Here is a 57,237-nt window from a genome sequence, read left to right as displayed (position 1 = left end):
CGTAGTCGGCGATCTGGATCTGGAACGACGAGACGCCGGGCAGGGTGCCCTGCGGGGCTCTGATCTCGGCCGGGAAGCTGGGCTGAGTGGCCAGGTCGTTGCCGAAGGCGGCGGCCTCGTGGGTGAAGCGATCGCCGGTCAGCTGCATTCCGTCGCCGGAGTCTCCGGCGAACCGAATGACGACCTTTTCCAATTTCGCTGTGCCGACATCATTTTGGTGTGAAACCATATGCCTGCTTCACTTCCTCGTCGCTGAGAGGTGCCATCGCCAAACTACTCCGTCCAATGCGGTGCGCGCCCGGCAAAGCGCGTGGACCCGCGAGATTTGCCGATGGCGGCGTCAGGCGAACAATGCCAGTTGTGGGTCGCTCGTGTCCGCGGTTTCGGGGAGTGTCTCCGGTTCGGGTTGGCTGCGCGGCGTCAAACCGTGCTCGGCCAGCAGTGGATCGACTCGTTCGCGCAGCCAGGCCGAGTATTCCGGCGTCACGTACGCGCCGCGGCCGTAGAGCTGACGGTAGCGGCGCAGCAGCGCCGGATGGTGCTCGGCCAGCCAGGACAGGAACCAGCCCCTGGTGCTGCCGCGCAGGTGCATCGGGAACGCGACGGCCGAGTTCGCACCGGCCTCGGCGATCGCGCCGAAAATGGCGTCCAGGTGCGCCCGGCTGTCGGTGAGACACGGGATGACCGGTGCGACGAGGACGTTGACCGCGAATCCCGCGTCGGTGAGGGCGCGCACCAAGTCCAGTCGCGCCCGCGGTGACGGCGTGCCCGATTCCAGGCTGCGATGCAGATCCTCGTCGAGGATCGCGATGGACACCGCGAGACTCACTCGCACCTCGCGGGCGGCCGAGGTGAGCAACGGCAGATCCCGCCGCAGCAATGTGCCCTTGGTGAGGATGGAGAACGGGGTGCCGGACTCGGTCAGCGCGCGAATGATGCCCGGCATCAACCGATACCGGCCCTCCGCGCGCTGATACGGATCGGTATTGGTGCCGAGCGCGACCGGTGCGCGCCGCCAGGACCGCCTGCCGAGTTCCTTGCGCAGCACCGCGGCGACGTTCGTCTTCACGACGATCTGCGTGTCGAAATCCCGGCCCGCGTCCAAGTCCAGGTACTCGTGCGTGCCGCGGGCGAAACAGTAGCGGCAGGCGTGCGAACAGCCGCGCATCGGATTGACCGTCCACTGGAACGGCAGATTCGAGGCCTCGGGCACCTTGTTCAGCGCGCTCTTGCACAGCACCTCATGGAACGTGATGCCCTCGAATTCGGGTGTCCGCACGGTGCGCACCAAACCTGCCCGGGACAGTCCGGGCAGGGCGCCGTCCTCGGCGTCCAGGGTTTGGCTTTGCCACCGCACCCCTTCAGTCGAACATGTGTTCTAAGGCCTGTCAAGCGATCCGCCGGGCGCCCGGCGGCGCGAGCCGAGCGGGGTCGGCGAAGAAGGCGACCAGGTCGCGAACGGTCTCATCGAGGGGGCGCGGCTGGTATCCGAGTTCGCGCGCGGCCTTGCCGTGGTCGACGATCGGCGCGGAGATCAGCGCGCCGAGCGCGGCCTTGGAGACGATGTCGGAGTCGAACAGCTTGCCGATCGGTGCCAGCACCGGGATGACGCCGGAGACGAGTTTGGCGGGGATGGCGAACTTGGGGCCCTTCTTGCCACCGTGTGCCGCGGCGACGCGGCACAGCTCGAGCATCGAGATCATCGATCCGCCCAGCAGATAGTTCTCGCCGGTGCGGCCGCGTTCACCGGCCAGGAGCAGGCCCTCGGCCACATCGCGCACGTCCACCAGGTCGAATCCGCCGCCGATCATGGCGGGCACCCGGCCCAGCGCCGCGTCCTTGAGCGTCCGGTTGATCCGGGACAGCGGCTTGCCGTGGTCCAGCGGGCCGAAGACGCCGGTGGGATTGCACAGCACCGCGTCCAGGCCCTGGTCGATCACCTTGCGCAGTTCCACCTCGCCCGCCCACTTCGAGCGGTCGTAGACCGGCAGGGCCGGGTCGGTCGACCGGGGAGCGCGCTCGTCGATCCGGCCGCCGCAGCTGTACTGGTCGAACGCGTGGATGGAGCTGGCGTGCACCATGCGGCGCGCACCGACGGCCAGTGCCGCCTCGGCGACAACGCGCACACCCTGGGTGTTCACCCGCCAGGCCAGGTCGTTCTTCTCGGCCAGGGTGATCACCGCGACCAGGTGGTAGACGACTTCGGCGCCGGCCAGCGCGGCGCGCATCGACGCCGGATCCAGCACATCGCCGCGCATCCAGGTGACGCCGGGCGCCGCGGCCTCGCCGGGAATCGCGCGATCGATGGCGGTGACCTGGTGACCGCGCTCGGTGAGGAGGCGGAGCAGGTTCGTGCCAAGGTAGCCGGCTGCGCCGGTCACTGCGACCTTCATGGCAGAGAGAATATAGAACTTGTTCTAATTTGCAACACGTTCCAATTCGGCGCCGGATGCCTTGTCCAGCGGCGCGTTCGGGCTCGAAACTTGCCGGTACCGTCCGCTATATTGAGCGCAACCGTAGCGGCCCTTGCCGATTCGGGCAGGGAGCGGGATCGGTCACAACAAACTTCATGACGTATGTTCACGACGATTTGGGGGGACAACTCGATGAGAGATCTCTCGGTAGAGACCGAGGCGGTCCGGGTGTTCGCCGCCACGAACGCCGGTATCGCCGGTGATCTGGCTCGGGCGGGCAATATCGACGCGGCGAACAACGTTGCCGCGCTGGTTCCGGTGTTCGGCCTGATCGGCGCGGACTACCTGGCGATGTTCGCCGCCGCACAGCTGTTGCAGGCCAAGGACATCAACGATCTGTCGGCCAAGTACGGCAAGCTCTCGGAGTCGGCGTTCAGCGCCGCGGCGGCCTTCGACGCCATGGACTGGGCCAATGCGAGCGCGCTCGGATCGAAGACGGGCGAGATCGGAGACGCGGTATGAGACCGCTCGACAGCGGCGTCATCGCGCCGGAGGAGCAGGCCGTCGCGCACGCGGCCGAACAGAATGTCGCCATCGGCCAGCAGACGGTGCTCGACGCCCTGCAGAATTCACCGGCTCCAGCGGTGCTCGACCTGCCGCTGCCGCAGCTGCCCGAGGACATGCCGCCGATCGAGCCACCCGCATTCGTGTTGTCGCGCAAGGTCTCCGAGGATCAGCAGACCCTCGGCGCGACTCCCGCCGGACTGCCGGGACTGAACGGAGTCCCAGGCGGCGAGGATCTGCCCGGCGTTCCGCACGAGGTGTCCGCCCTGCTCGGCGACGTGAACTCCGCGGCGGCGCCGGTGGTCCAAGCCGCGCTGCAGCACACCGACGGCGTGCTGAGCGGTGCCCTCGCCGACGCGCCGAGCGCGATCGCCACCGGGGTGACTCAGGTGAATCAGGCAGCGGCCGCGCTGCCGCCGCTGCCCGCCGATCCGGTCGCCGCCCTGATGCAGGGCGTCGCGCTGCCCGCGCTGCCCGGCGTGGACCTGCTGATGAAGCCGATCCTCGACCTGCTCGGCAGCTTCGGCACCGGCGTCATCGGCGCGCTCGATCCGACCGCGATCCTCAGCCAGTCCTCCAAGGTCATCGAGCTGGCCATGCAGGTGGGCCGGGGGAGCATCGCCACGGTCGAGCAGGTATGGCAGGGACAGGCCTCCCGTAACGCCCAGGCCGCGAGCCAGCAGGCCAACGTCGAGGGCCAAGAGACCGGTCAGCGCGGCATCGATATCTCCGAACTCACCCAGCGCGCCGCGGCGGTGGTGCAGCAGGGCAACGCGCAGCTGCTCGGCATCGCCTCGTCGTTCGCCACGCAGGCGACCGCGCTGGCCCCGGTCATCCTCACCCCGCCCGCGCAGGCGGCGCTGGTCGCGTCGGCCACCGAGCACTTGGGCCAGGCCGTCGGCGTGGTCAACGTCACCCGTGGTGATCTGGCGGGCAAGACCGCCGAGCTCAGCGGCATGGTGAACCAGCTGGTCGGGCCGGAGGCGCAGGAAGCCGCGCAGTCGCTGGCGCAGAACGTCGGCCAGCCGATCCTGGAGCAGGCGCAGTCGACCGCGTCCGACACCATGACGAAGGCGGCGGGCCTGGACTCTTCCGCGCCCGGCACGACGAGCCCCCTGACCACGCCCTCGTCGGTGCACAACACGCCGAGCCCGAGTACCAACCACGGTTCGCCCTCCGGATTGTTCGGCAGTCCCGGTCGGCCGGGAACCCCGGGCACGCCCTCGGTACCCAAGCCCACCGGCCTACCCGGCACGCCGGTTGCACCGATCCGCCCGGTCACCGGCATCCCCGGCACGCCGTTCGGTACCGGCACGCCCGGTACTACCCCGGCCGGAGCCAACAGTTTCATGGGCGGCCCCGCGGCCGCGGCGGGGCAACGGAACGACGACGAGGAACACTCGCGCACGGTGCAGCCGTACTCCAGCCCCACCGGCAACGACGATCTCACCGGTCCGCTCGGGGAGTCCACGCCGGACGTCATCGGTGCGACGCACTCCGACGAGATCATCAGCTCGGACTACGAACAGGATCAGTTCTAGCCGGGATTCGAGCTCGGCCCGGGCGGCAGTGGTCCGTTCGGGCCGGGCGCCGTCCGGTCCTCAGTTGTCCGGGACGAACGCGTCGAGCAGTGTTTTGTAGAGGTCGGCGAAGCGTCTGCGCGCGGCCTGCTGCTCGGCGCCCAGCCCGTCGGTCGCCTCGGGCGCGTACACGACCAGGTGCACGTCCTGCCCCGCCGGCTGCGGCATGTAGTCGATGATCCGGCTGCTCTGGTCGACGGCTCTCGGTACACCGAGATCCACCGTGGCCAGAGCGGTGGTCTCGGCCACCGCGGCTTTCAGCGCATCGGGTGGGATGTGGCCCTCGATCCGCTTGGGCGGCGTCTCCGGGCGACGACCGGCGGCAACGGCGTCGGGACTGCTGACCGCCCGGCCGTCGGCGAAGATCTCCAGCTGCGGGCGTAGATCGGTCCGCGTCTGCCAGCCGTCCGGGATGGTGGTCAGGGTGAACAGGGCCAGTGGCGCCGCGATCGGCGGTAGGGCGCTGGGCCGGTCGGCGGCCGGGTCGGCCGCGGCCGTGCCCGAGGCCATCCCGAGGGTCAGCATCACAACCAGCAGAACGGCTTTCGTTCCTCGCATCGATCCCATCTTCCGGTGCTCTCCGTGGTTCGCCTGCGGCGCAGGTGAACTGCCGTCGATCATGACAGGCCCGCCCGCGGTGGGGACCGGCGCGCTGTGTCGTCGATCGAATCCGGTTTTACCGCAAGGCGGGCGGATTGTTCAGGTCCGGCGCCGAATAGGTGTCGCAGGCGCGGACCTGACCGGTCCGGTAGCCGGTGAGGAACCACTTCTGCCGCTGTTCGGAGGAGCCGTGCGTCCATGCTTCTGGATTCACCCTCCCCTGGGCCGCGCGCTGGATGCGGTCGTCGCCGACCGCCGCGGCCGCCGACAGGGCGTCCTGGACGTCCTTGTCCGACAGCGGACGTAAGAACGGCTGGTCGCTGCCGGGCGCGGGCAGTTCGTCCGCGAAATGCGCCCAGATGCCCGCGTAGCAGTCGGCCTGCAGTTCGGTGCGCACGGCACCGGACTGCGCGCCGCGCGGATCGCGTTGCGCGCGGCCGATGTCGCCCAGCTGATTCTGGATGTGATGGCCGAACTCGTGCGCCACTACGTACTCCTGCGCGAGCGGGCCGCCACTGGCACCGAAACGGTCCACCAGGTCTTGGAAGAAGCTGGTGTCGAAGTAAGCGGTCCGGTCGGCCGGGCAGTAGAACGGGCCCACCTCGCTGGTGGCATTGCCGCAGCCGGTGGAAACAGCGCCGGAGAACAGCACGACGTTCGGCTCCACATAGCGCTTGCCGGTCTGCTTCGGCAGCTCGGCCGACCACACGGCGTCCAGGCTCTGGGCCGTGAGCGCCACCCGGCAGTCGAGGTACTTGTTGGCGTCGGCGCCGGTCTTGCAGTGGCTCGGCGTGCCTGCGGTGCCCGGCTGCGTCTGGCTCTGATCCGGCGCGCCGGTGAAGTTGCCCAGGACGGAGCCGGGATCGCCGCCCAGCAGCAGGGTCAGCACCAGCACGATGAGTCCGCCCGCACCGCCGCCCAGCGCGAGCTTGCCGCCCATGCCCGGGCCCCCGCCGGACGAAACGCGATCCGGGTCGATCTGCATGCCCTCGTTGAAGGTCATCGTCGTCGCTCCTGTGTCGGATTTGCCGCGACTGCGTCGCGGCGTATTCGCGGCCCCGGGAAGGCCCGCGTACCAGCGGCCGAGACTCGCATGCGCTTCGGCCACTCGGACGCGAGCCGGGCCGCGAACGGCGCTCGTTAGACTCGCGCCCGTGGTGGGCGGGTCGGTGTGGCGCGTGGCCGGTATCGAGCGCCGGGTGGACCCAGTCGGATACAGCTTGGCACGCGTGTGGCGATATCGGTTTCCACTCGGCGAATATGTCTCACTACGATGGACCCGCACCTGGTCACACCGCGCCGGTGCCGGAGTCGTCGAAAGGAATCCCGTGCTGCGCACCCACTTGGCCGGTTCGCTGCGAAGCGAGCATGCCGGTCTGACCGTCACTCTCACCGGCTGGGTGGCGCGGCGGCGTGACCACGGTGGGGTGATCTTCATCGATCTGCGCGACGCGTCCGGCGTGGCCCAAGCGGTGTTCCGCGAGGGCGCACCGGCCGAGCAGGCGCACCGGCTGCGCGCCGAGTACTGCGTGCGCGTCACCGGTACCGTGGAACCGCGGCCGAGCGGCAACGAGAACCCGGAGCTGCCGACCGGCACCATCGAGGTGAACGTCACCGAGCTCGAGGTGCTGAACGAGAGCGCCCCGCTGCCGTTCCAGCTGGACGAGCAGCCCGGCGAGGAGGCGCGCCTCAAGCATCGCTACCTGGACCTGCGCCGCGAGGCGCCGGCGCACGCCATCCGGTTGCGGTCGAAGGTCAACGCGGCCGCCCGCGAGGTGCTGGCCCGCCACGAGTTCGTCGAGGTCGAGACGCCCACGTTGACCCGCTCCACCCCGGAAGGCGCGCGCGATTTCCTGGTGCCCGCCCGTCTGCAGCCGGGGAACTTCTACGCGCTGCCGCAGAGCCCGCAGCTGTTCAAGCAGTTGCTCATGGTCGGCGGCATCGAACGGTACTACCAGATCGCGCGCTGCTACCGTGACGAGGACTTCCGTGCCGACCGTCAGCCGGAGTTCACCCAGCTCGACATCGAGATGAGTTTCGTGCGCCAGGAGGACGTGATCCTGCTGGCCGAGGAGATCCTCGTCGCGCTGTGGAAGCTGGTCGGCTACGAGATCCCCACGCCGATCCCGCACATGACCTACGCCGAGGCCATGCGCCGCTTCGGTACCGACAAGCCCGACCTGCGTTTCGGTGTCGAGATCACCGAGTGCACCGAGTTCTTCAAGGACACGCCGTTCCGGGTGTTCCAGGCGCCGTACGTCGGCGCGGTCGTCATGCCCGGCGGCGCGAGCCAGCCGCGGCGCCAGCTCGACGCCTGGCAGGAGTGGGCCAAGCAGCGCGGCGCCAAGGGTCTGGCCTACGTCCTGGTGAACGAAGACGGCACGCTGGGCGGTCCGGTCGCCAAGAACCTCAGCGACGCCGAACGTGATGGCCTGGCCAAGCACGTCGGCGCGGTGCCGGGCGACTGTGTGTTCTTCGCGGCCGGCGCCGTCAAGGCGCAGCGTGCGCTGCTCGGCGCGGCGCGTGTCGAGATCGCCCGCAAGGTCGGGCTGATCGACGAGGACGCCTGGTCGTTCGTGTGGATCGTGGACGCGCCGCTGTTCGAGCCGACCGCCGAGGCGACCGCGAGCGGCGATGTGGCCGTGGGTCATTCCGCGTGGACCGCGGTGCACCACGCGTTCACCTCGCCGAAGCCGGAGTCGTTGGACACCTTCGACGTCGAGCCGGACTCCGCGCTCGCCTATGCCTACGACATCGTCTGCAACGGCAACGAAATCGGTGGCGGCTCGATCCGTATCCACCGACGTGACGTGCAGGAACGTGTTTTCAAGGTGATGGGCATCAGCCACGAGGAGGCGCAGGAGAAGTTCGGCTTCCTGCTGGACGCCTTCGCCTTCGGAGCGCCGCCGCACGGCGGCATCGCGTTCGGCTGGGACCGGGTCACCGCGCTGCTGGCAGGGGAGGACTCGATCCGCGACGTCATCGCGTTCCCGAAGACCGGCGGCGGCGTCGACCCGTTGACCGACGCGCCCGCGCCGATCACCGAGCTGCAGCGCAAGGAAGCGGGCCTCGACGTCAAGCCGGGCCAGCAGAAGGACTAAGGGAAGCGGATTCGCCTTTTGTCACAGTGACATTGGGGGCTGGAAGGGATGCGCTCACCGGTCGAACAGTGAGCGCGTCCGGTTCACAGCGCGGCGACCGTGCCGCCGGTGAGCGTGCGGTAGGCGTAGGTCACGGCGATGGTGGCGACCGGTCCGGCGATCAGCAGGCCGAGACCACACAGCAGCAGGCCGAGGAAGGTCACCACGAGCACCGCCAGCGCGAGTAGCAGGACCTGCCAGGCATTGGCGACGACCAGGCTGAAGCTGGACTTCAGCGCCTCGAACGGACCCTGATCCTGATCGACGACGAAGTGCAGCGAGAACATGCACAGCCAGCCGGCGATCAGGCCGGGGATCAGGCAGATCGCGGAGCCGACAAAGGTCAGCAGGAACGCCAGCAGCGCGGTGAGCAATACATTGCCCGCGTTCACGAAACGGAAGTACGCGCCGAATGGAGGCGGGGTGCCGTCGGCTTCGTACAGCGCGCCGCGCACCATGGCCGATTGCAGCAACCACACCGCGGCCATGACCGCCAAGAAGATGAGCAGCAGCGGAAGCATCGTCGTCGGGTCGGTGAGTTGCACGACGAGCAGGAACCCCAGATAGACGACCACGCCCACCGCGGTCACCCCGACCCACGGTCCCGGGTTGGCCCGGAACTTCGCCCAGCCATAGCTGAGCGCCCGGCCGACGTCGAGGGTGCCGGGAGTAGAGGGAACCTGCTGGTAGCCGTAGACCGGTTGCTGCGCTGCCGCGGCTCCGGGCGTCCAGCCCGGCCCGGTGCCCTGTGGGCCGTAGCTGGGGTGCGGCGCGCCCACCGGCGGCGGCGGTTCCAGCGGTTCGGTGCCGTATTGTGCGGCGCCGGGGCCCTCGAACTGCGGATATCCGGCCGAGCCCGCCATCTCGTGGCGGGCGTGGCCGGTGCCTGGTCCTTGTGCCTGGGGGTCGGCGCTCTCATGCTGCCCTGGCCGCGCCGCCAAGCGCTGGTCGTCGTCCGGGGGGTAGGGTGCGCCGCCAGCTGATTTCGGTGCGGGAGGCGGGGTTTCGGCCATGGGCAGACCTTTCCACTCAACTGGTTTGCGATGTGGCGCAGGGCAGTTGACGATGAGAAAACCCGACGGGTGTACGGGTGTCAAGCGACCGGCCTTCGCCCTCCGACCTTGCCGAAGACACGCCGAGCGACGCGGAAAGGTTGTGTAACCGCTCGCTAGAAGTGACCCGATGCGAGTACTTTGAGAGGCGATGACCGCACTATTGGCCGAACGCGCCGCCGAAGTCGTGTCCGCAGCGCAACAGTTGCTCACAAAGCGAATGGGTGCTCCGGTAAAGCTGAGCGATCCGATCGAACTCAGCGGTAGTGGTAGAACGACAGTCCTACGTGTGCGGGTAGCGGAGAACGCCTTCTCGTTGCCGCGAACCCTGATCGTCAAGCAGGTCCGCGGGTCCGCTCAGGAGCGCCGTACCGGCGGCTTGGCGCCCGGCGTCGCCAGCATCGACTCCGCGTTTCTCCGCGAGGCCGTGTCGTATCAGTTCACCACCGCGCTGAGCCGGGAACAGCGCCCAGGGGCGTACCTGGTCGCCCACAGTCTTCCCGACCGGTTGCTGATCCTCAGCGACCTGGGTGAGAACTCCCTGCTCACCGCCGTGCTGCAGTCCGGAGCCGAGCCGGCCGCCCGCAACGCCTTGATGGCGTTCGCGCAGGCTCTGGGCCGGATGCACGCCGCCACGGTCGGCCGCGAGGCGGACTTCGTCGCCCTGCTGCGCCGGGTCGAGGTGGTGCACCGGGTGGACGGCATCGCGCAGCAGGCCGAGACGGCGATCGCCGAGGTGCCCGGCATGCTGCAGCGCGAACTGGGCATCGAGGTGCCCGGGGAGATCGCCGAGCGGATCGTGCGCGGCAATCGCCTGTACTCCGCGGGGCGCTTCCGCGCGTTCAGCCCGTCGGACCTGTGCCCGGACAACGTGATCTTGAACGAGGAGGGCGCTCGCTTCCTCGACTACGAGTGGGGCGGGTTCCGCGACGCCACCCTGGTCGTCGCCTACGCGCTGGTGTCCTTCCCCGGCTGCCTGTGTGATGTCGAACTCTCCCGCGAGCGCGCCAGGCAGATGGTGGAGGCATGGCGCGCCGAGGTGGTGGGCGTGTGGCCCGCGCTGGCCGACGACGACCTGCTCGCCGAGCGCATCCTCGAAGCCCGGCTGATCTGGGTATGGCTGTCCACCTACTGGTTCCTGCCCGCCGATCACGCGCGCATCGCGGCGGCCAGGGAGCACGGGCTGTCGGTGCCGCGCTCGGCGGCCCTGATCAACCGCTGGGCCGCGCTCGCCGAGGACGCCAGGTGCACGGGCGACGACATCGTCGGCGACTTTGCCGAGGACGTCTCCGCGAGGCTGGAAGAGCGCTGGTCGGAGTAGGTCTCCGGAGCCGTGCGGCACTCGCCGCAATGGCGAGGCCCGCGGTCGTCGAGGCGCGGGCTGCCCGTCAGATGAGCGGGATCTGCCGCGGCTCGATCCGGCCGCCGGAGCGGACGGCGAACGATGCGCCATGGCGCACAGCGGAATTCGGGTCGGCCACGTTCAGCAGGTAGTACCAGTCCATCTGCGCGTGGTCCGCGGTGACCTCCAGCACGCCGTAGCCGTGCGAATCCAGTTCGGCATAGCGCAGATGGTGGTTGACCGACTTGATCGATTCGGCGACCGGCGCGGTGTTCGCCCGCACCATGTCGCCGATGCTGGTCGAGGTCACCGACGGCACGACGAACTCGGCGCCCGCCGTGGCGCCACCCGGATAGTTCGCCGCGTCGACGGGCAGGTCCGCCGCCCACGAGGAATGGATGTCGCCGGTGAGGAATACCACGTCGGAGATCTGCTGCTCCACGATCGCCCCGAACAGGCGGGCGCGATCAGCGGTGTAGCCGTCCCACTGGTCGCCGTTCGGTGACAGTCCGGACTGCGGGATCCCCATAGTGCTGGTGATCGCCGCCGTGGTGGCCGGTTCCAGCGGCGGGAAGACCAGTGGGGCGATCATCACCGAGTTCCCGACCAGCTTCCACCGCACCGGCGCCGAGGCCAGGCCCGCGGTCAGCCACTCCATCTGCGCTTTGCCGGTGAGTGTGCGCGCCGGGTTGTCGGCTTCCCGCCAGCTCGCTCCCGGCTTCGCCTCCTGGTCGCGATAGCTGCGCAAATCCAGCATCGCGAGTTCGGCCAGGGTGCCGAAGCGCAGCCTGCGGTACATCCGCACCTGCGCACCGGAACCGGCGGCGCGGACCGGCATCCATTCCAGGTAGGCCTGCACCGACGCGGCTCGCCGGTCCGCCCAGCTGCCCTCGGTCCCGGGGTTGTGGTTGTTCGCGCCGCCGGACCAGGAGTTGTCCGCCGACTCGTGGTCGTCCCAGGTGCAGACGAACGGCAGTGCCGCGTGCAGGTCGAGCAGATCGGGATCGGTCTTGTACTGCGCATGACGGATGCGGTAATCGGCCAATCTGACGATTTCGTCGGCCGGTTCGTGCGGTCGCACCGCGCCGTTGCGGCCGCCGTACTTGCCGTGGCCGTACTCGTAGATGTAGTCGCCCAGGTGCACGATCGCGTCCAAGTCGGAACGCGCGGCCAGATGACGGTAGGCGCCGAAGTATCCGGCTTCCCAGTTCGAGCACGAGACCACACCGAACCGGAGGCGCTCGGGGGAATCCGCGGCGGCGGGCGCGGTCTTCGTGCGGCCGACCGGCGAGGTATCGCCGAGCGCGCTGAAGCGGTAGAAGTACTCGGCCCCCGGCGCGAGACCCGAGACGTCGATCTTGACGGTGTGATCGGAGTCCGCGGTCGCCGTCACGGTGCCGGAGGCGGTGACCGAAGCGAACCCCTCGTCCGCGGCGATCTCCCAGCGCACGTTCGCCGGGGCGCCGAGGCCGGAGCCGGGCGTCGCGGCGTCGGAGACGGTGACGCGGGTCCAGATGATCATGCCGTCGGGGAGCGGATCGCCCGAGGCCACGCCGTGCCGGAACACCGGTGTCTCCGCGCCCGCGCGTCCGGCGCCGAACACCGCCGTGGCGGTGGCTGCCGCGGCACCACCTCGCAGGAGGGTTCGGCGAGCGAAACCCCGGAGGGACGCGGGATTTGAAACGTGCACGTTTTCGGTCACGGGTGTTGATCACATCCGAAGGACCGGCGAGACGCAACTCGGCCCGGCGGGAGGGGCCGGACCCGCACGGCTGCTCGAGCCGCCATGCTGCCCAGGAAGGGCATGCGGTGCTGTCGGTGTGGCTCGGTAACGTAAGTCTCGTGAGCGAGCGGCAGCGAGTGAACCGAGGAAACGGTGCGCATTCGCGCACGACGGAGCCGAGCGCCAGCGAGGCGCGGTCGTGAGCGATGGCTTGTTCGATGTGCCCGGGGGCGCGGCGCCTCCGGAGCGCTCGATCGACACGGTGGTGCGCAGGGACGCGGGTGCGCCGCTGGCGGTCCGCATGCGTCCCGCCACGCTGGAGGAAGTGGTCGGGCAGCAGCATCTGCTCGGTCCCGGCTCTCCGCTGCGCAGGCTGATCGAGGGCTCCGGCGCGGCGTCGGTGCTGCTGTACGGCCCGCCCGGCACCGGGAAAACCACCCTCGCCGCGCTCATTTCTCAGGCGACCGGCCGTCGTTTCGAGGCGCTGTCGGCACTCTCGGCCGGCGTCAAGGAGGTGCGCGCGGTCATCGATATGGCGCGTCGCAGGTTGTCTGCGGGCGAGCAGACCGTGCTGTTCATCGATGAGGTGCACCGTTTCTCCAAGACCCAGCAGGACGCACTGCTCGCCGCGGTGGAGAACCGGATCGTCCTGCTGGTCGGCGCGACCACGGAGAATCCGGCGTTCTCGGTGGTGTCGCCGCTGCTGTCCCGCTCGTTGGTGCTGCAGCTGCGCTCGCTCACCGAAGCCGATATCCGCGTGGTGCTCACCCGCGCGATCGCCGACCCGCGCGGGCTCGACGGCGGGTACAGCGTCACCGACGCCGCCCTCGACCACATCGTCCGGGTCGCGGGCGGCGATGCCCGGCGGGCGCTGACCGCGCTGGAAGCCTCCGCCGAATCCTCGCTCGACGGCACCGTCGACGTGGACCTGGTCGAGGCCAGCGTGGACAAGGCCGCGGTGCGCTACGACCGGGCCGGCGACCAGCATTACGACGTGATCAGCGCGTTCATCAAGTCCATCCGCGGCTCGGATGTCGATGCCGCGCTGCACTACCTCGCCAGGATGCTGAGCGCGGGCGAGGACCCGCGCTTCATCGCGCGCAGGCTGATGATCCACGCCAGCGAGGACATCGGCATGGCCGATCCGATGGCGCTGCAGACGGCCACCGCCGCCGCGCAGGTGGTGCAGATGGTCGGGCTGCCCGAGGGCCGGCTCGCGCTGGCTCAGGCGACGATCCACCTGGCGACCGCGCCGAAGTCCGGTGCCGTCGTCGCCGCGATCGGCGCCGCCATGGCCGATGTCGCGGCGGGGAAGGCGGGCACGGTCCCGCCACACCTGCGCGATGGCCACTACCCGGGCGCGGCCGCACTGGGCAACGCGCAGGGCTACCGATACCCGCACGACGACGAGGACGGCGTGCTGCCCCAGCAGTACCCGCCCGACGAACTGGTCGGCGTCGACTACTACCAGCCGACCGACCACGGCCATGAACGCGAGATCGGGCCACGCGTAGCGAAACTCCGCCGAATCGTCCGGAATACCCGAGACCTCTGAGGTCGCGTGTTAACCAGTACCTTCGGTATCGGTTCGGCAAGACGCCCGGCTTGCCCGATCCGGTCGGGGTCTCCTTCGACACCGAGCTGTCGGAGCGCCGACCGGTCCTAGCGGCGCGGCGACGCCGGTCGATGAATATTCGGGTGCACGGCACCGGTAGGCTGGATATCTGTGCAGACCCACGAGATCCGACGGCGTTTTCTGGACCATTTCCTCCGTGCCGGCCATACCGAGGTGCCGAGTGCCTCGCTGATCCTGGCCGACCCGAACCTGCTGTTCGTCAACGCAGGCATGGTCCAGTTCAAGCCGTACTTCCTGGGTCAGGAGGCGCCGCCCTACCCGCGGGCGACCAGCGTGCAGAAATGCGTGCGCACCGGCGACATCGAAGAGGTCGGCGTCACGACGCGGCACAACACGTTCTTCCAGATGGCGGGAAACTTCTCCTTCGGTGACTACTTCAAGGAGGGGGCGATCACCCTCGCCTGGGAGCTGATCTCCAAACCGCAGGACGAAGGCGGTTACGGATTCGATCCCGAGCGCATCTGGGTGACCGTGTACCAGGACGACCCGGAGGCGGCCGAGATCTGGAAGCGGGTCGCCGGCATTCCCGAGGAACGCATCCAGTTCCGCGACGGCAAAGACAACTACTGGGACATGGGCGTGCCAGGCCCGGGCGGTCCCTGCTCGGAGATCTACTACGACCGCGGACCCGAGCACGGCCGTGACGGCGGCCCGGTCGCCGACGAGGACCGCTACCTCGAGATCTGGAATCTCGTCTTCATGCAGGACGTCCGCGGCGAGCTGAGCCCGAAGCTGGGTCACCCGCCAGTCGGGTCGCTGCCGAAGAAGAACATCGACACCGGCATGGGCGTGGAGCGGATCGCCTTGCTGCTGCAGGGCGTGGACAACGTCTACGAGACCGACCTGCTGCGCCCGATCATCGACAAGGCCGAGGAGCTGACCGGGCGCTCCTACGGCGTGCGGCACGAGGACGACGTTCGCTTCCGCGTGATCGCCGACCACGCCCGCAGCGCCGCCATGCTGATCTCCGACGGGGTCAATCCGGGCAACGACGGCCGCGGCTACGTGCTGCGCCGCCTGCTGCGCCGCATCGTGCGCTCGGCCCGGCTGCTCGGCGCCGAGAAGCCGGTGATGGGCGAGTTCATGAAGGTCGTGAGCGATCTCATGGCCCCCTCCTACCCGGAGCTGGCTACCGACTTCCGTCGCATCGAGACCGTCGCCGTGGGCGAGGAGACGGCGTTCCTCAAGACGCTGAACACCGGCTCCACCCTGTTCGACAACACCGCCGCCGCGGTGAAGGCCGAGGGCGGCACGAGGATCGCCGGGGCGGACGCGTTCACCCTGCACGACACCTACGGCTTCCCCCTCGATCTGACCCTGGAGATGGCCGCCGAGGCCGGACTGTCGGTCGACGAGGAGGGCTTCCGCTCGCTCATGGCCGAGCAGCGCCAGCGCGCCAAGGAGGACGCTCAGGCGCGCAAGCACGCGCACGCGGACCTCACCATCTACAAGGAGCTGGTCGACCGCGGCGCCACCGAGTTCACCGGTTTCGACGAGCTGACCTCCGAAGCCACCGTGCTGGCCTTGATCGCCGACGGCGTGCGGGTGCCGACCGCGACCGCGGGCCAGGACGTCGAGGTGATCCTGGACCGCAGCCCGCTCTACGCCGAGTCCGGCGGCCAGATCGCCGACCGCGGCAGCATCACCGCGTCCTCGGGCCTGAAGCTGCGGGTGAACGACGTGCAAAAGATCGCCAAGAAGCTGTGGGTGCACAAGACCAGGGTGGAACACGGTCAGATCACCGAGGGCGATGTCGTCCTCGCGCAGGCCGACCCGGCCTGGCGGAGCGGTGCCACGCAGGGCCATTCGGGCACGCACATGGTGCACGCCGCGCTGCGGCAAGTGCTCGGCCCGAACGCGGTGCAGGCGGGCTCGCTGAACAAGCCGGGCTACTTGCGCTTCGACTTCAACTGGCAGGGCCAGCTGTCCGAACAGCAGAAGGCCGACATCGAGGCCGTGTCCAACGACGCGGTCGGCGCCGACTTCCCGGTGAACACCTTCGTGACCGACCTGCCGAAGGCCAAGCAGATGGGCGCGCTCGCCCTCTTCGGCGAGAACTACGGCAACGAGGTCCGCGTGGTGGAGATCGGTGGCCCGTTCTCCATGGAGCTGTGCGGTGGCACGCACGTGCAGCATTCCTCGCAGATCGGCCCGATCACCGTCCTCGGTGAGTCGTCGGTCGGCTCCGGCGTGCGCCGTGTCGAGGCGTTCGTCGGCCTGGACTCCTACAAGTACCTGGCCAAGGAGCGTGCCCTGCTCGCCGGTGTCGCCTCCGCGCTGAAGGTGCCCTCGGAGGAGGTGCCCGGGCGCGTCGAGCAGCTGGTGGAGCGGCTCAAGGCGGCCGAGAAGGAGCTCGAGCGCACCAAGATGGCCGCGGTGCTCTCCTCGGCGGGCAAGTTCGCCGACGAGGCCGAGCGGATCGGTCGTCTGCTGCTGGTCGCCGTGGCCGCGCCGGAAGGCGTGCCCGCAGGGGATCTGCGGACGCTGGCCACCGATATCCGCGGCCGGTTCGGTAGTGAGCCCGCCGTGGTGGTGCTGCTCGGCAACACCGACGGCAAGGTGCCGTTCGTGGTCGCCGTGAACAAGCCCGCCCAGGAGTTCGGCATCAAGGCCGGGGACCTGGTCGGCAGCTTCGGCCCGAGCATCGCTGGACGGGGCGGCGGCAAGCCGGAGATGGCCCAGGGCGCCGGATCGGATCCCTCCGGCATTCCGGCGGGCCTGGCCGCGGTCCGCGCGCGGGTGGCCGAACTAGCCGGGTGATGGGCGACTCCGGAGAACCGCGGGGGTCGGCGTGCCGCGGCGCCGACCGTCCGCATCCCGCCACCGATCCCGGTCGAGGCAGACGGATCGGTGTCGACGTCGGCAGTGTCCGGATCGGGGTCGCGGCGTGCGATCCCGACGGCATTCTCGCCACGCCGGTGGAGACCGTGCCGCGGGCGAAGCAGCGGCACCGCGAGGCCCCCGCACCCGATATCGGAAGAATTGCCGAAATTGTGCGGGAGTATGAAGCCGTCGAGGTCATCGTGGGATTACCGCGAACATTGCGCGGGGAGAATGGCACTGCGGCTACGCTGGCCACCGCATTCGCTGAGCGATTGCGGGCTGCTGTCGCGCCGGTACCGGTCCGGCTTTCCGACGAACGTTTGACTACGGTGTCTGCTGCACGTGCATTGCGGGACAGTGGAGTTCGCGCGCGTGGCCAGCGGCAGGTGATCGATCAGGCGGCGGCCGTGTCGATCCTGCAAGGATGGTTGGACGAACGGAGTGCGGTGTTGAGGTCGGTGGAAACGGGACGTTCCGCGTCGTCCGGAGACGATGCATGACGGATCGGTGGGCGCGGGCCGAGGAACTGTTCCGACAGCGCGAAGCTGATCGGCGTTACCGCAGGGACGACCAGGCTTGGGCCGCGCACGAGGACGACACGTACGACGACTACGACGATTACGACGACGACACCGCTGTCATCCCGCGCTACGTGGATGACGACGACGAGCCACCCGCGCCGCCACCGCCCGCTCCGCGGCGCGGGGGCGGGCGCCCGAAGGCCGCTCGGCAGGAGACGTCGCGCCGCCCGAAGCGTGTCCAGCCGGAAGGTCCTACCCGCTCGCGGCGCGGCAGGCGTTCCCGCGCTGCCTCCCGCAAGGCCGTCCAGCGCAAGCGACGGCGCAGGAGCCTATGGATGGTCACCGGCGTCTTCGTGCTCCTGTTCGCCGGCGCCGCGATCTTCGCGGGGATGAAGCTCGTCGACAGCCTCGGCGCCCCGGACGACTACGCGGGCCCGGCCGGACCGCTGGTGGTGGTGCAGGTGCATCCCGGCGACACCTCCCAGCAGATCGCGGCGACCATGGTCGAGCGTGGTGTGGTCGCGAGCACGGGCGCGTTCTATGAAGCGGCCGTGCGCAATTCGAGCATGAACACGGTGCAGCCCGGCTTCTACGCCATACCCAGCCGCAGCCCCGCGGCGGAGGCAGTGTCCGCCTTGGTCGGCAAGCAGTCGAGGGTCGGGAACTTGGTCGTCTCCGAGGGGCGGCTGCTGCACGACCAACACGACATGAGCACCGGTGGGCGGTACGACGGCATCTACCGCAAGATCGCGGAGGCCAGCTGCATCGGCACCGGCGCCGACCAGAAGTGCGTGACCTACGAACAGCTCGATGCCGCGGGCGCGAGTCTGGACCTGGCTGCGCTCGGGGTGCCCGCGTGGGCGACGCAGGGTGTCAAGGACTGCCCGGACCGGACGAGGCAGCTGGAAGGCCTCATCGCCGCGGGCACTTGGGATTTCGATCCGAGCGGGACGCCGGAGCAGATCTTGCGGCAATTGGTGTCCGCGAGCGCGGCGAGCTATGAATCCACCGGACTGCTGCAGTCCGGCGCCGACACGAAACTGACGCCGTATGAGACGCTGGTCGCCGCCTCACTGGTGGAACGTGAGGCGAAACCCGAGGACATGGGCAAGGTGGCGCGGGTGATCGTGAACCGGCTGCGGGTCGACCAGATGCTGCAGTTCGACTCGACGGTGAACTACACCCTGGATCGCACCGAGGTGGCGACGACCGACGCCGACCGCGCCCAGGAAACCGCCTGGAACACCTATGCGATGCGTGGCCTGCCCCAGACCCCGATCGCCGCACCGTCGTTGAACGCGTTGCGTGCCATGGAGAATCCGGAGCCGGGGCCGTGGCTGTACTTCGTGACCGTCGACAAGCAGGGCACCACCCTGTTCACCGACGACTATCAGGAGCATCTGCGCCTGATCGCACGGGCGCAGCGCAGCGGCATCCTCGATAGTTCCAGGGACAGCGGTGGCCGATAGTCGCAAGGCGGCGGTGCTCGGCAAGCCGATCGCGCACTCGCGATCGCCACAGCTGCACCTTGCCGCGTATCGGGCGCTCGGGCTGAACTGGAGCTACGAGCGCATCGAATGCTCGGCCGAGCAGCTGCCCGGGTTGGTCGACGGGCTCGGGCCGGAATGGGTCGGGCTCTCGGTGACCATGCCCGGCAAGGAAGCGGCACTGGCCCACGCGGATGAGCGCACCAATCGGGCCGTGCTGGTCGGATCGGCCAACACTTTGGTCCGCACCGACGCAGGCTGGCTGGCCGACTGCACCGACGTCGACGGTGTGCTGGGCGCGCTCCGCGGCGGTGGTGTCACCAGCGTGACCGAGGGCGTGGTGCTGGGCGCGGGCGGCACCGCGCGGCCCGCGCTGCTGGCCTTGTCGGAGCTGGGCGCGAAGTCGGTGACCGTGGTCGCGCGGGATGCCGGACGGGCACGCGGTGCGCTGGACCTTGCCGAGCGGCTGGGGATGACCGCGTCATTGACCGGATTCGATGCCGAGTCCCTCGCTGCGGTATGCGCAGCGGCAGGAGCCGTGGTGAGCACGATCCCCGCGGCGGCGGCCGCGGCCGTGGCGGCTCCGGTGGCAGCGGCCCCGGTGGTCCTCGACGCGATCTACAACCCGTGGCCGACACCGCTCGCCGAGGCCGTGGCGCGGGCCGGGCACACGGTGGTCAGCGGTCTGCAGATGCTGCTGAATCAGGCATACGGGCAGGTCGAGCTGTTCACCGGGCAGCCTGCGCCGCGCGCCGAGATGGCGGCTGCGCTGAACGAGGGGCATCGACCCGAAACCTGATACCAGATCTGTTCGTGGCGGCCGTGCTCTTCCGCTGACGTGACGGTCGTATTAGTCTGCTGTCCAATGTATTTCAACGATAGGGGGAGCGTTGTGTTCATTCGTATAGCGGTCGTCGCCGCGATGGCGATCGCCGCGTCTGCGTTCGTGTTCGGCGGACAGCCGGCGGCCAAAGCCGATGGCTGCGCATCAGCGCAGCCGACCTGGGGGTTCCACTGCGTGCCTTCGGCGTCGAACGTCTCGCTGGCAAGCTGCCTGAAGGACGCGCCGCTCTGGAATGATCGGGCGCAGTGCGTTCCGCGGAATGACGGTAGCGGCAGGTACGACCTTTGGGTTCCGTCCAACTGAGACACCCGGCTCCATAGGCGCTACCAGAAAACACAGCTATGGTGTTTCGCATGAATTCTTGGTTGCTGCGGGCCGTCGTGCTCGGCGCGCTGGTGGTAGCGATGCGGGCCGTGCTCGGTTTCGCGATGGTGTACTGGCCGACACACGGCGCGCTGATGCGGATTCTGTGCCTGATCGTGCTGCTCGCGGCCATCGTGGCCTGGGGTGTGCTCGACGGCCGCAGGGACCGTGCCACCACCCCGGACCCGGAACGGGGAGCCGATCTGACCCTGCTGTGGCTGAAAGCGGCTGTCGCGGGTGGTGTCGGCAGCGGTCTGGTCGCCTGGGTCCTGGACTGGCTGCCCCGGTTCGATCTCGGTGACAACGGCCTGCTCTTCGAAGTGACGGCGGGCGCGTCGTTCATCATCCTGCTGATTTTCGTGCCCGCGCTGATCGGCGTCGGCATCGGGCGCATGCTGGCCGAGCGGCAGGGCGGCAAGGGCCGGTCCACGCCGCCGTCGATGTACTCCGCCGCGGGCAGCGCGGTCTGAGCCGACCACGAACGGCGCGTCCCCGGGTGGGGCGCGCCGTTCGTCTATCCGGAGCAGTGTGCACGGCCGCCCCGCGACCGGAACCGGCTTACAGCAGGACCGCGCCGCCGCTGGGGCTGTCCTCGCGAGCGATCGCCGAGTACGCGGCCGCCAGCAAGGTCGGATCGGGCCCTTCCAGGCGACCGGGTTTGGCCAAGCCGTCGAGCACCACGAAGCGCAGCACGCCGGAGCGGGTCTTCTTGTCGGTCTGCATGGCGTCCAGGAGCTGGGGCAGCGCGTCGGCGTCGTAGCTGGTCGGCAACCCGACGGCGGACAGGATGGCGCGGTGCCGGTCGGCGGTGGCGTCGTCGAGCCGTCCCGCGAGGCGGCCGAGCTCGGCGGCGAAGACCAGACCGACGGAGACCGCCGCGCCGTGCCGCCAGCGGTAGCGCTCCCGCCGTTCGATCGCGTGGCCGAGGGTGTGGCCGTAGTTGAGGATCTCGCGGAGGCTGGACTCCTTCAGGTCCGCCGCCACGACGTCGGCCTTCACTTGGATCGCGCGGCGGATCAATTCGGGCAGCACCTCACCGGCCGGATCCAGGGCTGCCTCCGGATCACGCTCTACGAGGTCGAGGATCACCGGATCGGCGATGAAACCGGCCTTGATGATCTCGGCCATGCCAGCCACGATCTCGTTGCGCGGCACCGTTTCCAGCGTCGCCAGGTCGACCAGCACGGCCGCGGGTTCGTGGAAGCAGCCGACGAGGTTCTTGCCCGCCTCGGTGTTGATGCCGGTCTTGCCGCCGACCGCCGCGTCGACCATGGCGAGCAGCGTGGTGGGCACGTGCACGATGCGCACGCCACGCATCCAGGTGGCGGCGACGAAACCGGCCAGGTCGGTCGCCGCGCCGCCGCCGAGGCTGACCACGACGTCGTTGCGGGTCAGGCCGATGCGCCCGAGCACCTCCCAGCAGAACCCGGCGACGGCGAGGTCTTTGCCCGCCTCGGCGTCCGGGATCTCGATCCGGTGGGCGTCGATGCCGATGTCGGCCAAGGCACTCCGCACCACCTCGGCGGTCTCGGCGAGCGGCGGCTGGTGGAAGATCGCCACCGTGCGCACGCCCGTGGCCGCGCCGGTGACCGACTCGACGAGTTCGCCGAGCAACCCGCGGCCGATGATCACCGGGTACGGGTCGGCGGTCCGGACTTCGAGACGACTCGGCTCTGTCACGTGGCTTGCTCCGATTCTGTTGGTGCTGTTGTCGACTGCTGCCGTGCCCGGGCGCGGGCACGGCGTGCGCGGGCACGCCTGGTTCGGCCGCCTGCTGACGGGTCACCGGTGCCCACCCCGCCGGCGGCATCGGATTCACTCGTGGCCGCCCTGCGGGCGCGACGGACACGAGCGGTGGTGGTGGGGCTGGGCTCCTGCGCCGGACCGGCCGCGGTATCGGTGGTCTCGCCTTGCTCGGCGGCCCTGCGCCGAGCGGCCGCCCTGGCTCTGGCGCGACGCCGAGCCCGGGATCGGCTGCTGCCCTGCGGAATTCCGTTGGACGGCGGCCGCACGCCGGGATCGGTCCCGGTGCGCTCCGCGGGCTCCATGCCGAGCTTGGACATGATCATCCGCACCACCCGGCCCGGGCTGCGGCCGTCGGTGCGCACCCGGACGGTGGCCACCTCCCGGTACAGCGGGCGGCGGGTGCGCATCAGCTCGCGGTACTTCGTGCCGGGATCCGCGCCGTTGAGCAGCGGACGCTGCGTGCTCGCTCCGGTACGCCGCAGGCCCTCGGCCACACTGATTTCCAGGTAGACGACGGTGCGATTGCGCAGCAGCGCCCTGGTGTCCGACGACAGCACGGCGCCGCCGCCGAGCGAGACGACGCCGCGCTCGGCCAGGATGGCGCGACGCACCACCCGCTCTTCGATCCGGCGGAATTCGGGCTCACCGTCCTCGGCGAAGATCTCCGGAATGGTGCGACCGGTCTCGCGCTCGATGCCGGCGTCGGTGTCGTACAGCTCGACGCCGAGTTCCCTGGCGAGCTTGCGGCCGATCGTGGACTTGCCCGCTCCCGGCGGTCCGACCAGCACCACGCGCGGGGCGCGCGGGTCGGTCTGCACGATCATTGCGACCGACTGTCCGCGGGCACGTGGGGGCGGGTGCTGATGCGCTTGACGTAGCTGGTGATGTTCTCGGCCGTCTCGGTGAGCGAGTCGCCGCCGAACTTCTCCAGCGCGGCCTGCGCCACGACCAGCGCCACCATGGATTCGGCGACCACACCCGCGGCGGGCACGGCGCACACGTCCGAGCGCTGGTGGATGGCCACCGCTTCGGCGCCGGTGGTCATGTCGACGGTGGACAGTGCGCGCGGCACCGTGGAGATCGGCTTCATCGCGGCACGCACGCGCAGCGCCTCGCCGTTGGTCATGCCGCCTTCCAAGCCGCCGGCGCGGTTGGTGGAGCGCAGCACTCCGTCCGGACCTGGCCGCATCTCGTCGTGCGCCTGGCTGCCGCGGCGGCGCGCGGTCTCGAAGCCGTCGCCGACCTCGACGCCCTTGATCGCCTGGATCCCCATGAGCGCGGCCGCGAGCCGCGAGTCCAGGCGGTTCTCGCCGCTGGTGAACGAGCCGAGGCCGACGGGAAGGCCCTCGATGATCACCTCGACGACGCCGCCGAGCGTGTCGCCGTCCTTCTTGGCCGCCTCGATCTCGGCGATCATCGCCGCCTCGGCATCCTTGTCGAACGCGCGCACGGGGCTCTCGTCCACCGCGGCGAGATCGGCGGCGGTCGGCACGATGCCCGACGTGTTCTGCGCGGTGCCGATGGAGACCACATGCGAGACGACCTCGACGCCGAACGCCTGGCGCAGGAAGTTGCGCGCCACGGTGCCCGCCGCCACGCGAGCGGCGGTCTCCCTGGCGCTGGCGCGCTCGAGCACATTGCGGGCGTCGTCGAAGTTGTACTTGAGCATGCCGGAATAGTCGGCGTGGCCCGGGCGGGGCCGGGTCAATGGAGCGTTGCGAGCCAGTTCGGCGAGCTCGGCCGGATCGACCGGGTCGGCCGACATCACGGTGACCCACTTCGGCCACTCGGAGTTCGCGACCTCGATGGCGACCGGGCCGCCCATCGTGCGTCCGTGCCGCACGCCGCCGATGACGGTGACCTTGTCGGCCTCGAACTTCATCCGTGCGCCGCGCCCGTATCCCAGCCTGCGGCGCGCCAGCTGCGCGGAGATCTCCTCGGATGTCACCTCGACGCCTGCCACCATCCCCTCCAGGATGGCGACGAGAGCGGGACCATGGGATTCTCCGGCAGTTATCCAACGCAGCACGTGGTCCATCCTCCCATGTCGGCGCCCATGGTTCGGAATGCGGCCCGCCGTGACGACGCGCACGTCGGCGGCGGATCGGAACGCGTGCGGCGGGTCAGCGGGCGATCACGATGGCGCGGTCCACCGACCGCAGCAGTGCTTCGCCGACCGAGCCGAACAGCAGACGGCCCAGGACACCGCGACCGCGTTTGCCCACGACGAGCAGTTGACCTTCACGCGAGCGTTCGAGCAGCCGGCGCTCCGGACGGTCGCGGACGACCTCACGCCGGATGGGCACCTCCGGGTACCGCTCCTGCCATCCGGCCAGGCGCGTGGCCAGCACTGCCTCCTCGGTCCGGCGCAGCTCCGTCCAGTCGCTGCCGGTCGCCGCGGGCGGCTCGATCTCGCCCCCGGTGTGCACCGCCACCAGTTCGACCCCGCGCAGGGATGCCTCGGTCACGGCCACCTCGATGGCGGCCTGCTCGGCGCCCGAACCGTCCACCCCGACGACGACCGGGCAGGTGCTCGCCCGGTCCCACAGCGGCGCCTCGGACGGCACCACGGCGACCGGGCAGTCCGCGTCCCGCGCGACGGCCGTGCTGACCGACCCGAGCAGTACGCGCTGGATCCGGCCGGCACCGCGCGTGCCGACTACCAGCATTGCCGCGGTCCGGGAGCGCTCGATCAAGGCGGTGGCGACGTGCGCGGTGCGGATCTCGGTGCCGATGGCGATATCGCGTACCGCGTGCGCGGCGGCTTCGGCCGCGCTCGCGGCGCGTTCCATCGCCTCATCCGCTTCTCGCACCCGCAGCAGCGCGGCCGGGCGTGGCGGATCGTTGGTGTCGGCGGCCGGCGACGACTCCATGACGAGCTGGATGTGCAGGGGTGCGTCGTGCAGGGCGGCGGTCTGGGCCGCCCAGCGCACCGCGACTATCGACTCGGCGGACCCGTCGGATCCCACGACGATCGGCCTCCGCGATGGATGCCTCGGATTCACTCGGCGGCTCCTTGTCGACGCTGCATCGCTGTCCTGGCGCACTCGAGCGGCAACTCGCCGAGGGCCGTAGCTCGCTACCCCAGCTCGAGCGGCTGCTCGGGGAAGTCGTTGCCTGCGATTGATGGTACCGACGAATTGCGCTGTATTTGCTGGCTTCACCATCCGGCCGCCGGGTTGTCCTGCTCGCGCCTCGAACGGGACGCGGCGGTGCCACGCAGCGGGCTCAGCCCGAGTCCATGACCGGCGATGCGAGAACGAGCAACGTCGACAGGCACATCGAGGGCCCGTGCGGCACGGTGAGCTGGGTGCCGGCCGGGCTGCCGATGAACGCCGTGCGCACGCGCCGAGCGGCCAGCGCCGCGGACGCGATGCAGGCAGTGAGCGCCGGTGCGCCGAGCGCCGCCCAGACCCACGTGTGGGCACCGCCGAGCGCGGCCGCCCCGCCCAGGCCGAGCGCGAGTTTGACGTCTCCCGCGCCGAGCGCGGCGGGCGCGGCCAGGTGCACCAGTAGATACGGCGTAACGAGGAATGTCGCGCCGAGTGCTGCGACCGTGAATTGCCCTGTGATCAGTGCGTATCCGAGCACCGCCAGCGCGCCGAAACCGGTCAGTCTGTTGGGCAGGCGTCGTTCCCGGAGGTCGAGCACGGTCAATACCGCACACCATGCGGCGAAAGCGGTGAACGCGAAACGAGACATGCCTCCACGCTGGCACCGCATCGATGCCCGGAGGCCCCGCCGGGCCGAAATGTGCACAACATGAGCGATTGTGAACAGCGAATGCTCCGCACTGTCGTGTTCACAAACGAGATCTCCTGGGCGCCAGTCCATTCCAGCGCATACCGCGTAATCAGGACCCGCGGGCGGCGCATCGAGCACGTGTTGCGTGTCGGCCCGCGGCGTGTCGGCGGTAGTTTTGACCCATGTGTTCCGATCACCAGGGCCACGCGCCCGACTACGCGGCACGGCGTGGAGCGCTGCGCAGCCTGCTGGTGGAGAACAGGGTGGACGCCCTGCTGGTCACCGATCTGGTGAACATCAGGTACCTGACCGGGTTCACCGGTTCCAACGCGGCGCTGCTGGTGCACTCCTGGGACACCCGCGCCGCCGAGGACCGCAGCGTGATCGGCACCGACGGCCGGTACCGCGTCCAAGTCGCCGAGCAGGTCCCTGACCTGCGGGCGGAGATCGCGCGGGCCACCGCGCGCCGGATCGTGCAACTGGCCGGGGAGTGGCAACTCGGCCGGGTCGGCTTCGAAAGCCATGTCGTCACCGTCGACCAGCATCGCGGCTTTCTCGAGCAGCGGACCGGTCTCGACCTCGTCGCGACGCCCGGGTTGGTCGAGCAGTTGCGCATGGTCAAGGACGCCTACGAAGTCGAGCAGTTGCGGGCGGCGTGCGCGGCGGGCGACGCCGGTCTCGCCTCTCTTCTGGAACGTGGCGGACTGCGGCCGGGCCGCACCGAGCGCCAGGTGGCCCGAGATCTGGAATGGGCCATGTTCGAGCACGGCGCCGAAGCGGTGTCGTTCGAGACCATCGTGGCGACCGGGGCGAACTCGGCTGTCCCGCATCACCGGCCGACCGATGCCGTGCTGGCGGCGGGCGACTTCGTCAAGCTGGACTTCGGCGCCGTGGTCGGCGGCTACCACTCGGACATGACCCGCACCTTCGTGCTCGGCGCGCCGACCGACTGGCAGCGCGAGGTGTACGCGCTGGTCCAGCAGGCGCAGCGGGCCGGGCGCGACGCGCTGCGCCCCGGGGTGCCGGTGGCCGACGTCGACGCGGCGTCGCGGGCGGTGATCGAGGCCGCCGGGCACGGCAAGTTGTTCGTGCACGGTCTCGGGCACGGGGTGGGGTTGCAGATCCACGAAGCGCCCGGAATCGCGAAAACCGGAACCGGTACACTTCTGTCTGGCGTGGCGGTGACCGTCGAACCAGGTGTGTACTTTCCCGGCCGCGGCGGGGTCCGGATCGAGGACACGCTCGTGGTGCGCGAAGGGGGCCCGGAACTGCTCACCCACACCAGCAAAGACTTGACCGTCGTCGACTGACGCCGGTCGGCCAGAGACCAAGTGGTAGAACGAGGAGATCCGAAGACAGTGGCGGACACCAGCGACTTCAAGAACGGCCTTGTGCTGAAGATCGACGGCCAGCTCCAGCAGATCGTCGAATTCCAGCACGTCAAGCCGGGCAAGGGCCCCGCTTTCGTGCGGACCAAGCTGAAGAACGTCGTGTCCGGCAAGGTGGTCGACAAGACCTTCAACGCCGGTGTGAAGGTCGAGACCGCCAACGTCGACCGCCGCGACATGACCTACCTCTACCACGACGGCACCGACTACGTCTTCATGGACGGCGAGACCTTCGACCAGATCTCCATCGCCGAGGAGACCATCGGCGGCGGAGCCCGCTTCCTGCTGGAGAACATGACCGTGCAGGTGGCCACGCACGAGGGCGCGCCGCTGTATGTCGAGCTGCCGGTTTCGGTGGAGCTCGAGGTCACCCACACCGATATCGGCCTGCAGGGCGACCGCTCCACCGGCGGCACCAAGCCCGCGACCCTGGAGACCGGTGCCGAGGTCCAGGTCCCGCTGTTCATCAACACCGGCGACAAGCTGCGTATCGACTCGCGCGACGGCAGCTACCTCGGCCGGGTCAACGCCTGATCCGCGGACCGGCCGATCCGGGATAATGTGACCGTGGCGGAACAGCCCGTGGACAAGAAGTCCACGTACAAGAAGCTCGGCGCTCGGCACAAGGCCCGCCGGCGTGCGGTGGATCTGCTGTTCGAGGCGGAGGCCAGGGACGTCGACGCCGCCGAACTGCTCGACGAGCGCTCCGAGCTGGCCACCCGCGACCAGTCCGTCGCGCCCGTGCACGCCTACACCCGCACCCTGGTCGAGGGCGTCGCCGACGACCTCGACCGGGTGGACGGAACCATCGAGTCGTACTTGCAGGACTGGACCCTCTCGCGGCTTCCGGCCGTGGACCGCGCGATTCTGCGCATCGCGGTGTGGGAGTTGTTCCACGCGACTGATGTCCCACCTGTTGTCGCCGTCGACGAGGCGGTGGAGTTGGCCAAGGAGTTGTCCACCGACGACTCGCCGTCCTTCGTCAACGGTGTGCTCGGCCAGGTCGTCCTGGTGGCGCCGCAGGTGCGCGCCGCGGCGGCGGCCACCCGCGCCCCTCGCAGGGAGCCCGAGGCGTGAACAAATACCTCGTGCTGGTGATGCGCACCCCGCGCTTCGACGCCGCCGTGATCGAACCGCACCGGGAGTTCCTGCAGGGTTTGCTCGAGCGTGGTCACCTGGTCGAGAGCGGCAAGTTCACCGACGGCACCGGCGGCGCCTACGTCATCCGAGCCGAAAACCTGAACGCCGCAAAGCAACTCGTTTTCGCCGACCCGGTGCGCACCACCGGCTCCTCGGAACTGACGGTCTACGAGTGGGAGATCACCGTCTCCGCCTGAACGCACGACAGCCGCCCAGCTGCCAGCCGTCCGCATCGAGCGGTTGCCCGCAGCTGTGCGGCTGTTCTTTCTCATAGCCGACCGCAGGCAGGCAGTAGTTGTGCTGTTTGCGTTCAGTGCCGCCGCACAATTCGGCGTACACGCAGGACTCCCGCTGGGGGTGTACGGATGGACCAGCGGGAGCCCCACCGGAACCGGGTGGTTCGGCGTGCGAGATCGGATCGGGAAAGCTCCTCGATTCGACTCGGTCCGATCGTCGTACCTCGACCGCACTCGAGGTCAAGTGGTGGGGGGTGGACCACTCAACCTGTCACCAGCAGCGCCGCGACGGCGCCCGTGGTGGCGACGACGGCGAGGGCGAGGCCGGTGAGCACGAAGCGCGCCATCGGGACCCGGACATCGTGCGTGCGACAGAACTCCAGGCACAGCAGCGTGGCGAGCGATGCCCACGGTGTGACGACGGGGCCGATATTCGCCCCGATCAGCAGCGCCAGAAGCTGATTCCCGTTTCCGGCCGGGATCACCGCCTCTCCCGCGGTGTAGGCGGGGAGGTTGTTGGCGACGTTGGAGAGCGCGGCGCCCGCGACGGCGGCCCGGTAGGCGCCGGACGCGCCGTCGTCGGTGCCGACCAAGGCGTGCATGAGATCGGCGAGGCCGAACCGGCTGAGGGTCGGCACCACGAGGAACAGGCCGACCACGAAAACGAGCAACCGCCAAGGTATGAGCGACAATCGCAGGGCGCCGCGATCGAAGACCGCGAAACCGGCCACCGCGATGCCCGCCGCCACAGTGGCCGCGACGCCGATGTGGTCGCCGACCAGGGGAATCGCGAAGATGAACAGCAGGCATGCCCCCGTGGTGGTGAAAAGTAATGCGCGCTCACGAAAATTCTCGGGCCGGATCGGTTCGGGCGGCACATAGCGATCGCTCTGGCGTCGCCCGCGCCGCCAATACCAGAGCCACAGGCAGACCATCGTCGCAGTAATGGAAACGACTTGCGGTGCCCACATTCTCGCCGCGAAATCCGTCGCGCTGAGCGCCACCCGGTCGGCGGCGAGCAGATTGGTGAGATTGGAGACCGGCAGCAACAGACTCGCGGTGTTGGCCAGCCACAGGGTGGTCATGGCCAGCGGCAGCGGCGGAATTCGGGCGGGCGCCGCGAGCGCCAGCATCACCGGCGTGATCAGCACGGCCGTGGTGTCGAGATTGAGCAGGATGGTGGTGGCCGAGGCGAACAGCACGCACAGGACGAACAGCACGGGGTAGTGACCGCGACCGAGGATCGCCAGACGAAGGGCGATGGCGTCGAAAACCTTGGCCTGCCTGGTGAGTTCGGCCAGCACCAGCACACTGCCGAGAAACAGCAGGAGGGGACTGATTCGGCGCATGTTCGCGATGGCGTCGTCGTGGGGCAACAGCCCGGTGATCACGCACAGCAGACCCGCGACCAGCAATCCCAGTCGGACCCAGTCCAAGACACCGAGCCGCGGCATCCGTCCAGACGGTGCAGCCGTTGACTGCGTGGGCGAGGTGCGATCAGGGGAATCGACCTGTTCGAGCACATCCGACATCATGGCAGCATCTCGGCTGCGCCCGAGAGGTATCGGCTTGAGCTGCAAGACGGCCGGATGATGGAGCCGCCGTCCTGAGAGAACGATAGGATAACTATCGCAACGTTGCCTTGGGTGAGGAAGTTGAATATATGGCCACGAACGAGCCGGCAGTGCTGGATGTCCGCACCACGGAGGAGGCGTGGGCGCTGTTCGACCGCCTTCCTGCGGCCCGGGTCGAGGAGATCACGACCGGGCGCTGGCGCGGCGACGAACTGCACACCGGCCATCCACTCGACGGTGTGCTCGAGGCGTCCGGGTGGTACGGCAAGCAATTCGATGGCCCCGAGAGTGTGCATCCGCTGCTGTTCACCGCAGGGGATGCGGTGTTTCCGGTCGATCCGCGGCGGGTTCCGCTCGCACTGGCCGGCCGGGTGCCGCTGTCGGGAGTGCGCGCTGTGCGCAGGATGCTGCCGATCCTGCGACCCGCCTTGCGAACCCACGCGCCGACCGCGCGTCTGCGCGAAGTGGAATACCGCGACGTGACCAGCGCCGCCATGATCTACGACCACCTGCCGATCATCGATCACTTCCGGCGCGCGGACGAGAACTCCCTGCTCGGCGTGATGGACCTGCGCGGCTTGACCCAGCCTTATTTCTTCATCCTGCGCAGGGACTTCGGCTGAGGGTTGCCGCGGAACCGGACGACCGTCGCCGATCCAGGTCCGGCGTCGCTCGCACCACACTAGGCCCTCCCGCCAGCCCACCACCACCCTCAACCGAGACGCTTCGCGTCGCCGTCTACGATTTTGCGCAAAACAGCGACACCTTTGCGGCGATGCGGCGACCGAGGAAGGGACAGTCGATGGAACGCACGACCTGCCTGGTGGTCGGTGGGGGACCGGCCGGAATGATTCTCGGACTGCTGTTGGCCCGCGCGGGTGTCGAGGTCACGGTGCTGGAGAAGCACAAGGATTTCCTGCGGGACTTCCGTGGCGACACTGTGCATCCCACCACTCTCGACCTACTCGACGAGCTGGGTCTCGGCGCGGAGTTCGCGAAACTGCCCGCGCGCAAGCTGGATCAGGTGCAACTGCCGGTCGGGGGTGGCGTGCAGACCTTCGTCACGCTGAAGAACCTGCCGGGCAAGCACAAGTACATCGCCATGGTGCCGCAGTGGGATCTGCTGGATCTGCTCGCGCGCGCCGCCGCGGCCGAGCCGACCTTCCGGCTCCGGATGAACACCGAGGCCACCGATCTGATCTGGATCGACGGCCGGGTCGGCGGCATCGCCTACCGGACCCGCGACGGCGCGACCGGCGCGATCGAGGCCGATCTCACGGTGGCGTGTGACGGTCGCGGTTCAGTGCTGCGCTCGGCGGCGGGACTGCCGACCCGCAAGTGGTCGACCCCGATGGACGTGTGGTGGTTCCGCCTGCCGCGCACCGAGATCGACCCCGCGGGAGCGCTGCCGATCGTCACCGCGCGGCGGGTGGCGGTCCTGCTCGACCGCGGCGACTACTGGCAGTGCGCCACCCTGATCGCCAAGGGCGCCGACGAGTCCGCCCGCCGCGGACCGGTCGAGGACATCATGCGCACCCTGGCCGACGCCGCGCCCTGGCTTCGTGACCGTGTCGACGCCTTGACCAGCTGGGACCAGGTGAAGCTGCTCGAGGTGAAGCTCGACCGTCTGACCAAGTGGTACACGGGCGGCCTGCTCTGCCTCGGCGACGCCGCCCATGCCATGTCCCCGGCCGGCGGTGTCGGCATCAATCTGGCCGTACAGGACGCCGTCGCCGCGGCGAGGATTCTCGCCGCGCCGCTGCTCGCGGGCACGGTAGGCACCAAGGAGTTGGCGAAAGTGCAGCGACGGCGGCGGTTCCCGACGGTGGTGACCCAGGCGATGCAACGCTTCCTGCACGCCTGGGCCATCGCCCCCGCCCTCGACGGACGCATCGATATCGCCGGTGCGCCTCGCGCCCCCATGCCGGTCCGCGTCCTGCGCCGGATTCCCGTGCTGCGCAGTGTGCCACCGTTCCTGATCGCCCGCGGCATACGACCCGAACACGCACCGCACTTCGCGCGCTGTGTTTGACCGGCAGTGCCTGCGGCGCTGCGTGTTAGTGGTCGCATAGGGCAGCAACCGCGGCGAACATTCCGGCCGCCGAAGATGCGTTACACCGAACCAGTAGGAGATGAAGTCGGTGGCGTGGCGATCCATCCCGCGACAACCGCCAGCCCCGTGGGGCGGTGCACGGCGAGGAAGCCGAAGGGCCGGTCGAACGTCACCGAGAGGACGGTCGCCTGGTTGTTCTGGAGCACCGCGCTCGCGGCGCGTAAGCCGAACGCGGTCACCGCGGCGGCTTCGAAACCCTCATGGCTGAAGCGGGCCAGAACTTCTTGTGCTCCTTGGCCGACGCACAGCGGCACGGGAGAGATCGCGGGGAAATGGCCGCTGGTGCAGTCGGTCGCGGTGGTCAGTCCGAAGAGGCCGGGTCCGGCGAGCAGATCGTGTGTCGATCGAACCTCGAAGGGCGGCAGTCTGATCCGGAGCTGGTCGGTGTTGGCGGGGACCGACTCGGTGCGCACGCTGAGCCCTGGCCCTTCGGTCCCGACCGGCAGACCGGTGCGGATCGGCACCGCGTCGGACAAGGCCGCCAGGCCGGTTCCGAGTACGGTGCCGGGCGTATCCGCACCCAGCAGGAGGTGGACGTCGAGATCGGCGCTGCCTTCGACCACGACCCGCGTAACCGGCTGCGGCGCGTCCAGAATCGCGGCGTTCGCCAGGTCGGTGGTCGTGCGGGACAACCCGGGACCGCGATGTCCCTCCCAGGGACCGTCTTTCGGCGTCAGCATCCCGACATCGAACGGCACGCGCCAGCGGGTCTTCGCGACAAGGGCGGTGGCCAGCACCATCAGCGTTTCCGGCTCCACGGAGAGGGGGAATCGCTCGATGAGCCGCTCGGTGTGCTCGGCCGCCCAGCGGTCGAGCTCGGCCTGCCCGGTCAGCCGCGCGAGGACACCGGCGGGCAGCCGACCCGCCCATTCCTCGTGCAGCGGAAGATCCTTGCGCACCCACACTCCGAGAGCGGCCGATACCGCCTCCGCGCCTCCGATATCGCGCAGCAACCGCAGCGCCCCATCCTGCCCGGTCGCCGCGGGCACTCCGATCGCCGCCGCGAGTTCGTCACGCGCCGAGCCCTCCGCCGCCGAAGCGAGCAGGGCCAGCAACGGCCACACCCCCGCGCCGGACACGACGAAGTCGCGCTCGCCCGCCACCGCACACCATCGTGCGGTGAGCGCATTGGCCGCACCGACATGCAGTTCGAGGGAAGTCCGCACGACTCCACCCTATCCGCGGCGGCGCCGGCCTCCCGTTCCTACGACACGCCGGACTCCGGCCGCAGCACGATCTTGCCCAGTGGCGTCCGATCCTCCAGCAGCCGGTGTGCGCGGCTTGCCTGGTCCAGTGGCAGCACTGCCTCGACCAGCGAAGTCAGCCCGCCCTCGGCGGCGCGAGCAAGAACGGTGCTGCCCGCCTCGGCGACCCGGGCCAGCCAGTCCGGTCCGGCGCAACCGGTGAAGGTGAGCCCCCGCGTGATCAGATCGCTTGCCGACACCTGCGCGGGCGCGCCGGACAGCCAGCCATAGCCCAGCATCCGGCCGCGCGGTGGTGTCATGACATCGAGCAGTTCGGCGGCGCTCGCACCGCCGATGGCATCGAAGACCACGTCCACCGTTGCGCCGCCGAGGATTTCGCGCAACCGTGTGGTCCACGCTGGGTCGTTGTGGTCGATCACCACATCGGCGCCCAGCTTCCGGGCCTGCTCTGCCTTTGCCGGTCCACCGGCCGTCGCGACGACGCGGGCAGCGCCGTATTCCTTTGCCAGCTGGGTCAGAGCACTGCCGATGCCCGTTGCGGCGGCCTCGACGAGGACGGTCTCCACGCCGCTCAGCGCGGCGGTCTCCAGGAGTGGAATTGCCACGGATCCGTTCATCAGCACCGCCGCCGCGTCCACCGCGGACAGCCGGTCCGGAATGAACGTCAGCGAATCCGCTGATGCGGCGACGAATTCGGCGTATGCGCCGAAACCCTTCGTCGCCGCGACCACGCGCTGCCCGATCAACCCGGGATCGACCTGGCTGCCGACCTCGGTGACCACGCCCGCTGCCTGAAAACCGAAGACCAGCGGCGGCGGGGCGCCGAGCGGAAACTCCCCCGAGCGCAATCTGGTCTCCGGGAACAGCACCGGAATCGCCTCGCTGCGGATCACCACTTCGCCCGCGCCCGCCTGCGGCTCCGGGACCTCCCTGGCTACCAGCACCTCAGGACCTCCCGTGCCCGTCATTACGATTGCCTGCATCATGAACTCCATAACTTGACTGCCGGTCCACTTGTCTCCACGAGAATATGGACCGTCGGTCAAGTTGTCCAGAAAGCGGGTGCGATGGGCGGCGAACGGCCGAAGGAACGGGTGGACGCGGCGCGCAACCGGCGTGCGATCCTGGACGCCACCGCCGCGCTGCTCGCCGAGCACGGTGCCGAGGCGATCACCATGGACCGGGTGGCAGCCGCCGCCGGGGTGGGAAAGGGGACGATCTTCCATCGCTTCGGCAACCGTGCTGGGCTGCTGCACGAAATGGTCGCCGAGAGCGCGCTCACACTGATGGACGCGATCATCAGCGGCCCGCCGCCGTTGGGGCCCGGAGCGCCCGCCGATGCCCGCCTGATCGCCTACTTCGACGCGATGGCGCGGCTGGTGATCGACAACTCCGAGCTGATGGTCGCCTATCGCACCGTGCCGCCGCATCCGCGGACCGCGGAATTCCACGCGTTCTGGGACAACCACATCACCACGCTGCTGCGCGAAGCCCGGCCCGACCTGGACGCCGAGGTGGTCGGTCGGCTGCTGCTCGGCACGCTCAGCGGCGAGTTGGTGCCGCGGATGGTCCGCGCGGGCGAGACCGATCGGTTGCTGGCCGCGGTCCGGGAACTGGTCGAGTCGGTGCTGCGCGCGCCCTGAGCGCTCACGTCCTCTTCCGCTGTGCCGCGTGCCGGAACCCTGCGATCAGTCGCGCGCGAGAATGGCGTCGAAGCGCTCGTCCGCGCGATCGAGTTGGTCGAGGATGTGCTGCCGGACGTGGTCGGCCAAAGGTGTATCCGGCCGGGTGACCAGGTCGCGGTACACCGGGGTGAGCGGGCGGTACTTGGCGGCGAGCCGGGGCATCGCGGGGCCGGTGGCGTAGAGGATGCCGACGCCGTTGTCGGTGAAGTCGGAGAATTTGATGACGCGGGCCCACGGGTCGCGATCCAGATTCGTCGCGACGTGCTCGCGGTACTGGGTTTGCCGATCGCGCGACGGGTCGGGTTCCGGATTGGTCACGGCGGCCACCAGGTCGGCCACTCGTTCGCCGAACCGGTCGGTGAGCGTACCCAGCGCGGCGTCCACGGTGGGGCCGGGACGGTCGGCGGCCAGCTCCGTGGCGTGATCCTCGACCGAATCGTGCAACAGGCCCGCCGCGACCACGTCCGGATCCCTGACCTCGTAGTAGCTGATGATCCGAATGGCCACCCGCAGTAAGTGACTCAGATACGGTTCGCGTCCATAACGATCGTCGCGATGCAGGTCGGCCGCGAGATCGAGTGCGGCGGCCAGCCGTGGTGTGTCCGGCAGTTCGGCGATTTCCAGCAATAGTCGTTCGCGCAGCCCGGCCTCGCCGTAAACCTCGCTGATCGTGTGCAGCGGCATCACGGCCAAGACCCCCGCCCCTGGATTGCTCATGATTCCAGGCTATCGGCATCGGGTGACAAGCGAAAACAAGTGACACGGCCACGAAAACGCGAAATATCCGCCGGGGCGTCGCTCAGTGCGGATGTGAGCCGGGCGACGCCCCTGCATCCACGGTCGTCTTCGTGCGTCCGTGCGGTAATTACTCGTCTTTGGGCACCAAGGTGTTCTGCCGGGCCGCCGTGTACCAGCGATTGCCCTGTTTGACGAGGACATAGAGCGCGATCATGGCGTGGTCCTCGTCGAGGAGCTCGCCGTCGGCAGTGGTTGCCCAGGCACGCTTGTGAGCGATCGCGACATCGGGTCGGAGGAACGTGATGTCGGCGACCTCGTAGCGGGCGTACTGGTCCTTCAGGAATCCGGCCAGGCCGCGACGGTTCGCGTCGAGCAGTGCGTCGAAGCCGGTGATCAGCGTGCCCACCGCGTTCACCACAGCCGCGTTGGCGGTGAAGTCGCCGGTCAGCAGGTCGGCGTCGTTGGTATTGAACGCGGTCTCGGCGTTGGCGATGATCTGCCGGATCGCGGCGACGTCGTCGGTGTGGTCGACCGTCGTGTCCTCGACCAGAGGCGGTGTGATGGCTGTCGTACTCATGCGGACGAGCTTCCAACCTCGACGACGGTTGAGGTCAAGCGTGTCTCGCTGCTGCCCACCGCGCAGCGGGCTCGGACGTCACCGCACGCCGCGCGGACGGAATTGGATGCTGATCCGCGGGCCGGTGGGCTTGCGCGTCTTCGGTACCGCATGCTCCCAGGTCCGCTGGCAGGAGCCGCCCATGACCAGCAGATCGCCGTGTCCGACAAGGTATTTCATGCTCGCGCCGCCACCGCGCGGGCGCAGCAGCAGCGCCCTCGGCGCCCCGATCGACACGATCGCGACCATGGTGTCGTGCGTCGCGCCGCGGCCGAAGGTGTCGCCGTGCCAGGCCACGCTGTCGCGCCCGTCCCGGTAATAGCACAGCCCTGCCGTACGGAACGGTTCCCCGAGTTCGTGCCGGTAATGCTCGGACAAGGCCGTGCGCGCGTCGGCAAGGGCGGGATCCGGCAGTGGTTCGTGCTCCTCGTAGAACTTCAGCAGCCGGGGCACGTCGACCACCTGGTCGTACATCGGCCTGCGCTCGGCCTTCCACGGCACGCACTCGACCAGCCGGTCGAACAGCGCGTCGGCGCCGGACAGCCAGCCGGGGAAAAGATCCACCCAGGCGCCACGGTCGAGTGCGGTGCGGCGGATATCGCGAAGCGAGCCGAATTCGGTGTCACCGAACCCGTCGAGCAGCGATCCCTGCAGCGGTGCGGACATGTCGCCGAGCGTACCGCTGATCGAACATATGTGCTAGCGGTTTTCGGTCTCGGTTGACCGCATCGGCAGGTTTCCCAGGGGGGTGGTGGCCTTCCGAACCGGCGCGGTCGGGTGCCGTGAACCGATGCGCCGGCCGGAACCTGACGCGACTTGCCCGCGGGCGGGCCGTGGCGCCGCTCACAGCCCGATACGGCTGGTGAAAACATCGGTCGGGCCGCTGCTAGTCTGCTTGCCGTAAGACATCCTTTAACGGACCGTCCGGTGAGGCGGGGAAGGAGGTCGGCATGGCCGTGCCCGAAGAACGGGCCGCCAAGTCCGGCGCTGCCGAGACATCGCAGCGACATACCCCGGAGGGGGTTGCGGCGGGGCGAGAGCTGTTGTCGGCTTCGGATGTCGGGCGGACCATCGCGCGCATCGCACACCAGATCATCGAGAAGACCGCGTTGGACGCGGGCGAGCCGGACGCGCCGCGCGTCGTGCTGATCGGCATTCCCACCCGGGGCACCACGCTCGCCGCGCGGCTCACCGACAAGATCGAGGAATTCTCCGGCGTCCGCCCGGCACTGGGCTCGCTCGACATCACGCTCTATCGCGACGACCTGCGCAGCCGACCGCACCGGCCACTGGAGCGCACTTCGGTTCCCGAGGGCGGCATCGAGGACGCGCTGGTCGTCTTGGTCGACGACGTCCTGTTCTCCGGCCGCACCGTGCGTTCCGCGCTCGACGGCCTGCGTGATCTGGGCCGTCCTCGCGCCGTGCAGCTGGCGGTGCTCGTCGACCGCGGTCACCGCGAACTGCCGATCCGTGCCGACTACGTCGGCAAGAACGTGCCGACCAACCGGTCCGAGGACATCTCGGTGCTGCTCACCGAGCACGACGGCCGCGACGGCGTCTACCTGCGCCACGGTTCGGAACAGGAGGCGGGCGAATGAGGCATCTGCTGTCCGTCGCCGCGCTGGATCGCACCGCCGCGACCGAACTGCTCGACGAGGCCGAGCGGTTCGAACAGGCCCTGCTCGGCCGCGAGGTGCACAAGCTGCCCACGCTGCGCGGCCGCACCGTGATGACGGTCTTCTACGAGAACTCCACCCGCACCCGGGTCTCGTTCGAGGTCGCAGGCAAATGGATGAGCGCGGACGTGATCAACGTCAGCGCGAGCAGTTCCTCGGTCGCCAAAGGCGAGTCGCTGCGCGACACCGCGCTGACCCTGCACGCCGCGGGCGCCGACGCGCTGATCGTGCGGCACCCGGCTTCCGGCGCCGCGCACCAGATCGCCCGGTGGATGGACGAATGGGCGGTCTCGGCGGGACGCGCCTCCGGCCCGGCCGTCGTGAACGCCGGCGACGGTACCCACGAACACCCGACCCAGGCGCTGCTGGACGCGCTGACCCTCCGGCAGCGGCTCGGCGACATCGAGGGCAAGCGGGTCGTCATCGTCGGCGACATCCTGCACAGCCGGGTCGCGCGGTCCAACGTCTTCCTGCTGGCGACCCTGGGCGCCGAGGTGGTGCTGGTCGCCCCGCGCACGCTGCTGCCGGTCGGCGTCGAGACCTGGCCCGCCCGCGTCTCGCACCACCTGGACGCCGAGTTGATCGGCGCCGACGCGGTGCTGATGCTGCGCGTGCAAGCCGAGCGGATGACCGGCGGGTTCTTCCCTTCGGCCCGCGAATACTCGATCACCTACGGACTGTCCGAGCGCAGGCTGGCCCTGCTGGACGACCACGCCGTCGTGCTGCACCCCGGACCGATGCTGCGCGGCATGGAGATCGCGTCCTCGGTCGCGGACTCGCCGAAAGCCGCAGTGCTGCAACAGGTCACCAACGGTGTGCACATGCGCATGGCCGTCCTGTTCCGCCTGCTCGTCGGAACACAGGAGGCAGTGGCATGAGTGGTCAGGCCCGGAGGCGGCAGCGGAGCGTGACCATGGAGGGCCCCGCTCGTGCCGGAAAGGACGCAGCATGAGTGAGAACTCCACCATCCTGATCAAGGGCGTACTGCGGTACGGCGAGGGCCAGCCGGTCGACGTCCTCGTCGCGGACGGCGAGATCCGCGAGATCGGCACCGATCTCGGCGTGGTCGGGGCCGAGATCATCGACGCGCACGGGCAGATCCTGCTGCCGGGTTTCGTCGACCTGCACACCCACCTGCGCGAGCCGGGACGCGAGGACACCGAGACCATCGAGTCCGGATCCGCCGCCGCCGCGCTCGGCGGTTACACCGCGGTGTTCGCTATGGCCAACACGAACCCGGTCGCCGACTCGGTGGTGGTCACCGACCACGTGTGGCGCCGCGGCCGGGAGGTCGGCCTGGTCGACGTGTATCCGGTCGGCGCCGTCACGGTCGGGCTGGAAGGCAAGCAGCTCGCCGAGATGGGCACCATGGCCGCGGGAGTCGGGGCGGTACGCATGTTCTCCGACGACGGTCACTGCGTCTACGACCCGCTGATCATGCGCCGCGCCCTCGAGTACGCGAACTCCCTCGGCGTGCTGATCGCGCAGCACGCCGAGGAGCCGAGGCTGACCAAGGGCGCGGTCGCGCACGAGGGCCCGACCGCGGCCCGGCTCGGCTTGGCCGGCTGGCCGCGCGCGGCCGAGGAGTCCATCGTCGCGCGGGACGCCCTGCTGGCGCGTGACGCGGGCGCCAGGGTGCACATCTGCCACGCCTCCACCGCGGGCACCGTGGAGCTGGTGAAATGGGCCAAGTCCCAGGGCGTCTCGATCACCGCCGAGGTCACCCCGCACCATCTGCTGCTCGACGATTCCCGGTTGGAGACCTACGACGCGGTCAACAAGGTCAACCCGCCGCTGCGCGAAGCCTCCGACGCCGCCGCGCTGCGGCAGGCGCTGGCCGACGGAGTCATCGACTGCGTCGCCACCGACCATGCCCCGCACGCGGAGCAGGACAAGTGCTGCGAGTTCGCGGCGGCCCGGCCTGGCATGCTCGGCCTGGAGACCGCGCTCTCGATCATCGTGCGGACCATGGTGGAGCCCGGACTGCTGGACTGGCGCGGTGTCGCTCGCGTGATGAGCGAGCGTCCGGCCGAGATCGTCGGCCTCGACGACCACGGCAGGCCGCTCGAGGTCGGGGAACCGGCGAACCTGACGCTGGTCGACCCGAACGCGAGCTGGACGGTGCGCGGCAGCGAGCTCGCCAGCATCTCGCACAACACGCCGTTCGAGGCGATGACCCTCCCAGGCCGGGTGACGGCGACCCTGCTGCGCGGCCGGGTCACCGCCCGTGACGGCAAGGCGGCGCGCGGCCATGCGGAGGCGTAGATGAGCCAGGCACGCGGATCGAGCACCCCGGTGCGAGCGACGAGCCCGGAGGCGGCGGCGGAGCGTGGCCACGCAGGGCTGCGGGAGCTCCGCAAATTCGACACCGCGGTGCGAGCGACGAGCCCGGAGGCGGTAGCGGAGCGTGGCCACGCAGGGCTGCGGGAGCTCCGCAAATTCGACACAGGAGGTCCGTAGGTGGAAAGAACGCTGTGGGTTCTCGGGTTGCTCGTCCTGTTCGCGCTGTGCCTGTGGCTGATGTACCGAGGCTGGCGCAACCGTGCGGCGCGGCAGGCCGAGCGCATCGGCGTCCTGCCCGTCGTGCCCGCCGAACTCGGTGCGCAGGTTCTGGAACCGACCACCGGCCTCTACCTGGGCAGCACCATCGCGCCCAGCTGGCAGGACCGGATCACGGTGGGCGACTTGGGGTTCCGGGCCACTGCGGAGCTCACGCGGTTCGAACGGGGGATTCTGCTCGAACGCGACGGCGCGACGGTGATCTGGATTCCGCAGGAATCCATCACCGCGGTGCGCACCGAACGCGGCCACGCGGGCAAAGTGATGACGGAAGATGGTGTGCTGGTCATTCGCTGGAAGCTGCCGACCGGAACCGAGATCGATACCGGTTTCCGTGGCGACGACAAGTCGGTCTACCCGGCGTGGCGGCGGCTTTCGACGGCGGATCAGAGCGGGACGATGACGGGAGATGACGAGGGATGACAGCAGAAGCAGCACTCGTGCTGGAGGATGGCCGGGTGTTCCGCGGCCAGGCCTACGGCGCCGTGGGCGAGACGCTCGGTGAGGCGGTGTTCTGCACCGCGATGACCGGGTATCAGGAGACCCTCACCGACCCGTCCTACCACCGCCAGATCGTGGTGGCCGCCGCGCCGCAGATCGGCAACACCGGCTGGAACGACGAGGACGACGAGTCCGCCAAGATCTGGGTCGCCGGATACGCGGTCCGCGACCCCGCGCGACGCGCGTCCAACTGGCGCGCCAAGACGACGCTCCCAGAGGAGCTCGAACGCCAGCGGATCGTCGGCATCGCGGGCATCGACACTCGCGCGCTGGTCCGCCACCTGCGCACCCGTGGCTCGATGAAGGCGGGCATCTTCTCCGGTGACGCCCTCGCCGCCGCCGACGAGCTGGTGGCCAGAGTGAACGGCCAGCCCTCGATGCTGGGCGCCGACCTGGCCGGCGAGGTGAGCACCGACGCGCTCTACACGATCGAGCCGGACGGCGAGCACCGGCACACCGTCGTCGCGGTGGATTTGGGTATCAAGACCAACACCCCGCGCATGTTCGCCCAGCGCGGCATGCGGGTGCACGTGGTGTCGTCGGCCACGACGCTGGACCAGATCCTCGAGCTGAAGCCCGACGGCGTCTTCCTGTCCAACGGCCCCGGCGACCCGGCCACCGCCGACGGCGCGGTCGAGTTGACCCGCGGCGTGCTGGCGGAGGGCCTGCCCCTGTTCGGCATCTGCTTCGGCAACCAGATCCTTGGTCGCGCGCTGGGCCGCGACACCTACAAGATGAAGTTCGGGCACCGCGGGATCAACATCCCGGTGGTGGAGCACGAGACCGGCCGGATCTCGATCACCGCGCAGAACCATGGGTTCGCGCTGGAGGGCGAGCAGGGGGAGCGGTTCGACACCCCCTTCGGCACGGCGGAAGTCAGTCACGTCTGTGCCAACGACGGCACGGTCGAGGGCGTCCGGCTGGTCGACGGCCGCGCCTTTTCTGTGCAGTACCACCCGGAGGCCGCCGCCGGACCCCACGACGCCGCATATCTGTTCGACCGTTTCGCCGGTCTCATGGAAGGAGCCTGATGCCTCGCCGCGAGGATCTCGAGCACATCCTGGTGATCGGTTCTGGCCCGATCGTCATCGGCCAGGCGTGCGAATTCGACTACTCCGGCACCCAGGCGTGCCGGGTGCTGCGGGCCGAGGGCCTGCGCGTGTCGCTGGTCAACTCGAACCCGGCGACGATCATGACCGACCCGGAGTTCGCCGACTCGACCTACGTCGAGCCGATCACGCCGGAGTTCGTGGAGAAGGTGATCGAGAAGGAGCGTCCCGACGCCATCCTGGCCACCCTCGGCGGGCAGACCGCGCTGAACACCGCGGTCGCGCTGCACGAGCGCGGTGTGCTGGAGAAGTACGGCGTGGAACTGATCGGCGCGGACTTCGACGCCATCCAGCGTGGCGAGGACCGGCAGAAGTTCAAGGACATCGTGGCCAAGGTGGGCGGGGAGAGCGCGCGCTCGCGAGTCTGCTTCACCATGGACGAGGTCCGCGATACGGTCGCCGAGCTCGGCTTCCCCGTGGTGGTGCGCCCGTCGTTCACGATGGGCGGTCTCGGCTCCGGCATGGCCTACAACGACGAGGACCTCGACCGCATCGCGGGCGGCGGCCTGGCCGCATCGCCCACGGCGAACGTCCTCATCGAGGAGTCCATCCTCGGCTGGAAGGAATACGAGCTCGAGCTGATGCGCGACGGCCGCGACAACGTCGTGGTGGTCTGCTCGATCGAGAACGTCGACCCGATGGGTGTGCACACCGGCGACTCGGTCACCGTCGCCCCGGCGATGACGCTCACCGACCGCGAGTACCAGAAGCTGCGTGACCTCGGCATCGCCATCCTGCGCGAGGTCGGCGTCGACACCGGCGGCTGCAATATCCAGTTCGCGGTGAACCCGCGCGACGGCCGCCTGATCGTCATCGAGATGAACCCGCGCGTGTCGCGATCGTCCGCGCTGGCGTCCAAGGCGACCGGCTTCCCGATCGCGAAGATCGCCGCCAAGCTGGCCATCGGCTACACGCTCGACGAGATCGTCAACGACATCACCAAGGAAACCCCGGCCTGCTTCGAGCCGACCCTGGACTACGTGGTCGTCAAGGCGCCGCGATTCGCGTTCGAGAAGTTCCCCGGCGCCGACGCCACGCTGACCACCACCATGAAGTCGGTGGGCGAGGCGATGTCGCTGGGCCGCAACTTCGCCGAGGCGCTGGGCAAGGTGCTGCGTTCGCTGGAGACCAAGGCCGCGGGTTTCTGGACCCAGGACGACGGCGAGTGGACCGACGTCGAGGCGATCCTGGAGGATCTGCGCACCCCGACCGAGGGCCGCATCTACCAGGTCGAACGGGCGCTGCGCCTGGGTGCGAGCATCGACGACGTCGCCGCCGCCTCCGGTATCGACCCGTGGTTCGTCGCGGAAGTCGCCGGTCTCGTCGAGCTGCGTCAGGAGATTCTCGACGCTCCCGTACTGGACGAGCCGCTGCTGCGCCGGGCCAAGCACTACGGCCTGTCCGATCGGCAGCTGGCCGCGCTGCGTCCGGAGCTGGCCGGGGAGAGCGGTGTGCGCGCCCTGCGGCACCGGCTGGGTATCCGCCCGGTCTTCAAGACCGTCGACACCTGCGCCGCCGAGTTCGAGGCCAAGACGCCTTACCACTACTCGGCCTACGAGCTCGACCCCGCCGCCGAGTCCGAGGTCGCGCCCCAGCGCGACCGCGAGAAGGTGATCATCCTCGGGTCCGGTCCGAACCGGATCGGTCAAGGCATCGAGTTCGACTACTCGTGCGTGCACGCGGCGCAGACGCTGTCGCAGGCGGGGTACGAGACGGTGATGGTCAACTGCAACCCCGAGACCGTCTCCACCGACTACGACACCGCCGACCGCCTCTACTTCGAGCCGCTGACCTTCGAGGACGTGCTCGAGGTCTACCACGCCGAACGCGAATCCGGCACCGTCGCGGGCGTCATCGTGCAGCTGGGCGGGCAGACCCCGCTCGGTCTCGCGCAGCGGCTCACCGATGCGGGCGTGCCGGTGGTCGGCACCAGCGCGGCCGCCATCGACCTGGCCGAGGACCGCGGCGAGTTCGGCGACGTGCTGGTCGGGGCCGGGCTGCCCGCGCCGAAGTACGGTACGGCGACCACCTTCGCCCAGGCCAAGAAGATCGCCTCGGACATCGGCTACCCGGTGCTGGTGCGCCCGTCCTACGTGCTCGGCGGGCGCGGCATGGAGATCGTCTACGACGAGCAGTCCCTGGAGGGCTACATCTCGCGCGCGACCGAGCTCAGCCCGGAGCATCCGGTGCTGGTGGACCGGTTCCTGGAGGACGCGATCGAAATCGATGTCGACGCGCTGTGCGACGGCGAGGAGGTCTACCTCGGCGGCGTGATGGAGCACATCGAGGAGGCGGGCATCCACTCCGGTGACTCGGCCTGTGCGCTGCCGCCGATCACCCTGGGCCGCAGCGACATCGAGGCGGTGCGCCGCTCCACCGTCGCGCTGGCCAAGGGCATCGGTGTCAAAGGTCTGCTGAACGTGCAGTACGCGCTCAAGGACGACGTGCTCTACGTGCTGGAGGCCAATCCGCGGGCCAGCCGGACGGTTCCGTTCGTGTCCAAGGCCACCGCGGTGCCGCTGGCCAAGGCCGCCGCCCGGATCATGCTCGGCGCCACCATCGACGAGCTGCGCAAGGAGGGCATGCTGCCGAGCGAGGGCGACGGCGGCCACGTCGCGCTGGACGCGCCGGTCGCGGTCAAGGAGGCCGTGCTGCCGTTCCACCGGTTCCGGCGCGCCGACGGCAGCGGGGTGGATTCCCTGCTCTCGCCGGAGATGAAGTCCACCGGCGAGGTGATGGGCATCGATGCCGATTTCGGCACCGCCTTCGCCAAGAGCCAGACCGCCGCCTACGGCTCGCTGCCCACCGAGGGCACCGTGTTCGTCTCGATCGCCAACCGGGACAAGCGCGCGATGGTCTTCCCGGTGAAACGCCTCAACGATCTCGGCTTCCGCATTCTCGCTACCGAGGGAACGGCGGAGATGTTGTGGCGCAACGGCATTCCGTGCGAGCGGGTGCGCAAGCATTCCGAAGCAGGCCCGGCCGAGGAGCCGACCATCGTGGAGCAGATCCGCGACGGCGAGATCGACATGGTGTTCAACACCCCATACGGCAACTCCGGTCCCCGCGTGGACGGTTACGAGATCCGCAGCGCGGCGGTCGGGGTGAACATCCCGTGCATCACCACCGTGCAGGGCGCGGCGGCCGCCGTGCAGGGCATCGAGGCCAGCATCAACGGCGGGATCGGCGTGCGCTCCCTGCAGGAACTGCACTCGGTGCTGCGTGGCTGAGCCGCGATTGGACGGAGCGGGCGACATGAAGACCTTCGGCGGCCGGCTGCGGCACGCGATGCGGCAGTTCGGCCCCGTATGCGTCGGCATCGATCCGCATCCGGAACTGCTGCGGTCCTGGGGCCTCGCCGAGGACGTGGACGGCCTCGAACAGTTCGCCGAGATCTGCGTGGAGGCCTTCGACGGCCTGGTGGCGCTGGTCAAACCGCAGGTCGCGTTCTTCGAGGCCTACGGTTCCGGCGGGATCGCCGTGCTGGAGCGGACCATCGAGGTGCTGCGTGCCTCGGGGACCCTGGTCCTGGCCGACGCCAAACGCGGCGACATCGGCTCGACCATGGACGCCTATGCCCGCACCTGGCTGGCCGACGGTCCCCTCGGGTCGGACGCCGTCACGGTGTCGCCGTATCTGGGATTCGGGTCGCTGGCGCCGGCATTGACCCTCGCCGAGGCGAACCAGCGCGGCGTCTTCGTGCTGGCGGCCACGTCGAACCCCGAAGGAGCGCAGGTGCAGCGTGCGGTCGCGGCGGACGCGCGCACGGTCGCGCAGACGATGGTCGACGAGGCCGCGGCCCGCAACGCGGGCGGCGAGTTCGGGTCGGTGGGCGTGGTGGTCGGCGCCACGCTGACCGAAGCGCCGGATCTGTCCGCGCTCAACGGCCCGATCCTCATGCCCGGTGTTGGCGCCCAGGGCGGCGGCCCGGAGACCATCCGTGATCTGGTCCCCGAGCCGATGCTGGGAGCCGTCGTCCCGAACGTCTCGCGCGAGGTGCTGCGGGACGGGCCGACCGTCCCGGCACTGCGTGCCAGAGTGGCCGCGCTCCAGGACGCGTTCGCGTTCCTGCAGAAATAACCACGTAGACCGGCGCACCGCGCCGGTCTACGTCGTTTTTCGCCCCTGTGCGTGCAGGTGCACGCGCACAGATGGCCCGTAGCGGGGTCTGTGCGCGCTTCTGCGTCGGTTTCGGGGCCGGTCGGTTATGCGTTGATGGCCTATTGCCCTGGAACGGCGCAGGGACCCATCGGCGTGGGCACTGGATGCCGTTCCTCGGCCTTCGGCGCTGGAGTGTGACGCCCGACACGCGCAAAGAACCCGCGACACGCGGAGAATTTCGAGAAAGTTCCTGGTCGGGCGGGTGAGGGGTTGCTGGATCGGTGCCACCTCGTGTCGCAACCCTTCCGCAAACCGTTTGGTCTGTTGAAAAAGCCCTGCTGGCGGGCTATTTCGCCGATTCGGCGGTACGATCCGCATAGTGGCGCCGGCGTGCCGTCCGATGCGGGCCGGGTGCCCGCACCGCATCCGGAATCATGCGCTGACCTGGGGGGTGGGTTCGCAATCGGCGGACGTCGTGGGTACGGTCGCTGAGACTGCCGGGTTACCGGCAGGAGTTGATGCAATGAACGATGAGACGGAGGAACCGTGGCCCTTCCCCAGCTGACTGACGAGCAGCGCGCCGCTGCTTTGGAGAAGGCGGCTGCCGCTCGCCGCGCTCGGGCGGAGCTCAAGGAGCGCTTGAAGCGTGGCGGCACCAACCTGAAGCAGGTCCTCACCGACGCCGAGACCGACGAGATCCTCGGCAAGATGAAGGTGTCGGCGTTGCTGGAGGCCCTGCCGAAGGTGGGCAAGGTCAAGGCGGCGGAAATCATGAGCGAGCTGGAGATCGCCCCCACCCGGCGGCTGCGCGGACTCGGCGACCGGCAGCGCAAGGCGCTGCTGGCCCGGTTCGACTTCGACGCCTGACGACGAGGGTGATCGAACACACGCGGAAGGGTCGACTGGTCGTACTGGTCGGCCCCTCGGCCGTGGGCAAGTCCACCGTGGTCCGCTGCGTCCGCGAGCGACTGCCCGAACTGGTCTTCAGCGTGTCGGCAACGACCCGGGCCCCGCGGCCCGGGGAGGTCGACGGCCTCGACTACCGCTTCGTCTCCCGCGCGGAGTTCGACGCGATGATCGAGGCGGGCGAACTGCTCGAGTGGGCGGACATCCACGGCGGGTTGCAGCGTTCGGGCACCCCCGCCGGGCCGGTCCGCGCCGCGTTGGCGGAGGGCCTTCCCGTACTCGTCGAAGTGGACCTGGAAGGCGCGCGGTCGGTGCGCCGGGCGATGCCGGAGGCGATCCTGGTGTTCCTCGCACCGCCGAGCTGGGAGGAATTGGTGGCGCGCCTGACCTCGCGGGGCACCGAATCGCCCGAGGTGATCGAACGCCGTTTGCAAACGGCCAGAATCGAGCTCGCGGCATGTGACGAGTTCGACATCGTCATCGTGAACGACGACGTGACCAGCGCCTGTGAGCAGTTGGTATCGTTGTTCGTTAGCACGAATTCGAGTTCGTAACCCCCAACCTGCGCATCAGTGATCAGGGCCCGCCGGAAGGCGGCGTGCGTAAGCACGCCCGGTCCGTCGCTCATGCGACATCCACTACACCAGGAGTCCCCCTAGTGAGCAGTACGGACATCACGACCGCGCCCGCCTACGACACGCCGGTCGGCCTCACCAACCCGCCGATCGACGAGTTGCTCGAGCGCACCTCGTCCAAGTACGCCCTGGTCATCTACGCGGCCAAGCGTGCCCGTCAGATCAACGACTACTACAACCAGCTGGGCGACGGCATCCTCGAGTACGTCGGCCCGCTGGTCGAGCCGGGCCTGCAGGAGAAGCCGCTGTCGGTCGCGCTGCGCGAGATCCACTCCGACCTGCTCGAGCACTCCGAAGGCGAGTGAGCGCCACCTGGCGCTCGCCGCATGAGCCCGCAGTATCGAACTCCCCGCGCGGGCGGGGATGATCCCCCGGAGGCGTAGTGACCACACGGATCGTCGTCGTTCTCCCCGCGCACGCGGGGATCAGTCGGCCGGAGGCGTAGTGACCACACGGATCGTCGTCGGCGTTTCCGGAGGGATCGCCGCCTACAAGGCTTGCTCTCTGGTCCGGCGCTTCACCGAGACCGGACATGAGGTCCGGGTGATTCCCACCGAGTCGGCGCTGCAGTTCGTCGGAAAGGCGACCTTCGAGGCACTGTCCGGGAACCCGGTACACACCGGCGTGTTCTCCGACGTGCCCGAGGTCCCGCACGTTCGGCTGGGACAGGAGGCGGACCTGGTGGTCATCGCCCCGGCGACCGCCGACCTCATGGCGCGCGCCGCCACCGGTCGCGCCGACGACCTGCTCACCGCCACGTTGCTGACGGCCCGATGTCCGATCCTGTTCGCGCCCGCGATGCACACGGAGATGTGGGAGCATCCGGCGACCGTCGCGAATGTCGCGACGCTGCGCGCCCGCGGTGCGATCGTCATGGAACCCGCGTCGGGCCGGCTCACCGGCACCGACACCGGTCCGGGACGGCTGCCGGAGCCGGAGGAGATCTTCGGCCTCGCGTCGCTGCTCCTGGAGCGTGCCGACGCGATTCCGCGCGACCTGGTGGGCCGTAGGGTCGTCATCACGGCGGGTGGCACCAGAGAACCGCTGGATCCGGTGCGATTCCTCGGTAACCGCAGCTCCGGAAAACAGGGTTACGCGCTCGCGCGCGTCGCTGCCCAGCGCGGCGCCCACGTCACGCTGATCGCGGGCAACACGATCGAGATGGCCGCACCCGCCGCCGTCGACCTGGTGCACATCACCACCGCCGATCAGCTGAAGACCGCCGTCGACAAGCACGCGGTCGGCGCCGACGCGGTGATCATGGCCGCGGCCGTCGCCGATTTCCGGCCCACCAACGTGGCCGCGGCCAAGATCAAGAAGGGCGCGGGCGAGCCCGACGTCATTCCGCTGACCAAGACCGTCGACATCCTCGCCGGCCTGGTGCAGGCGCGGCGGGACGGTCAGTTGCCCGGCACGGCGATCGTCGGCTTCGCCGCCGAGACCGGTGACGAGCACGGCGACGTCCTCACCCACGCGCGGGCCAAGCTCGCGCGCAAGGGCTGTGACTTGCTGGTGGTCAACGCGGTCGGCGAGGGCAAGGCGTTCGAGGTGGACACCAACGACGGCTGGCTGCTGGGTGCGGACGGCACCGAGCAGGCGCTCGATCACGGCTCGAAGGCGTTGCTCGCGAGCCGGGTGCTCGACGCGCTGAGTGTGTTGTTGCGCTGAGTCGGGCCGCGCGCCTGCCAGGATAGCCAGCTGATCGGCGGGTTGTTCGCGATGCCGTCAGGTCGTCGGCACCGCCGCGACACCGAGAGTTCAGCTGTCTTGGACGGCTGGGCTTTGGGATCCGCCGCGTCGGTGGTTTGGAATAGTCTGAGATATAAGGGTTGCGCAGGAGCGACACCGCGTTACTGTCGCAAGCCGATACGAGTAACCCGTTGAGGGAGAGGGAAGAACTGTGCGCACGTCCGGCAGTCGGCTTTTCACCAGTGAGTCCGTGACCGAAGGTCATCCGGACAAAATCTGTGATGCCATCAGCGATTCCATCCTCGACGCGTTGCTCGCGGAAGATCCGCGCAGCCGGGTCGCGGTGGAAACTATGGTCACCACCGGCCAGGTCCATGTCGCGGGTGAGGTCACCACGTCGGCGTACGCCGATATTCCCCGAATTGTCCGGGAAAAGGTCCTGGAAATCGGATACGACTCTTCCGCAAAGGGATTCGACGGGAATTCTTGCGGTGTGAATATCGCGATCGGCGCGCAGTCGCCGGATATCGCGCAGGGTGTGGACACCTCGCACGAGGCGCGCGTCGGCGGCTCCGACGACGAGGTCGAGCGGCAGGGCGCCGGTGACCAGGGCCTCATGTTCGGTTACGCCACCAAGGACACCCCCGAACTGATGCCGCTGCCGATCGCGCTCGCGCACCGCCTGTCGCGCCGGCTGACCGAGGTGCGCAAGTCCGGCGTGCTGCCCTACCTGCGTCCGGACGGCAAGACCCAGGTCACCATCGAGTACGACGGCGACCGCCCGGTCCGGCTCGACACGGTGGTCATCTCCACCCAGCACGCCGCCGACATCGACCTGGACAACCTGCTCGCGCCCGATATCCGCGAGAAGGTCGTCGACACGGTGCTCGCGGAACTGGCCGTGCCCACCCTGGACATCTCGGATATCCGCCTGCTGGTCAACCCGACCGGCAAGTTCGTGCTCGGCGGTCCGATGGGCGACGCGGGCCTGACCGGCCGGAAGATCATCGTCGACACCTACGGCGGCATGGCCCGCCACGGCGGTGGCGCCTTCTCCGGCAAAGACCCCTCGAAGGTGGACCGCTCGGCCGCGTACGCCATGCGCTGGGTCGCGAAGAACGTGGTCGCGGCCGACCTGGCCGACCGCGTCGAGGTCCAGGTGGCCTACGCGATCGGCAAGGCCGCCCCGGTCGGCCTGTTCGTCGAGACTTTCGGCACCGAGAAGGTCGATCCGGCGCGCATCGCCACCGCGATCACCGAGGTGTTCGACTTGCGTCCCGGCGCGATCATCCGTGACCTGGACCTGCTGCGCCCGATCTACGCGCCGACCGCCGCCTACGGCCACTTCGGCCGCACCGACGTCGACCTGCCGTGGGAGCACACCGATCGCGCGGGCAAGCTGCGCGCCGCCATCGGCCTCTGACCCGACCGGGCAGGAGTGAACGAACCCGCGGCGGACGCCTCCGCCACCTCGGCGGACCGTCCGGCCGCGGGCTCCGCAGCCGTATCGCGGCCGATTGCCCGCGTGCTTCCCCTGCTGGCACCGGCGCACCTGGACCGCGACTTCGACTACCTGGTGCCCCCCGAGCTGGACGAACTCGCCCAGCCCGGGGTGCGGGTGCGGGTCCGGTTCGCGGGCCGTCTCGTCGACGGTTATCTGCTCGCGCGCCTGGCCCACAGCGACCATGAAGGCAAGCTGGTCGGACTCGAACGCGTTGTCTCCGGCGAGCGCGTCCTGACGCCGGAAATCCTCGAACTGGCCACCGCGGTGGCCGCGCGCTATGCGGGCACCCGCGCCGACGTCCTGCGCTTGGCCATTCCGCCGCGCCATGCTCGAACCGAATCCGGCGGGACGAAGAAGTCAGCCGCCTCCGCTGCGGCACAAGTCGTTTCGATCGCCTCCAGTGATCTCACTGCTGCCCGCCCGGCCGGAGACGAGGCCGACGGCGAGATCACTGCGGAAACCGGCAGCGCGGCAACATCTTCGGCGGACCTGGGCGATGCGACCGGAGTGTCCGCAACGAAGTCCACCACGCCGTCTCCGGATGCAGAAGGTGTATCGGCTGCCTCGGCCGATGTCGAAAATGCCTCGCGCGAGCCGAACATCGGATCTGCCGGCGCAACCGAACCGCGCGAGCCTCGTTTCGCGAGTTCGGGTGCCGATGGACTGCCCCGCCCGGTCGAGTCGCCGGATGTCGACGGGTGTTCGACTGGGCACCCGGTCGCCGCCGGGAGCAGCGAGGACCAGGACGCGGTTGTCCGAGATCCATTGTCGAGGCCACGAGCACTACCGGGGAAAGACGTGGATCTCGCTCCCTGGGAGCGATATGTCCACGGCGCGGCGTTCGTCGCCGCGCTCGCGCAAGGAAAAGGGGCGCGTGCCGCCTGGCAGGCGCTGCCCGGCGAGAACTGGGCGCGGCGGTTGGCCGAACTCGCCGCTGTGGTGGCCGGGCAAGGCCGCAGCGCGATCCTCATGGTGCCGGATCAACGCGATCTCGACCGGGTGCTGACCGAATGTGTCCGCCTGGTGGGGGATGCGGCGGTCGGACTGGCGGCGGGTCTCGGCCCCGCGGCCAGATATCGGCGCTGGCTGGCAGTCCTGCGCGGTTCGGCGCGCGTGGTGGTGGGCACGCGCAGCGCGGTATTTGCACCGGCGAAGGATCTCGGCCTGATCGCACTCTGGGACGACGGCGACGACACCTTCGCCGAACCACGCGCACCGTATCCGCACGCACGCGAGGTGGCGATGCTGCGGGCGCACGAGACCGGGGCGGCGTTCGTGGCGGCCGGTTTCGCACGGACCGCGGAAATCCAGGCGGTGGTCGATTCCGGCTGGGCCCACGATCTGGTCGCCGACCGGGCCGTTCTGCGGAAGACCGCGCCGCGGATCAGCGCTCCTGGCGACAGCGACATCGCGCTGGAACGTGATCCGGTGGCGCGTGCGGTGCGGATTCCCGGTGTGGCGTTCGCAGCTGCCCGCGCCGCGCTGAAGGAGGGGGCGCCGGTGCTGGTTCAGGTGCCGCGTCGCGGTTACATTCCCGCCCTGGCCTGTGCGAAATGCCGTACACCCGCCCGGTGCAGGCATTGCAACGGGCCGCTTGCTCTGCCGGAAGCGCGCGGACGGCGCGGACCGTGGCCGGAGGCCGGCGCGGCCGCCCAGAGTCCGGCCTGCCGCTGGTGTGGGATCACCGAAGCCGCGTTCCGCTGCACCGCGTGCGGATCGCGCGCGTTGCGCGCCGTGGTGATCGGCGCGGCCCGCACGGCCGAAGAACTCGGCCGTGCGTTCCCCGGCGTGCCCATCCGCGGTTCCGGCGGCGGCGCGGTGCTCGACACTGTGGAGCCGGGACCGCAGGTCGTCGTGGCGACGGTGGGCGCCGAACCCGTGGTTCCCGGCGGGTACGGCGTCGCGCTGCTGCTCGACGGGTGGGCCTTGCTCAGCCGCGCCGATCTGCGGGCCGCCGAGGACACGCTGCGCCGCTGGATGGGCGCCGCCGCGCTGGTTCGCCCGCACGGCCAGGTCATCGTGATGGCCGAACCATCCATCCCCACCGTGCAGGCGCTGGTCCGCTGGGACCCGGTGAACGCCGCCCGCGCCGAGGTCGCCGCCCGCACCGAGGTCGGCTTCCCGCCGGCGGTCCGCCTCGCCGCGATCGACGGCACCGCCGGCACCATCGCCGAACTGCTCGCCGCGGCCGACCTCCCCGCTACTGTCGACCGGCTGGGCCCGGTGCCGCTCCCGGACGGTGCTCGCAAACCCTTCTCCTCCGGCGATTCCCCGGCCGAGGTCGAACGGATGCTGCTGCGCGTCGCGCGCGGCCAGGGCGCGGCGCTGGCGAGGGCGCTGCGGGCGGCACAGGCAGTCCGCAGCACACATCGCTCCGATGCCCCGCTGCGCGTCCAGATTGATCCGATCGACATCGGCTGACCGGTGACCTCCGCAGTCGACGCTCGGTCGCAGCGGGATCGCTGCACAGACATGGTGTCACCCACCGCTGAGACCAGTTCCGTACCCAGACGCGGTCATCGGGTCCAATAGGGGTTGAGAAGCGCTCCGCGGCGGTCGCTCAGGCGAATGCCACTCGATTGCGTGCGGCCCAATCGGCGTAATTCGTGGCGGGGCGCCCGAGTACGCGTGGAATGTCGGCGCTGATTCGCAGTTCGGCGGGTGTCGGCTCGCCGAGGATGGTCAGCGTGTGCTCGACCACCGGTTCCGGCATGAAACGGAGCATCGCCGAATGCGCTTGTGTCCTGGTGAGTTCGACGAATCGCAGCGGCTCCCCGAGTGCCTCGCCGAGCGCCTCGGCCTGAGCCCGCGGTGTGGCGAGCGCGGGCCCGGTCAAGGTGTAGACCTGACCGGCGTGCCGATCGTCGCGCAACGCGGCCGCCGCGACCGCGGCGATATCGGCCGGGTCGATCGACGGCAATCCGATATCGCCGAATGGCGCGGCGACCAGTCGTTCGGTGCGCACCGATTCCACCCACGCGTAAGTGTTGGAGAAGAATCCCGCCGGCCTCAGGAAGGTCCATTCCAGTCCGGAATCCCGGATCGCCTGCTCGTAGGCGATCAGCCGGGCGTACCCCTCGGCTTCGGGCCGGGTCGCCACACCTTGCGAGGACACGAAGACGATGCGCCGCACGCCGCCCGCCGCGATGACTTTCAGCACCTGCTCGGGCTCCGGTCCCGCGACCAGCTGCTCGCCGCTCAGCAAGAGAAACAGTGTTTCGGCCCCGGTCACGGCAGGGGAGAGGCTGTCCGGATCGCTCAGATCGGCGCGCACTGAACGGACCCGGTCGGGCAGCGGTTGCTCCGTGCCTCGGCGCGAGACAGCGGTCACCTCTTCCCCAGCGTCGGCGAGCAGGCGCACGAGCGGTGCGCCGACATTTCCGGTCGCTCCGGTGACAACGATCATTTCCACTCCTTGAGTTAGTTGGCTGACTTAAAGCAACCTAGCCGGTCGGCGAAGCCCTGTCTATAGTTAGTTGTGTGACTAACTCGGCTGAAGCGGTATCGAAGGCGGGCAAGCGGGAGCGGCTGGCTGCCGCCGCGGCTCAGGTGTTTCACGAACAGGGTGTCGAGAAGACCACGATCGCCGACATCGCCCGCTCCGCCGAGGTTCCGGTGGGCAACGTGTACTACTACTTCAAAACGAAGGACCAGCTGGTAGAGGCCGCGATCGCCGCGCAGAGGCACGGTCTCCGGGACTTGATCACCGTGTTGGAACAGCGCGACGCGCCGCAAGAACGGCTCAAGGCTTTGGTGCGAAGCTGGGTCGACCAGCGTGACGTGGCCGCGCAGTTCGGTTGCCCCACGGGGACTTTGGCGGCGGAACTGGGCAAGCGGGCCGACGGGCTCGACCGCGAGGTGGCAGCCGGGCTGCGTGAACTGATCGACTGGGTCGAGCGGCAATTCGCGGCCATGCATCGCGCGGACGCCGACGAGCTCGCGGTGGCGTTGATCGCGTCGTATCAGGGCATCTCGTTGCTGACCAATACATTTCACGAACCAGAGCTCATGCTTGCCGAGGGGCGTCGGCTGGAGCGCTGGATCGACTCGCTCGTGTCCTGAACCCTTCGAAGGTCTGTTCGCCGAACGGTCGGGGGCGTGCGTCCGTCGCTCACGCTCGCGGTCGGCTGCGTGCGGTCCTCAGGACGGCCGGTGTTCGGTTCGTCAACGCCTTCGGTGAATGCCGGGCATGGTGGCCGACCTCGGGCCGAGACGCTGGCAGCGATCCCAGCTTTCCGGCCACCCTTGCGATCGATGCATTGACGATATATCGTCGATAATATGAACAGAACACGAGAGCCTTGGGAGGCTGATATGGAACACGAACATCGTGAATTCGGACGGCGGGGCCGCAGGCCGCTGCCGGGCCAGGATGGTTTCGAGCACGGACGGCGATTCCGCCGTGGTGGCAGGCATGGATTCGGACCCGAGTTCGGGCCGGGTTTCGGACCCGGATTCGGCCCGCATTTCGGTCGCGGTCGCGGTCGCGGCGGGCGGGGCAGGCGCGGCGACGTGCGCGCTGCCGTATTGCTCCTGCTCACCGAGCGGCCGATGCACGGCTACGAACTCATCCAGCAAATCCGCGAGCGCAGCGACGACGTCTGGCGGCCCAGCCCGGGGTCGATCTACCCGGCGCTGGCGCAGTTGGAGGACGAAGGGCTGGTGCTCATCGAGAAGGTTGCCGGGCGCAAGACGGCGAAGCTGACCGAGACAGGTGTGGAGTACGTCACGACTCATCGGGACGAACTGGGCGATCCGTGGGCGGAGGTCAAGCAGGACGTCGGCGCACAGGCGATGGACCTGCGCGCACTCGTCGGACAGCTGATGGGTGCGGTCGCGCAGGTCGCCGCGGCCGGCACACCGCAGCAGGCCGCGCGTGCGGCGGAGTTGCTCACCGAGACCAGGAAGTCCCTTTACCGGATTCTCGCCGAGGACGAGACCCCCGAGAAGTAGGGGAGGCGAAACACCCCGATACAACGGGCATTTCGAGCCGATCGGAGCGATCATTGTGATATGCGACAGCCGATCGGTTTTCGAAACTGGGGTAATTCACACTTGCGGCGGGCCGTGCTGGTCTTCGCCCTCGCCGCAACCGCCGCGCTGGGTCCCGGCGTGGCGTCGGCCGAGCCGGCCGGATTCCGCCCAGCCGACGTGCCGATGCAGGCCGCGCCGCCGCAGCCCGACCACCTGGCCGCCGCGTGGTACCAGAAGAGCCATCCGAACGTCGCCCCCATGGGCACCAACGATTTCGGCTGCGTACCGAGCGCGGCGCATCCCCGGCCGGTGGTGCTCGCGCACGGGACCGACTCCTCGGCGTACTCCGACTGGTCCGCCATCGCGCCGCGCCTGGCCGGTGCCGGGTTCTGCGTGTTCGCGCTGAACTACGGGGGCAGTCCGGGCGCGGAGAGCTACGGTACCGAGGATCTGGTGCTGAGCGCCCACCAGGTCGGCGCGTTCGTCGATCGGGTGCTCACGGCGACCGGCGCAGGCAAGGTCGATCTGGTCGGATTCTCGCAGGGTGCCAATGTGACCCGCTACTACGTCAACAAGCTCGGCGGCGCGCCCAAGGTCGGGCAGTGGGTGGGGCTCGCCTCGCCGACCTATGGCGGCGTGATGTACGGGCTGGTCCCGATCGCGCAGTCGATTCCCGGCGCCCTGGACGCCTTCGCCCGGGTGACGTCGCTCGCTGCCGTGCAGCAGGCCGAGAACTCACCGATCATGCGCGAGCTCAACGCGGGCGGCGACACCGTGCCGGGCGTGCGGTACGTGACCGTCGGCAGCCGTGTGGACGAGATGATCCAGCCGTTCGACAACATCGCGCTGCGCGGGCCGGGCGCGCGGAACATCGCCCTGCAGGATCTCTGTCCGTCCGACCTCACGGGGCACTTCCACATGGTGTACGACTTGTTCGTGCAGGAGTTGCTGCTCACCCTGCTCGATCCGAGCAGTCCCGCCCCCGTGTGCAGGCCGGTTCCGCTCGGCACCGGCATCCCCGAGGTGATCATCGCCGGGAATTCCTGACGCCCGCGTGCCCGGCCGCCGATCCCGCAGGGTCGCGTGCTTCGGGCCCTGGGTCGCTCGGGTCATGGACGCCGTCCCCCCGATCGTGACGGCTGTCAGCTGGTCGAGATGGTGATCCGGGGGCCGGTCGAAGGCGGCTGTGTCCTCCGGTATCGAGGACGTCTTCCGCGCGGTGAGCGGCGATCGGCGCGGCGGCACTCGCGGCGACCGCGATGGTCCAGCCGAGCGGACCCAGCGGACGGCAACCGAAGAAATAGCTCGT

Annotated in this window: 53 protein-coding genes and 1 pseudogene (2 of these 54 cut by a window edge); 34 read left to right on the top strand and 20 right to left on the bottom strand. The window is 69.3% G+C overall.

Going from position 1 to position 57,237, the window contains the following annotated elements:
• The 3 genes from IU459_RS07605 to IU459_RS07595 form a co-directional block, all read right to left on the bottom strand.
• Positions 1-229, bottom strand: partial view of a 2-oxoacid:acceptor oxidoreductase subunit alpha gene (locus tag IU459_RS07605; protein WP_228837523.1) — the 5' portion only. 1,775 nt of this gene lie to the left of the window's left edge; the window shows 229 of its 2,004 coding nt (coding positions 1-229); the start codon lies at positions 227-229; its stop codon lies off the left edge, out of view.
• 111 nt (positions 230-340) lie between these two features.
• Positions 341-1,357 carry an Rv2578c family radical SAM protein gene (locus IU459_RS07600; protein ID WP_195128755.1) on the bottom strand — a complete coding sequence of 339 codons (1,017 nt, stop codon included), beginning with the start codon at positions 1,355-1,357 and terminating at the stop codon, positions 341-343.
• 31 nt (positions 1,358-1,388) lie between these two features.
• Complete coding sequence (locus tag IU459_RS07595) at positions 1,389-2,393, bottom strand: NAD-dependent epimerase/dehydratase family protein (RefSeq protein ID WP_195128754.1); 1,005 nt, start codon at positions 2,391-2,393, stop codon at positions 1,389-1,391.
• 213 nt (positions 2,394-2,606) lie between these two features.
• Between IU459_RS07595 and IU459_RS07590 the strand changes: the two genes are divergently transcribed.
• Entirely contained in the window at positions 2,607-2,936 is a 330-nt protein-coding gene (locus tag IU459_RS07590; protein WP_067475314.1) for a type VII secretion target, read from the top strand.
• Positions 2,933-4,519, top strand: coding sequence for a hypothetical protein (locus IU459_RS07585; protein ID WP_195128753.1), 1,587 nt, complete (start codon positions 2,933-2,935; stop codon positions 4,517-4,519). The genes IU459_RS07590 and IU459_RS07585 overlap by 4 nt, the downstream gene beginning before the upstream one ends.
• 60 nt (positions 4,520-4,579) lie before the next feature.
• Here IU459_RS07585 and IU459_RS07580 read toward each other — a convergent pair whose 3' ends face one another.
• Together IU459_RS07580 and ypfJ are read right to left on the bottom strand one after the other, a co-directional pair.
• On the bottom strand, positions 4,580-5,116 hold the full coding sequence (locus IU459_RS07580) for a hypothetical protein (RefSeq protein ID WP_195128752.1): 537 nt from the start codon (positions 5,114-5,116) through the stop codon (positions 4,580-4,582).
• Between the two features lie 118 nt (positions 5,117-5,234).
• The gene (ypfJ, locus tag IU459_RS07575; RefSeq protein WP_195128751.1) at positions 5,235-6,161 is read right to left on the bottom strand and encodes a KPN_02809 family neutral zinc metallopeptidase; all 927 of its coding nucleotides are present in this window, start codon (positions 6,159-6,161) and stop codon (positions 5,235-5,237) included.
• A gap of 325 nt (positions 6,162-6,486) precedes the next feature.
• Here ypfJ and aspS point away from each other — a divergent pair, with 325 nt between their 5' ends.
• Positions 6,487-8,259, top strand: a complete 1,773-nt coding sequence (gene aspS, locus IU459_RS07570; RefSeq protein ID WP_195128750.1) for an aspartate--tRNA ligase — start codon at positions 6,487-6,489, stop codon at positions 8,257-8,259.
• Between the two features lie 83 nt (positions 8,260-8,342).
• Here the strand turns inward: aspS and IU459_RS07565 are convergent, their stop codons facing one another.
• Complete coding sequence (locus tag IU459_RS07565) at positions 8,343-9,311, bottom strand: hypothetical protein (RefSeq protein WP_195128749.1); 969 nt, start codon at positions 9,309-9,311, stop codon at positions 8,343-8,345.
• Between the two features lie 190 nt (positions 9,312-9,501).
• Here IU459_RS07565 and IU459_RS07560 point away from each other — a divergent pair, with 190 nt between their 5' ends.
• On the top strand, positions 9,502-10,671 hold the full coding sequence (locus tag IU459_RS07560) for a kinase (RefSeq protein ID WP_195128748.1): 1,170 nt from the start codon (positions 9,502-9,504) through the stop codon (positions 10,669-10,671).
• Positions 10,672-10,738: 67 nt separating this feature from the next.
• On the opposite strand, the gene IU459_RS07555 is transcribed toward IU459_RS07560, so the two are convergent.
• Positions 10,739-12,394 carry an alkaline phosphatase D family protein gene (locus IU459_RS07555; protein WP_440446470.1) on the bottom strand — a complete coding sequence of 552 codons (1,656 nt, stop codon included), beginning with the start codon at positions 12,392-12,394 and terminating at the stop codon, positions 10,739-10,741.
• Between the two features lie 220 nt (positions 12,395-12,614).
• Between IU459_RS07555 and IU459_RS07550 the strand changes: the two genes are divergently transcribed.
• The 7 genes from IU459_RS07550 to IU459_RS07520 all read left to right on the top strand — a co-directional run bounded on the left by IU459_RS07550 (position 12,615) and on the right by IU459_RS07520 (position 20,559).
• Entirely contained in the window at positions 12,615-13,970 is a 1,356-nt protein-coding gene (locus IU459_RS07550; RefSeq protein ID WP_195128747.1) for a replication-associated recombination protein A, read from the top strand.
• A 171-nt stretch (positions 13,971-14,141) separates the two neighbouring features.
• Positions 14,142-16,811, top strand: coding sequence for an alanine--tRNA ligase (gene alaS, locus IU459_RS07545; protein ID WP_195128746.1), 2,670 nt, complete (start codon positions 14,142-14,144; stop codon positions 16,809-16,811).
• Positions 16,811-17,374 (top strand): Holliday junction resolvase RuvX, encoded by a 564-nt coding sequence (gene ruvX / locus IU459_RS07540; protein ID WP_195128745.1) that lies wholly within the window; start codon positions 16,811-16,813, stop codon positions 17,372-17,374. Before alaS ends, ruvX begins: the two co-directional genes overlap by 1 nt.
• Positions 17,371-18,864, top strand: a complete 1,494-nt coding sequence (locus tag IU459_RS07535; protein ID WP_195128744.1) for an endolytic transglycosylase MltG — start codon at positions 17,371-17,373, stop codon at positions 18,862-18,864. Before ruvX ends, IU459_RS07535 begins: the two co-directional genes overlap by 4 nt.
• On the top strand, positions 18,854-19,681 hold the full coding sequence (locus IU459_RS07530) for a shikimate dehydrogenase (RefSeq protein WP_195128743.1): 828 nt from the start codon (positions 18,854-18,856) through the stop codon (positions 19,679-19,681). The genes IU459_RS07535 and IU459_RS07530 overlap by 11 nt, the downstream gene beginning before the upstream one ends.
• 66 nt (positions 19,682-19,747) lie before the next feature.
• The gene (locus IU459_RS07525; protein WP_228837522.1) at positions 19,748-20,029 is read left to right on the top strand and encodes a hypothetical protein; all 282 of its coding nucleotides are present in this window, start codon (positions 19,748-19,750) and stop codon (positions 20,027-20,029) included.
• Between the two features lie 50 nt (positions 20,030-20,079).
• A complete protein-coding gene (locus IU459_RS07520) occupies positions 20,080-20,559 on the top strand; it encodes a B-4DMT family transporter (RefSeq protein ID WP_228837521.1) in 480 nt (159 codons plus the stop codon).
• A gap of 88 nt (positions 20,560-20,647) precedes the next feature.
• On the opposite strand, the gene aroB is transcribed toward IU459_RS07520, so the two are convergent.
• From aroB to IU459_RS07495, 5 genes and pseudogenes are all read right to left on the bottom strand, one after another.
• Positions 20,648-21,769 carry a 3-dehydroquinate synthase gene (gene aroB, locus IU459_RS07515; protein ID WP_195128741.1) on the bottom strand — a complete coding sequence of 374 codons (1,122 nt, stop codon included), beginning with the start codon at positions 21,767-21,769 and terminating at the stop codon, positions 20,648-20,650.
• Positions 21,770-22,140: 371 nt separating this feature from the next.
• A pseudogene (locus tag IU459_RS38340) lies at positions 22,141-22,659 on the bottom strand (shikimate kinase); the annotation flags it as partial.
• Positions 22,656-23,864 (bottom strand): chorismate synthase, encoded by a 1,209-nt coding sequence (aroC, locus tag IU459_RS07505; protein ID WP_195128739.1) that lies wholly within the window; start codon positions 23,862-23,864, stop codon positions 22,656-22,658. The pseudogene IU459_RS38340 and the gene aroC, both read right to left, overlap by 4 nt.
• 94 nt (positions 23,865-23,958) lie before the next feature.
• Positions 23,959-24,804 (bottom strand): universal stress protein, encoded by an 846-nt coding sequence (locus IU459_RS07500; protein ID WP_195128738.1) that lies wholly within the window; start codon positions 24,802-24,804, stop codon positions 23,959-23,961.
• 259 nt (positions 24,805-25,063) lie between these two features.
• Positions 25,064-25,537 (bottom strand): prepilin peptidase, encoded by a 474-nt coding sequence (locus IU459_RS07495; RefSeq protein WP_195128737.1) that lies wholly within the window; start codon positions 25,535-25,537, stop codon positions 25,064-25,066.
• A gap of 224 nt (positions 25,538-25,761) precedes the next feature.
• On the opposite strand from IU459_RS07495, the gene IU459_RS07490 reads away from it, so the two are divergent.
• From IU459_RS07490 to IU459_RS07475, 4 genes are read left to right on the top strand one after another with little or no spacing between them, the layout of a single operon-like run.
• Positions 25,762-26,889: a M24 family metallopeptidase gene (locus IU459_RS07490; RefSeq protein WP_195128736.1), complete on the top strand. Its 1,128-nt coding sequence runs from the start codon at positions 25,762-25,764 to the stop codon at positions 26,887-26,889.
• 48 nt (positions 26,890-26,937) lie between these two features.
• Positions 26,938-27,501 (top strand): elongation factor P, encoded by a 564-nt coding sequence (efp, locus tag IU459_RS07485; RefSeq protein ID WP_195128735.1) that lies wholly within the window; start codon positions 26,938-26,940, stop codon positions 27,499-27,501.
• Between the two features lie 33 nt (positions 27,502-27,534).
• Positions 27,535-28,044 (top strand): transcription antitermination factor NusB, encoded by a 510-nt coding sequence (nusB, locus tag IU459_RS07480; RefSeq protein ID WP_195128734.1) that lies wholly within the window; start codon positions 27,535-27,537, stop codon positions 28,042-28,044.
• The gene (locus IU459_RS07475) at positions 28,041-28,304 is read left to right on the top strand and encodes a YciI family protein (protein ID WP_324198783.1); all 264 of its coding nucleotides are present in this window, start codon (positions 28,041-28,043) and stop codon (positions 28,302-28,304) included. The genes nusB and IU459_RS07475 overlap by 4 nt, the downstream gene beginning before the upstream one ends.
• A 302-nt stretch (positions 28,305-28,606) precedes the next feature.
• Here IU459_RS07475 and IU459_RS07470 read toward each other — a convergent pair whose 3' ends face one another.
• Positions 28,607-29,797 carry an SLC13 family permease gene (locus tag IU459_RS07470; RefSeq protein WP_228837518.1) on the bottom strand — a complete coding sequence of 397 codons (1,191 nt, stop codon included), beginning with the start codon at positions 29,795-29,797 and terminating at the stop codon, positions 28,607-28,609.
• Between the two features lie 209 nt (positions 29,798-30,006).
• Here IU459_RS07470 and IU459_RS07465 point away from each other — a divergent pair, with 209 nt between their 5' ends.
• Together IU459_RS07465 and IU459_RS07460 are read left to right on the top strand one after the other, a co-directional pair.
• Complete coding sequence (locus IU459_RS07465) at positions 30,007-30,540, top strand: DUF4334 domain-containing protein (RefSeq protein WP_195128732.1); 534 nt, start codon at positions 30,007-30,009, stop codon at positions 30,538-30,540.
• Between the two features lie 179 nt (positions 30,541-30,719).
• Entirely contained in the window at positions 30,720-31,949 is a 1,230-nt protein-coding gene (locus IU459_RS07460) for an FAD-dependent oxidoreductase (RefSeq protein WP_195128731.1), read from the top strand.
• A gap of 80 nt (positions 31,950-32,029) precedes the next feature.
• On the opposite strand, the gene IU459_RS07455 is transcribed toward IU459_RS07460, so the two are convergent.
• On the bottom strand, positions 32,030-33,196 hold the full coding sequence (locus IU459_RS07455; RefSeq protein WP_195128730.1) for a serpin family protein: 1,167 nt from the start codon (positions 33,194-33,196) through the stop codon (positions 32,030-32,032).
• 38 nt (positions 33,197-33,234) lie between these two features.
• The gene (locus IU459_RS07450) at positions 33,235-34,218 is read right to left on the bottom strand and encodes a quinone oxidoreductase family protein (RefSeq protein WP_195128729.1); all 984 of its coding nucleotides are present in this window, start codon (positions 34,216-34,218) and stop codon (positions 33,235-33,237) included.
• Positions 34,219-34,302: 84 nt separating this feature from the next.
• Between IU459_RS07450 and IU459_RS07445 the strand changes: the two genes are divergently transcribed.
• On the top strand, positions 34,303-34,878 hold the full coding sequence (locus tag IU459_RS07445) for a TetR/AcrR family transcriptional regulator (RefSeq protein WP_195128728.1): 576 nt from the start codon (positions 34,303-34,305) through the stop codon (positions 34,876-34,878).
• Positions 34,879-34,923: 45 nt separating this feature from the next.
• On the opposite strand, the gene IU459_RS07440 is transcribed toward IU459_RS07445, so the two are convergent.
• The 3 genes from IU459_RS07440 to IU459_RS07430 form a co-directional block, all read right to left on the bottom strand.
• Positions 34,924-35,637 carry an HD domain-containing protein gene (locus tag IU459_RS07440; protein WP_195128727.1) on the bottom strand — a complete coding sequence of 238 codons (714 nt, stop codon included), beginning with the start codon at positions 35,635-35,637 and terminating at the stop codon, positions 34,924-34,926.
• 148 nt (positions 35,638-35,785) lie between these two features.
• A complete protein-coding gene (locus IU459_RS07435; protein ID WP_195128726.1) occupies positions 35,786-36,235 on the bottom strand; it encodes an SgcJ/EcaC family oxidoreductase in 450 nt (149 codons plus the stop codon).
• A 78-nt stretch (positions 36,236-36,313) separates the two neighbouring features.
• A complete protein-coding gene (locus IU459_RS07430; RefSeq protein WP_195128725.1) occupies positions 36,314-36,940 on the bottom strand; it encodes an alpha-ketoglutarate-dependent dioxygenase AlkB in 627 nt (208 codons plus the stop codon).
• A 284-nt stretch (positions 36,941-37,224) separates the two neighbouring features.
• Here IU459_RS07430 and pyrR point away from each other — a divergent pair, with 284 nt between their 5' ends.
• The 13 genes from pyrR to IU459_RS07365 all read left to right on the top strand — a co-directional run bounded on the left by pyrR (position 37,225) and on the right by IU459_RS07365 (position 53,375).
• Positions 37,225-37,872 (top strand): bifunctional pyr operon transcriptional regulator/uracil phosphoribosyltransferase PyrR, encoded by a 648-nt coding sequence (gene pyrR / locus IU459_RS07425; protein ID WP_195128724.1) that lies wholly within the window; start codon positions 37,225-37,227, stop codon positions 37,870-37,872.
• Positions 37,869-38,828: an aspartate carbamoyltransferase catalytic subunit gene (locus tag IU459_RS07420; RefSeq protein WP_195128723.1), complete on the top strand. Its 960-nt coding sequence runs from the start codon at positions 37,869-37,871 to the stop codon at positions 38,826-38,828. Before pyrR ends, IU459_RS07420 begins: the two co-directional genes overlap by 4 nt.
• A gap of 70 nt (positions 38,829-38,898) precedes the next feature.
• Positions 38,899-40,215, top strand: a complete 1,317-nt coding sequence (locus IU459_RS07415; RefSeq protein WP_195128722.1) for a dihydroorotase — start codon at positions 38,899-38,901, stop codon at positions 40,213-40,215.
• Positions 40,216-40,410: 195 nt separating this feature from the next.
• Complete coding sequence (locus IU459_RS07410; protein ID WP_195128721.1) at positions 40,411-40,932, top strand: PH-like domain-containing protein; 522 nt, start codon at positions 40,411-40,413, stop codon at positions 40,930-40,932.
• Entirely contained in the window at positions 40,929-42,041 is a 1,113-nt protein-coding gene (gene carA, locus IU459_RS07405; protein ID WP_195128720.1) for a glutamine-hydrolyzing carbamoyl-phosphate synthase small subunit, read from the top strand. Before IU459_RS07410 ends, carA begins: the two co-directional genes overlap by 4 nt.
• Positions 42,041-45,349, top strand: a complete 3,309-nt coding sequence (carB, locus tag IU459_RS07400) for a carbamoyl-phosphate synthase large subunit (RefSeq protein WP_195128719.1) — start codon at positions 42,041-42,043, stop codon at positions 45,347-45,349. The genes carA and carB overlap by 1 nt, the downstream gene beginning before the upstream one ends.
• A gap of 25 nt (positions 45,350-45,374) precedes the next feature.
• On the top strand, positions 45,375-46,199 hold the full coding sequence (gene pyrF, locus IU459_RS07395; protein ID WP_195128718.1) for an orotidine-5'-phosphate decarboxylase: 825 nt from the start codon (positions 45,375-45,377) through the stop codon (positions 46,197-46,199).
• A gap of 567 nt (positions 46,200-46,766) precedes the next feature.
• Positions 46,767-47,087 (top strand): integration host factor, actinobacterial type, encoded by a 321-nt coding sequence (gene mihF / locus IU459_RS07390; RefSeq protein WP_028476708.1) that lies wholly within the window; start codon positions 46,767-46,769, stop codon positions 47,085-47,087.
• Between the two features lie 8 nt (positions 47,088-47,095).
• Positions 47,096-47,680, top strand: a complete 585-nt coding sequence (gene gmk / locus IU459_RS07385; RefSeq protein WP_195128717.1) for a guanylate kinase — start codon at positions 47,096-47,098, stop codon at positions 47,678-47,680.
• A 104-nt stretch (positions 47,681-47,784) separates the two neighbouring features.
• A complete protein-coding gene (rpoZ, locus tag IU459_RS07380) occupies positions 47,785-48,066 on the top strand; it encodes a DNA-directed RNA polymerase subunit omega (RefSeq protein WP_324198782.1) in 282 nt (93 codons plus the stop codon).
• Between the two features lie 58 nt (positions 48,067-48,124).
• Positions 48,125-49,429, top strand: a complete 1,305-nt coding sequence (gene coaBC / locus IU459_RS07375; RefSeq protein WP_440446469.1) for a bifunctional phosphopantothenoylcysteine decarboxylase/phosphopantothenate--cysteine ligase CoaBC — start codon at positions 48,125-48,127, stop codon at positions 49,427-49,429.
• 232 nt (positions 49,430-49,661) lie between these two features.
• The gene (metK, locus tag IU459_RS07370) at positions 49,662-50,873 is read left to right on the top strand and encodes a methionine adenosyltransferase (RefSeq protein WP_195128715.1); all 1,212 of its coding nucleotides are present in this window, start codon (positions 49,662-49,664) and stop codon (positions 50,871-50,873) included.
• A 102-nt stretch (positions 50,874-50,975) separates the two neighbouring features.
• Positions 50,976-53,375, top strand: a complete 2,400-nt coding sequence (locus tag IU459_RS07365) for a primosomal protein N' (RefSeq protein WP_195128868.1) — start codon at positions 50,976-50,978, stop codon at positions 53,373-53,375.
• Positions 53,376-53,514: 139 nt separating this feature from the next.
• On the opposite strand, the gene IU459_RS07360 is transcribed toward IU459_RS07365, so the two are convergent.
• On the bottom strand, positions 53,515-54,360 hold the full coding sequence (locus IU459_RS07360; protein WP_195128714.1) for an SDR family oxidoreductase: 846 nt from the start codon (positions 54,358-54,360) through the stop codon (positions 53,515-53,517).
• Between the two features lie 74 nt (positions 54,361-54,434).
• Between IU459_RS07360 and IU459_RS07355 the strand changes: the two genes are divergently transcribed.
• The 3 genes from IU459_RS07355 (at position 54,435) to IU459_RS07345 (ending at position 56,975) form a co-directional block, all read left to right on the top strand.
• Positions 54,435-55,016: a TetR/AcrR family transcriptional regulator gene (locus IU459_RS07355; protein WP_195128713.1), complete on the top strand. Its 582-nt coding sequence runs from the start codon at positions 54,435-54,437 to the stop codon at positions 55,014-55,016.
• A 252-nt stretch (positions 55,017-55,268) separates the two neighbouring features.
• On the top strand, positions 55,269-55,907 hold the full coding sequence (locus IU459_RS07350; protein WP_195128712.1) for a PadR family transcriptional regulator: 639 nt from the start codon (positions 55,269-55,271) through the stop codon (positions 55,905-55,907).
• 60 nt (positions 55,908-55,967) lie between these two features.
• On the top strand, positions 55,968-56,975 hold the full coding sequence (locus tag IU459_RS07345) for an alpha/beta fold hydrolase (protein WP_195128711.1): 1,008 nt from the start codon (positions 55,968-55,970) through the stop codon (positions 56,973-56,975).
• Here IU459_RS07345 and IU459_RS07340 read toward each other — a convergent pair.
• Positions 56,956-57,237: the final stretch of a cation-translocating P-type ATPase gene (locus tag IU459_RS07340; RefSeq protein WP_195128710.1), read on the bottom strand. The gene runs 3,987 nt beyond the window's last position; 282 of the gene's 4,269 nt are visible here — the last part of the coding sequence; the start codon falls outside the window, past its right edge; it ends in the stop codon at positions 56,956-56,958. The two genes, IU459_RS07345 and IU459_RS07340, sit on opposite strands and share 20 nt — an antisense overlap.

Origin of the sequence: Nocardia amamiensis, assembly GCF_015477605.1 — a bacterium.
In the GTDB taxonomy this organism is placed as follows: Bacteria; Actinomycetota; Actinomycetes; order Mycobacteriales; family Mycobacteriaceae; genus Nocardia; species Nocardia amamiensis_A.
The sequence above is the reverse complement of the archived record's forward strand: the minus strand, read 5'-3'. Positions and strand labels throughout refer to the sequence as shown.

Excerpts from the sequence above, each read along its gene's own strand:
- IU459_RS07585 (WP_195128753.1), top strand. The coding sequence starts at position 2,933 with ATGAGACCGCTCGACAGCGGCGTCATCGCGCCGGAGGAGCAGGCCGTC.
- IU459_RS07460 (WP_195128731.1), top strand. The coding sequence starts at position 30,720 with ATGGAACGCACGACCTGCCTGGTGGTCGGTGGGGGACCGGCCGGAATG.
- IU459_RS07535 (WP_195128744.1), top strand. The coding sequence starts at position 17,371 with ATGACGGATCGGTGGGCGCGGGCCGAGGAACTGTTCCGACAGCGCGAA.
- ypfJ (WP_195128751.1), bottom strand. The coding sequence starts at position 6,161 with ATGACCTTCAACGAGGGCATGCAGATCGACCCGGATCGCGTTTCGTCC.
- IU459_RS07465 (WP_195128732.1), top strand. The coding sequence starts at position 30,007 with ATGGCCACGAACGAGCCGGCAGTGCTGGATGTCCGCACCACGGAGGAG.
- IU459_RS07580 (WP_195128752.1), bottom strand. The coding sequence starts at position 5,116 with ATGCGAGGAACGAAAGCCGTTCTGCTGGTTGTGATGCTGACCCTCGGG.
- IU459_RS07590 (WP_067475314.1), top strand. The coding sequence starts at position 2,607 with ATGAGAGATCTCTCGGTAGAGACCGAGGCGGTCCGGGTGTTCGCCGCC.
- pyrR (WP_195128724.1), top strand. The coding sequence starts at position 37,225 with ATGGCCGTGCCCGAAGAACGGGCCGCCAAGTCCGGCGCTGCCGAGACA.
- IU459_RS07420 (WP_195128723.1), top strand. The coding sequence starts at position 37,869 with ATGAGGCATCTGCTGTCCGTCGCCGCGCTGGATCGCACCGCCGCGACC.
- IU459_RS07525 (WP_228837522.1), top strand. The coding sequence starts at position 19,748 with ATGTATTTCAACGATAGGGGGAGCGTTGTGTTCATTCGTATAGCGGTC.
- IU459_RS07445 (WP_195128728.1), top strand. The coding sequence starts at position 34,303 with ATGGGCGGCGAACGGCCGAAGGAACGGGTGGACGCGGCGCGCAACCGG.
- IU459_RS07440 (WP_195128727.1), bottom strand. The coding sequence starts at position 35,637 with ATGAGCAATCCAGGGGCGGGGGTCTTGGCCGTGATGCCGCTGCACACG.
- IU459_RS07450 (WP_195128729.1), bottom strand. The coding sequence starts at position 34,218 with ATGCAGGCAATCGTAATGACGGGCACGGGAGGTCCTGAGGTGCTGGTA.
- IU459_RS07360 (WP_195128714.1), bottom strand. The coding sequence starts at position 54,360 with ATGATCGTTGTCACCGGAGCGACCGGAAATGTCGGCGCACCGCTCGTG.
- IU459_RS07415 (WP_195128722.1), top strand. The coding sequence starts at position 38,899 with ATGAGTGAGAACTCCACCATCCTGATCAAGGGCGTACTGCGGTACGGC.
- IU459_RS07435 (WP_195128726.1), bottom strand. The coding sequence starts at position 36,235 with ATGAGTACGACAGCCATCACACCGCCTCTGGTCGAGGACACGACGGTC.
- pyrF (WP_195128718.1), top strand. The coding sequence starts at position 45,375 with ATGAAGACCTTCGGCGGCCGGCTGCGGCACGCGATGCGGCAGTTCGGC.
- IU459_RS07350 (WP_195128712.1), top strand. The coding sequence starts at position 55,269 with ATGGAACACGAACATCGTGAATTCGGACGGCGGGGCCGCAGGCCGCTG.
- coaBC (WP_440446469.1), top strand. The coding sequence starts at position 48,125 with ATGATCCCCCGGAGGCGTAGTGACCACACGGATCGTCGTCGTTCTCCC.
- carB (WP_195128719.1), top strand. The coding sequence starts at position 42,041 with ATGCCTCGCCGCGAGGATCTCGAGCACATCCTGGTGATCGGTTCTGGC.
- IU459_RS07345 (WP_195128711.1), top strand. The coding sequence starts at position 55,968 with ATGCGACAGCCGATCGGTTTTCGAAACTGGGGTAATTCACACTTGCGG.
- IU459_RS07520 (WP_228837521.1), top strand. The coding sequence starts at position 20,080 with ATGAATTCTTGGTTGCTGCGGGCCGTCGTGCTCGGCGCGCTGGTGGTA.
- IU459_RS07560 (WP_195128748.1), top strand. The coding sequence starts at position 9,502 with ATGACCGCACTATTGGCCGAACGCGCCGCCGAAGTCGTGTCCGCAGCG.
- IU459_RS07430 (WP_195128725.1), bottom strand. The coding sequence starts at position 36,940 with ATGTCCGCACCGCTGCAGGGATCGCTGCTCGACGGGTTCGGTGACACC.
- carA (WP_195128720.1), top strand. The coding sequence starts at position 40,929 with ATGACAGCAGAAGCAGCACTCGTGCTGGAGGATGGCCGGGTGTTCCGC.
- IU459_RS07565 (WP_195128749.1), bottom strand. The coding sequence starts at position 9,311 with ATGGCCGAAACCCCGCCTCCCGCACCGAAATCAGCTGGCGGCGCACCC.
- IU459_RS07495 (WP_195128737.1), bottom strand. The coding sequence starts at position 25,537 with ATGTCTCGTTTCGCGTTCACCGCTTTCGCCGCATGGTGTGCGGTATTG.
- IU459_RS07595 (WP_195128754.1), bottom strand. The coding sequence starts at position 2,393 with ATGAAGGTCGCAGTGACCGGCGCAGCCGGCTACCTTGGCACGAACCTG.
- ruvX (WP_195128745.1), top strand. The coding sequence starts at position 16,811 with ATGGGCGACTCCGGAGAACCGCGGGGGTCGGCGTGCCGCGGCGCCGAC.
- IU459_RS07470 (WP_228837518.1), bottom strand. The coding sequence starts at position 29,797 with ATGCCGCGGCTCGGTGTCTTGGACTGGGTCCGACTGGGATTGCTGGTC.
- IU459_RS07490 (WP_195128736.1), top strand. The coding sequence starts at position 25,762 with ATGTGTTCCGATCACCAGGGCCACGCGCCCGACTACGCGGCACGGCGT.